At 44.2% G+C, this 57,671-nt stretch carries 43 protein-coding genes (1 of these 43 running past the window's edge); 34 read left to right on the top strand and 9 right to left on the bottom strand.

Annotated elements, in window-relative coordinates:
- From D1155_RS10675 to D1155_RS10665, 3 genes are all read left to right on the top strand, one after another.
- On the top strand, positions 1-356 hold the 3' end of the coding sequence (locus tag D1155_RS10675) for a sigma 54-interacting transcriptional regulator (RefSeq protein ID WP_160202395.1). It extends 910 nt beyond the left edge of the window; 356 of the gene's 1,266 nt are visible here — the last part of the coding sequence; its start codon lies off the left edge, out of view; the stop codon is at positions 354-356.
- Between the two features lie 183 nt (positions 357-539).
- Positions 540-1,250, top strand: coding sequence for an isochorismatase family cysteine hydrolase (locus tag D1155_RS10670; protein ID WP_160202394.1), 711 nt, complete (start codon positions 540-542; stop codon positions 1,248-1,250).
- A 17-nt stretch (positions 1,251-1,267) separates the two neighbouring features.
- Positions 1,268-2,455, top strand: a complete 1,188-nt coding sequence (locus D1155_RS10665; protein ID WP_160202393.1) for a M20 family metallopeptidase — start codon at positions 1,268-1,270, stop codon at positions 2,453-2,455.
- Between the two features lie 108 nt (positions 2,456-2,563).
- Here the strand turns inward: D1155_RS10665 and D1155_RS10660 are convergent, their stop codons facing one another.
- On the bottom strand, positions 2,564-3,034 hold the full coding sequence (locus tag D1155_RS10660; protein WP_160202392.1) for a hypothetical protein: 471 nt from the start codon (positions 3,032-3,034) through the stop codon (positions 2,564-2,566).
- A 317-nt stretch (positions 3,035-3,351) separates the two neighbouring features.
- On the opposite strand from D1155_RS10660, the gene nuoE reads away from it, so the two are divergent.
- The 3 genes from nuoE to D1155_RS10645 are packed head-to-tail and all read left to right on the top strand — an operon-like array spanning position 3,352 to position 9,155.
- Entirely contained in the window at positions 3,352-3,864 is a 513-nt protein-coding gene (gene nuoE / locus D1155_RS10655) for an NADH-quinone oxidoreductase subunit NuoE (RefSeq protein ID WP_160202391.1), read from the top strand.
- An 11-nt stretch (positions 3,865-3,875) separates the two neighbouring features.
- Entirely contained in the window at positions 3,876-5,624 is a 1,749-nt protein-coding gene (locus D1155_RS10650; RefSeq protein ID WP_160202390.1) for an NADH-ubiquinone oxidoreductase-F iron-sulfur binding region domain-containing protein, read from the top strand.
- Positions 5,625-5,639: 15 nt separating this feature from the next.
- Positions 5,640-9,155 (top strand): FAD-dependent oxidoreductase, encoded by a 3,516-nt coding sequence (locus D1155_RS10645; RefSeq protein ID WP_160202389.1) that lies wholly within the window; start codon positions 5,640-5,642, stop codon positions 9,153-9,155.
- 225 nt (positions 9,156-9,380) lie between these two features.
- Here the strand turns inward: D1155_RS10645 and D1155_RS10640 are convergent, their stop codons facing one another.
- On the bottom strand, positions 9,381-10,310 hold the full coding sequence (locus D1155_RS10640) for an Rpn family recombination-promoting nuclease/putative transposase (RefSeq protein WP_160202388.1): 930 nt from the start codon (positions 10,308-10,310) through the stop codon (positions 9,381-9,383).
- A 624-nt stretch (positions 10,311-10,934) separates the two neighbouring features.
- Between D1155_RS10640 and D1155_RS10635 the strand changes: the two genes are divergently transcribed.
- Positions 10,935-12,788 (top strand): NAD(P)-binding protein, encoded by a 1,854-nt coding sequence (locus D1155_RS10635; protein WP_160202387.1) that lies wholly within the window; start codon positions 10,935-10,937, stop codon positions 12,786-12,788.
- The gene (locus tag D1155_RS10630) at positions 12,782-14,515 is read left to right on the top strand and encodes an NADH-dependent [FeFe] hydrogenase, group A6 (protein WP_160202386.1); all 1,734 of its coding nucleotides are present in this window, start codon (positions 12,782-12,784) and stop codon (positions 14,513-14,515) included. Before D1155_RS10635 ends, D1155_RS10630 begins: the two co-directional genes overlap by 7 nt.
- 214 nt (positions 14,516-14,729) lie before the next feature.
- Here the strand turns inward: D1155_RS10630 and D1155_RS10625 are convergent, their stop codons facing one another.
- Positions 14,730-16,061 carry an MATE family efflux transporter gene (locus tag D1155_RS10625; RefSeq protein WP_160202385.1) on the bottom strand — a complete coding sequence of 444 codons (1,332 nt, stop codon included), beginning with the start codon at positions 16,059-16,061 and terminating at the stop codon, positions 14,730-14,732.
- Between the two features lie 35 nt (positions 16,062-16,096).
- Positions 16,097-16,534 carry a winged helix-turn-helix transcriptional regulator gene (locus D1155_RS10620; protein ID WP_160202384.1) on the bottom strand — a complete coding sequence of 146 codons (438 nt, stop codon included), beginning with the start codon at positions 16,532-16,534 and terminating at the stop codon, positions 16,097-16,099.
- 260 nt (positions 16,535-16,794) lie between these two features.
- On the opposite strand from D1155_RS10620, the gene D1155_RS10615 reads away from it, so the two are divergent.
- Complete coding sequence (locus tag D1155_RS10615) at positions 16,795-18,210, top strand: Sapep family Mn(2+)-dependent dipeptidase (RefSeq protein ID WP_160202383.1); 1,416 nt, start codon at positions 16,795-16,797, stop codon at positions 18,208-18,210.
- 66 nt (positions 18,211-18,276) lie between these two features.
- Here D1155_RS10615 and D1155_RS10610 read toward each other — a convergent pair whose 3' ends face one another.
- Positions 18,277-19,164 (bottom strand): LysR family transcriptional regulator, encoded by an 888-nt coding sequence (locus D1155_RS10610; protein WP_160202382.1) that lies wholly within the window; start codon positions 19,162-19,164, stop codon positions 18,277-18,279.
- 207 nt (positions 19,165-19,371) lie between these two features.
- Between D1155_RS10610 and D1155_RS10605 the strand changes: the two genes are divergently transcribed.
- The 6 genes from D1155_RS10605 (at position 19,372) to D1155_RS10580 (ending at position 27,806) form a co-directional block, all read left to right on the top strand.
- Positions 19,372-20,814: a hypothetical protein gene (locus D1155_RS10605; RefSeq protein ID WP_160202381.1), complete on the top strand. Its 1,443-nt coding sequence runs from the start codon at positions 19,372-19,374 to the stop codon at positions 20,812-20,814.
- Positions 20,815-20,833: 19 nt separating this feature from the next.
- Positions 20,834-22,252 (top strand): glycoside-pentoside-hexuronide (GPH):cation symporter, encoded by a 1,419-nt coding sequence (locus tag D1155_RS10600; RefSeq protein WP_160202380.1) that lies wholly within the window; start codon positions 20,834-20,836, stop codon positions 22,250-22,252.
- 14 nt (positions 22,253-22,266) lie between these two features.
- Positions 22,267-23,664, top strand: coding sequence for a hypothetical protein (locus D1155_RS10595; RefSeq protein WP_160202379.1), 1,398 nt, complete (start codon positions 22,267-22,269; stop codon positions 23,662-23,664).
- The gene (locus D1155_RS10590; RefSeq protein ID WP_160202378.1) at positions 23,654-24,802 is read left to right on the top strand and encodes a M20 family metallopeptidase; all 1,149 of its coding nucleotides are present in this window, start codon (positions 23,654-23,656) and stop codon (positions 24,800-24,802) included. The genes D1155_RS10595 and D1155_RS10590 overlap by 11 nt, the downstream gene beginning before the upstream one ends.
- Before the next feature lie 17 nt (positions 24,803-24,819).
- Complete coding sequence (locus D1155_RS10585; RefSeq protein WP_160202377.1) at positions 24,820-25,992, top strand: amidohydrolase family protein; 1,173 nt, start codon at positions 24,820-24,822, stop codon at positions 25,990-25,992.
- Between the two features lie 119 nt (positions 25,993-26,111).
- The gene (locus D1155_RS10580) at positions 26,112-27,806 is read left to right on the top strand and encodes an AAA family ATPase (RefSeq protein ID WP_160202376.1); all 1,695 of its coding nucleotides are present in this window, start codon (positions 26,112-26,114) and stop codon (positions 27,804-27,806) included.
- A 71-nt stretch (positions 27,807-27,877) separates the two neighbouring features.
- Here the strand turns inward: D1155_RS10580 and D1155_RS10575 are convergent, their stop codons facing one another.
- Positions 27,878-28,762, bottom strand: a complete 885-nt coding sequence (locus D1155_RS10575; protein WP_160202375.1) for a LysR family transcriptional regulator — start codon at positions 28,760-28,762, stop codon at positions 27,878-27,880.
- Between the two features lie 147 nt (positions 28,763-28,909).
- Here D1155_RS10575 and D1155_RS10570 point away from each other — a divergent pair, with 147 nt between their 5' ends.
- The 14 genes from D1155_RS10570 (at position 28,910) to D1155_RS10505 (ending at position 46,422) form a co-directional block, all read left to right on the top strand.
- The gene (locus D1155_RS10570) at positions 28,910-30,316 is read left to right on the top strand and encodes a hypothetical protein (protein ID WP_160202374.1); all 1,407 of its coding nucleotides are present in this window, start codon (positions 28,910-28,912) and stop codon (positions 30,314-30,316) included.
- A complete protein-coding gene (locus tag D1155_RS10565) occupies positions 30,316-31,932 on the top strand; it encodes a M14 family metallopeptidase (protein ID WP_160202373.1) in 1,617 nt (538 codons plus the stop codon). The genes D1155_RS10570 and D1155_RS10565 overlap by 1 nt, the downstream gene beginning before the upstream one ends.
- Before the next feature lie 27 nt (positions 31,933-31,959).
- Positions 31,960-32,373: a hypothetical protein gene (locus D1155_RS10560; RefSeq protein ID WP_160202372.1), complete on the top strand. Its 414-nt coding sequence runs from the start codon at positions 31,960-31,962 to the stop codon at positions 32,371-32,373.
- Positions 32,374-32,377: 4 nt separating this feature from the next.
- Positions 32,378-34,306: an alpha/beta fold hydrolase gene (locus D1155_RS10555; protein ID WP_160202371.1), complete on the top strand. Its 1,929-nt coding sequence runs from the start codon at positions 32,378-32,380 to the stop codon at positions 34,304-34,306.
- Positions 34,307-34,406: 100 nt separating this feature from the next.
- Complete coding sequence (locus D1155_RS10550) at positions 34,407-35,822, top strand: glycoside-pentoside-hexuronide (GPH):cation symporter (protein WP_160202370.1); 1,416 nt, start codon at positions 34,407-34,409, stop codon at positions 35,820-35,822.
- Between the two features lie 13 nt (positions 35,823-35,835).
- Positions 35,836-37,224: a hypothetical protein gene (locus D1155_RS10545; protein WP_160202369.1), complete on the top strand. Its 1,389-nt coding sequence runs from the start codon at positions 35,836-35,838 to the stop codon at positions 37,222-37,224.
- Between the two features lie 9 nt (positions 37,225-37,233).
- Positions 37,234-38,700: a hypothetical protein gene (locus tag D1155_RS10540; protein ID WP_160202368.1), complete on the top strand. Its 1,467-nt coding sequence runs from the start codon at positions 37,234-37,236 to the stop codon at positions 38,698-38,700.
- Between the two features lie 52 nt (positions 38,701-38,752).
- The gene (locus D1155_RS10535; RefSeq protein ID WP_160202367.1) at positions 38,753-39,325 is read left to right on the top strand and encodes a GntR family transcriptional regulator; all 573 of its coding nucleotides are present in this window, start codon (positions 38,753-38,755) and stop codon (positions 39,323-39,325) included.
- A 130-nt stretch (positions 39,326-39,455) separates the two neighbouring features.
- Positions 39,456-40,643: an aminotransferase class V-fold PLP-dependent enzyme gene (locus tag D1155_RS10530; RefSeq protein WP_160202366.1), complete on the top strand. Its 1,188-nt coding sequence runs from the start codon at positions 39,456-39,458 to the stop codon at positions 40,641-40,643.
- Between the two features lie 19 nt (positions 40,644-40,662).
- The gene (locus D1155_RS10525; RefSeq protein WP_160202365.1) at positions 40,663-41,130 is read left to right on the top strand and encodes a RidA family protein; all 468 of its coding nucleotides are present in this window, start codon (positions 40,663-40,665) and stop codon (positions 41,128-41,130) included.
- 69 nt (positions 41,131-41,199) lie between these two features.
- Positions 41,200-42,549: an MATE family efflux transporter gene (locus tag D1155_RS10520; RefSeq protein WP_160202364.1), complete on the top strand. Its 1,350-nt coding sequence runs from the start codon at positions 41,200-41,202 to the stop codon at positions 42,547-42,549.
- A 494-nt stretch (positions 42,550-43,043) separates the two neighbouring features.
- Positions 43,044-43,946 carry a LysR family transcriptional regulator gene (locus tag D1155_RS10515; RefSeq protein ID WP_160202363.1) on the top strand — a complete coding sequence of 301 codons (903 nt, stop codon included), beginning with the start codon at positions 43,044-43,046 and terminating at the stop codon, positions 43,944-43,946.
- Positions 43,947-44,040: 94 nt separating this feature from the next.
- Positions 44,041-44,625: a LysE family transporter gene (locus D1155_RS10510; protein ID WP_160202362.1), complete on the top strand. Its 585-nt coding sequence runs from the start codon at positions 44,041-44,043 to the stop codon at positions 44,623-44,625.
- A gap of 102 nt (positions 44,626-44,727) precedes the next feature.
- On the top strand, positions 44,728-46,422 hold the full coding sequence (locus D1155_RS10505; protein ID WP_160202361.1) for an AAA family ATPase: 1,695 nt from the start codon (positions 44,728-44,730) through the stop codon (positions 46,420-46,422).
- Positions 46,423-46,587: 165 nt separating this feature from the next.
- On the opposite strand, the gene D1155_RS10500 is transcribed toward D1155_RS10505, so the two are convergent.
- The 3 genes from D1155_RS10500 to D1155_RS10490 form a co-directional block, all read right to left on the bottom strand.
- Complete coding sequence (locus tag D1155_RS10500) at positions 46,588-48,570, bottom strand: S9 family peptidase (RefSeq protein WP_160202360.1); 1,983 nt, start codon at positions 48,568-48,570, stop codon at positions 46,588-46,590.
- Entirely contained in the window at positions 48,557-50,605 is a 2,049-nt protein-coding gene (locus D1155_RS10495; protein WP_160202359.1) for a Sapep family Mn(2+)-dependent dipeptidase, read from the bottom strand. The genes D1155_RS10500 and D1155_RS10495 overlap by 14 nt, the downstream gene beginning before the upstream one ends.
- A 69-nt stretch (positions 50,606-50,674) precedes the next feature.
- A complete protein-coding gene (locus D1155_RS10490; RefSeq protein WP_160202358.1) occupies positions 50,675-51,247 on the bottom strand; it encodes an XRE family transcriptional regulator in 573 nt (190 codons plus the stop codon).
- Between the two features lie 232 nt (positions 51,248-51,479).
- On the opposite strand from D1155_RS10490, the gene D1155_RS10485 reads away from it, so the two are divergent.
- Genes D1155_RS10485 through D1155_RS10465 form a run of 5 tightly spaced genes read left to right on the top strand, consistent with a single transcriptional unit; the run spans position 51,480 to position 57,459 of the window.
- On the top strand, positions 51,480-52,766 hold the full coding sequence (locus tag D1155_RS10485) for a Xaa-Pro peptidase family protein (protein WP_160202357.1): 1,287 nt from the start codon (positions 51,480-51,482) through the stop codon (positions 52,764-52,766).
- Entirely contained in the window at positions 52,763-53,923 is a 1,161-nt protein-coding gene (locus D1155_RS10480; RefSeq protein ID WP_160202356.1) for an aminotransferase class V-fold PLP-dependent enzyme, read from the top strand. The genes D1155_RS10485 and D1155_RS10480 overlap by 4 nt, the downstream gene beginning before the upstream one ends.
- Positions 53,924-53,975: 52 nt before the next feature.
- Positions 53,976-55,364 carry a glycoside-pentoside-hexuronide (GPH):cation symporter gene (locus D1155_RS10475; protein WP_160202355.1) on the top strand — a complete coding sequence of 463 codons (1,389 nt, stop codon included), beginning with the start codon at positions 53,976-53,978 and terminating at the stop codon, positions 55,362-55,364.
- A 24-nt stretch (positions 55,365-55,388) separates the two neighbouring features.
- Positions 55,389-55,844: a RidA family protein gene (locus tag D1155_RS10470; protein ID WP_160202354.1), complete on the top strand. Its 456-nt coding sequence runs from the start codon at positions 55,389-55,391 to the stop codon at positions 55,842-55,844.
- Between the two features lie 13 nt (positions 55,845-55,857).
- Positions 55,858-57,459, top strand: a complete 1,602-nt coding sequence (locus D1155_RS10465; protein WP_160202353.1) for a PDZ domain-containing protein — start codon at positions 55,858-55,860, stop codon at positions 57,457-57,459.
- Positions 57,460-57,671 lie beyond the last annotated feature (212 nt).

Raw genomic sequence — 57,671 nt, 5'->3', positions numbered from 1 at the left:
CGAGAGAAGCTGTGTCACTTTTGCAGCAGGAGGACTGGAACGGCAATGTCAGAGAACTAGAAAATGTTCTTTCAAGAGCGTTTATTAATCTTGATCCAAGTGCTTCATGTCTTGAGGCGCAAGGGATTGAACAAGCGCTTTTTGGGGAATACAGAGTCATGAAGAAAGTGGAAACGCCTGCTTGTGAAAAAGGCGCAGAGCTTCCCGTAAATTTGCATGAGGCTGTTGAAGAGACAGAGAAAAGGTGCATTTTGCAAGCGATACATGCTTACCATGGTGACAAAAATAAAGCAGCTGTAGCCTTAGGCCTTCCGATCAGAACGTTATATTATAAATGTAAAAAGTATGGAATTTGATTTTGCAATTTGTTGCAAAAATGCAATAGTTTGCAGCAAATGTTTGCAAAATGAAGTTCGGGGCAGAAAAAATATGGGGTTAAACATTGGAAAATCGAGCAAAAACAAGTTGGCACAGTCCTTGCTGTAATATATTGCAAAGAAACTTAACAACTTGCATGATATGCACAAGGAGGAAATGAGATGGATCATAACAAAGCTTTAAACGAATTTGCGGCGCAGTACTATGGACAGTTGTCAAGCGCAGTGTATAACACACCTGTAGAAATCAACCCTCAGGATACAGCGCTGGTTATTATTGATGCGCAAAAGTGTGTAACAAAGGAATATTTTGTAGAAGGCTATCGTGCCATGGGAATTGACACAGAACCTCTAATGCCGATTTTGGATCAGCTGGAAGAGAATACAAATAAGGCGCTTTCAAATATTGAGCGTATTCTTACAGCCTGCAGAGAAAAAGGAATTCGCCCGATTCATGTACGTATTCAATCTCTGCTTCCTGATGGTAAGGACACCGGTAGACTGCACGCATCTGCTGGCATGTATTATCCGCCGGGCGGCATGGCATCGGAGTTTTGCGAGGAAGCAAAACCTCTCGATGGGGAGATTATTTTGAATAAGACCTGTTCCGGCATCTGTGTGGGAACCCCGATCGACAGGGTAATGCGCAATTTGGGCATTAAAAAAGTAATCGTGGTGGGATTTTATACAGATCAGTGTGTCAGCACATCGATTCGTGACCTGGCAGACCTTGGGTATGAAGTGGATATGATCGAAGATGCGATGACTGCCATGAGTCAGGAACGTCATGACAGAGCGCTGCAGGGGATCAAATTCATTTACGCGAATTGTGAAATGACAGAGAACCTTTTAGAGAGGATTCATAACTTATAATGTATGAGGCAAAACAGATGAGGTATTTAAAAGAGATAGAAAAGCTTTCAAAACAGAATCACGAAAAGGTGGTTGCTTGGAGACGGAATTTTCACCGCCATCCAGAGCTTTCCTTTGAAGAGTTTGATACATCTGATTATATTGCGGCAGCACTTTCCGATATGGGATATCAGGTGCAGAAAAATATTGGAGGAACGGGGATTATTGCAGATTTGCAAGGCGGCGGGAAAGGTCCTGCGATTGCTTTTCGTGCCGATATGGACGCCCTTCCGATATTGGAGGAAACCGGACTTCCTTTTGAGTCGGAAAAGGCAGGGCTGATGCATGGCTGCGGTCATGACGGGCATATGGCGGTTCTTTTAGGCACGGCACTGCTGCTCTCTCAGATGCAGTCTGCAATCCGGGGAACCATCAGATTTATATTTCAACCGGGCGAAGAGGCAAATGGCGGCGCTAAGTGTGTCATTAACGACGGAGCACTGAAAAAGCCGGATATCGAAGGGATTTTTGGTCTTCATATGATGCCGGATCTGCCTTGCGGAACAATCGGAATTAAAGCGGGTCATCTATCAGCAACAGATGATGAGTTTTTAATTAGAATTCATGGAAGAAGCGCACATTCATCAGAGCCCGAAATGGGAGTAAATGCAGTAGTTGTGGCTTCTCATGTAGTGACTGCACTGGATTCGATTCTTAGCAGCAATGTGGGGCCTTTTCAGGTTGCAACCTTTTCTATTTGTCAAATACAGGGCGGAGAAGCAATCAATGTAATTCCTGATACTGTAGAAATGAAGGGTATGATACGCTGCGTGGAAAAGGGTGACAAGATGAAAATTCGTGCTCGTATGGAAGAGCTTGTAGAACATACAGCAAAGGCTTTCGGCGGGCAGGGCGAAATTGAATTTATACCGGGGTTTCCATCGGTAAATAATGACGGAAGGCTTACTAAAATGGTTATTGATGCAGCAGAACAGGTTTTAGAAAAGAAAGAAGATGTCTATCAAATTGAAAGACCGCATTTGGGTTCAGAGGATTTTGCCTATTATCAGGAAGAGATACCCGGCGTAATGTTTATGCTTGGCTGCGCGCAGGAGGGACAGGAAACGGGGACACTGCACAGCCCGATTCTAAATATCAATGAAGATGCGCTTCTTTATGGAGTGGAAATCTTTGCTGCTGTTGCGATGTCCATGTGCGGAAAATAATCATAGCTTTGCAGGAAAAGAGAAAAAACCTACATTTCATATTTTACAGAAACTGTTTAATATGAAGCGTAGGTTTTTTTATCTGAAATAGGCAGCCGCCTCAGCCTCTTATGAAGCAGGATTCACTCTTGCCTTGATAATCAATATGACAGAGAGAAGCAAAGAAAGCATTTCTAGTGTTACTAGTGTCATCGGCAGGGTGCAGTGCGTTACATAAAAGTTCATCAGCAAAGCAGGTATAACGAGTGCCAAAATTGAAATTAGAAAGAGCAGCCCCTTAATGAATAACCCGATTTTGCAGGTTTTGATATGAAAAGCATTGAATATCCACATGGTCAGGGTCAAATACGGTCTAAAAGCGCATATTTGAAGCAGTGTGGAATCGTAGATATTTGTACTTGGCTGTGCAACATAGAAGTTCCACTCTGCGTATGAAATTCTGCGAAGCTGCGGCTCTGGCAGGACATACTCATTCCTATAAAAATACAGTACGCTGAAAAACAGAATTTGTACTAAAAGTATGCTGATTGTTGCAACGATGAACGAAGCAGAAAGTGTCTTGTGTTTTACTTTTTTCATAGAAAAATTATAACATATTTTTGAATAATATGAAAATTAATAGAAGTTATGATGCCATTACTAAAAATGATAATGTTTCATAAGATAGAGAAGATGACTGAATGTACCCATGAATTAATCTATTAGCAGGAACTGCCGCTTGTTTGTGAAAATACAAACAATTTTCTGTTAATTAATAAATAAATTCCGAACCCATTGCATTCCACTCAAAAAAAAAGTATAATGAAAGCTATAGTTTCAAAAATGGGGAACCACCTTTGTAGCTTTGCAAAGGTACGCTTGTTTTAACAATTCATGGAAACAGGAGGAAACACAAAATGAGTGAAAAATGTTGTTGCTGCGGCGGAAGTCGAAGCGCGCAGTTTAAAGAACTGCAGCCGGTTTTAGACAAGTACGCCAAAGTTCCTGGCAGTCTGATTACAATTTTACAGAAGACCCAGGATATTTATGGATATCTTTCCATCGATGCAATTAATCACATTTCAGAGGCGACCGGCATTAAACCGGCAAAGATTTACGGCGTAGCTACATTCTACGCACAGTTCAGATTACAGCCGATTGGCAAGAATCTGATTATGCTGTGCCAAGGTACAGCTTGCCACGTAAACGGTTCTGAAATGATTGAAGAAGCAGTTTGCGAATATTTAGGCATTCAGGATGGAGAAACTACCGAAGACGGTATCTTCACTCTGAACAATGTAGCCTGTCTTGGCTGCTGCTCTTTAGCACCGGTCATGATGATTCAGAGCGCTGACGGAGATGAAACCTACGGAAATCTTACCAAGGATAAAGTAGTGCAGATTCTGGCTGAAATCAAAGAAAGAGCTTAGGAGGTGCGAGTGTGAAAGTAATTATTGGACAGGGCAGCTGCGGTATTGCCACAGGTGCAAAGAAAACCCAAGCTGAATTTGAAGCCCAGATTGCAAAGCAGGGCGTAAACGTAGATATCGATTTTACTGGCTGCGTTGGTACTTGTTATCTGGAACCGATTGTAGATGTTTATGATGATGCTGGTAAAATGACCAGATATGTCAAGGTACAGCCTGAGAAAGTCGAAAAGATTGTAGAAGAGCATTTAAAAGGTGGAAAGCCTGTTGAAGAATACGCTATTTCTGCTGAGGATGAACAGTTCCTCGAAAAACAGAAGAGAGTCGTTCTCAGACACTGTGGTCTCATCAATCCTGAAAAGATTGACGAATATCTGGCAGTAGGCGGCTACGAAGCAACAAAAAAGGTTGTTACTTCCATGACCCAGGATGAAGTTATCGAAGAAATCAAGGTTTCCGGTCTCAGAGGCAGAGGCGGCGCAGGATTCCCAACTTGGTTCAAGTGGAATGCGGCAAAAGGAAACCCTGGAAAGAACAAATACATCGTATGTAATGCTGACGAAGGTGATCCAGGTGCATTCATGGACAGATCTGTCCTGGAAGGCGACCCGCACGCACTGATTGAAGGTATGATTATCGGCGGTTTTGCTATGGGCGCTACCGAGGGTATTATCTACTGTCGTGCTGAGTATCCGCTGGCGATTAAGAGACTGGAAAACGCCATGGAACAGGCAAGAGAAAAGGGATTCCTGGGTAAGGATATCTTTGGATCTGGCTATGACTTTGACCTCAGAATCAAAGCTGGCGCCGGCGCATTTGTCTGTGGTGAAGAAACTGCGCTAATCGCCTCCCTGGAAGGTGAGAGAGGTATGCCTAGACTGAAACCTCCTTTCCCTGCAGCAAAGGGGTACTGGCAGCAGCCGACCAACATCAACAATGTAGAAACCTTCGCTAACGTGCCATGGATTATCGCAAACGGCGGAGCAGCCTTTGGGGCGATGGGTACAGAGCAGTCCAAGGGAACTAAGGTATTCGCTCTTGCTGGTAAGATTAAGAAGGGCGGACTTGTGGAAGTTCCAATGGGTCTTCCTCTGAAAGACGTTATCTTTGGTATCGGCGGCGGTATCAAACAGGATAAGCAGTTTAAGGCTGTTCAGATGGGCGGACCTTCCGGCGGCTGTATTCCGGCTGATTTGATTGACACTCCGGTTACATACGAAGACATCAACAAGACTGGCGCCATCGTAGGTTCCGGCGGTATGATCGTTATGGACGAAGACACCTGCATGGTAGACATGGCAAGATACTTCCTCGACTTTACAAAGAAAGAATCCTGCGGAAAATGTAATTACTGCAGAATCGGTACCAAGAGAATGCTGGAAATCTTAGAAAGAATCACTGTCGGCGAAGGTAAAGACGGAGATATTGAACTGCTGGAAGAACTGGCAGCTAAGATTAAAGACGGCGCAATGTGCGGTCTGGGTCAAACAGCGCCGAACCCAGTTCTGACTACCATCAAATATTTCAGAAACGAATATGAAGACCATATTTACAATAAAAAGTGTACCGCTAAAGCATGTAAGGAACTGATTTCTTTCGAAATCACTGACGCATGTAAGGGATGTACCCTCTGCTCAAAGAAGTGTCCTGTCGACGCGATTAGCGGAGAAGTAAAGGGTCAGCATGTTATTGACCAGACTAAGTGTATCAAGTGCGGCAAGTGTGCAGAATCCTGTAAGTTTGGCGCTATTGAGAAAAAGTAGGGAGGAGGAATACACATGAATAAATTCAGAATGAATATTGATGGCAAAGAAGTATTTGGACTTCCTGGACAGACCATTTTAGAAGTGGCCAGAGATAATGATATTTTTATCCCTACTCTTTGCTATGATGAAAGAACTACCATTTACGGAGCTTGCGGACTTTGTGTTGTAGAAGTAGAAGGAAACCCTAAACTCTGCAAGGCTTGCGCAACTACAGTTGCTCCTGGCATGGTAGTAATGACAAATACAGACAGAGTCGTAGAGTCCAGAAAGACTAACCTGGAGCTTTTGATTTCCAACCATAACGGTGACTGCAAAGCGCCTTGTGCACAGGCATGTCCTGCAGGAACTGACTGTCAGGGGTATGTGGGTCTGATTGCAAACGGCGAATTTGAAGCTGCAAACGAGCTGATTAAGGATAGAATTCCGCTTCCTGCTTCCATCGGCCGTGTATGTCCGCACCCTTGTGAAGACGCTTGCAGAAGGGGTCTTGTAGATGAACCGATTAGCATTGCTGCCCTGAAGCGCTTTGCTGCTGATTACGACATGATGGAGGATGTTGTATTTGTTCCTGAAATCGAAGATGAAACTGGCAAATCCGTAGCCATTATCGGCGGCGGCCCGATGGGTCTTTCCGCAGCATATTTCCTGAGACAGAAGGGGCACGAAGTAACTATCTTCGACGCAATGCCGAAGCTGGGTGGTATGCTTCGCTACGGTATTCCTGAATACAGACTGCCGAAGGAAGTACTAGATGCAGAAATTGAAATCATCGAATCCATGGGCGTTGAAATCGTACCGAACTGCAAAGTCGGTGAAGATTTATCCTTTGATACAATCAGAGAAGACTACGATGCAGTGCTTCTTGGTATCGGCGCATGGGTATCCACCGGCGTTGGCTGTCCGGGAGAAGACGCTGACGGCGTCATCGGCGGTATCGACTTCCTGAGAAAGGTTGTTAGAAATCAGCACATCGACTTCGGTGAAAAGGTTGCCATCGTCGGCGGCGGTAACACTGCAATGGACGCTTGCAGAACTGCTGTAAGACTGGGTGCTAAAGAAGTTTATAACATTTACAGAAGAACCAAGGACGAAATGCCTGCTGACAGAATTGAGATTGAAGAGGGTGAAGAGGAAGGCGTAATCTTTAAGAACCTGACCAACCCACTGGAAATCATCAAAGATGAAAAGGGTCATGTAAAACAGATGGTACTGCAGGTAATGGAACTGGGTGAGCCTGACGCTTCCGGCAGAAGAAAGCCGATTCCGGTAGAGGGCAAAACGGAAACCATCGATGTAGATACTGTAATTCTGGCAATTGGTCAGGCAGTAGATGCGAGCGCTTTCGATGTAGATAAGACTAGAAAGAATGCTATCGCATACGATCCTGACACCTTCATGACCAGCATTCCTGGCGTATTTGCAGGCGGTGACTGCGGTAATGACAAGATCTCCATCGCAGTAGAAGCTATTGCTGATGCTGGTAAAGCTGCAGTTGTTATCGACTCCTACTTGAACGGCGAAGCTGTAAGCTATGAAAAACCGTTCTTTGTAGAAAGAGATGATATAACTGAAGAGACTTTTGAAGATAGGGAAAGACTCTGTAGAGAGAAAGCTGATCAGCTGACTGCTGCAGAAAGAAAGGATAACTTCTCAGAAGTAATCTTTGACGGATTAACTGAAGATCAAGCGCTGGCAGAGGCTTCCAGATGTCTGGAATGCGGCTGTCACGACTACTTCGAATGTAAGCTGATTGACTACGCAAACGAATACGATGTAGAACCTGAAAGATTTGCAGGAGACAAGAACATGATCGAGTTTACCGATGATCATCCGTTCATCGTGAGAGATCCGAACAAGTGTATCCTTTGCGGACTTTGCGTAAGAGTCTGCGACGAGGTAATGGGCGTAGGTGCACTGGGTCTTGTACAGCGTGGTTTTGATACTGTTGTAAAACCGAACCTGGAAAAACCGTTGGCTGAGTCCGGCTGTGAATCCTGCGGTCAGTGTGTCAGCGTTTGCCCGGTAGGCGCACTGCAGGAAAGACAGACTGTACAGAAGGAAGTTCCTCTCGATGCTGAAATTACAGAAACAACTTGTGCATTCTGCTCTGTCGGCTGTACTTTAGATTTAGAATCCTATGGCGATATGCTGATTAAGGCAAATCCTTCTAAGGAAGGTTATGTCAATGCCGGCATCTGCTGCGGAAAAGGCAAGTGGGGCTTTGATGTGGCTGTATTAGAAGATAAGGAAGTGGATCCGCTTGTAAAAGACGGCGATGACTTCCGCATGACTGATTATCATGAAGCTATTGTGATGGCAGCCAAGAAACTGGAAGCAGTAAAGGTTAGAAACGGGGCTGATTCTATCGCAGTTGCGATTTCTGACAGATACACCAACGAAGAAGCATACGCAATGAAAAAGTTTGCACGTATTGCAGGCGCTAAGACTTTCTGTTTCAACACCAGAAAGAATGCGCTGGATGATGTACTGGGGCTGGATGCTTCTCCAAATACCATCGATGAACTTCTGTCCACAGAAGTGATTCTGGTACCTGGTTTCATCAAGAAGAACAATCCTGTAATCTGGAACAAGATCAAGCAGGCTGCTGAAGCAGGCGCTAAGGTAGTTGCCATCAATACACCGGAAGCGCAGACTTCTTATGCTTTTGCAGAAAAGGTTATCGATACAGACAACAGCACTGCTTTCTTAAAGGGTCTGGCAAAAGCTCTGATTGACATGGGCAAGAAGAGCGATGCTGAAGGCTTTGACGCATTTGCAGCTTCCGTTGCAGACGCTGTAGTTTGCGATGAAATTAAGGTAGTTGCTGAAATGTACGCAAAAGCAAAGAAGGCTATGATTGTCTTCCAGCAGAACGTGCTGTCCTATGAAGCAGCAGCCCTGGTTGCTGAAATTGCGCAGCTGTCCGGTCACATCGGAAAACCTAGAGACGGTATCTTAGCAGTGAAGCCAAAGAATAACTCTCAGGGGCTTGTGGACATGGGCATTCGTGCAGGAGCCGAAGCTATGGAAGGCGTAAAAGGTCTTGTTATCTTCGGTGAAGATCCGATTGCCGCAGGTTTTGACTTGTCTGAGCTGGAATTCCTGATGGTTTCCGATATTTACATGACTGAAACTGCAAAGAAAGCAGATGTATTTATTCCGGGCACTGGCTTTGCAAGCACAGACGGCACTTTCACCAATACTGAAAGAAGACTGCTGCCAGTTGAAGCTGCAATTGTGGAAGATGTTGACTTAAACAACTGGGAAATTGCGGCAGAACTCGCAAACGTGTTCGAAGAAGAATTTGGCTTCGAAGACGAATCAGATATTTCTCTGGAAATGGATGATACGCTGCCGCTGTATAAGTATGCTGAAATCGGTGAAGTACTGGGCGGCGTGCTGGCTCCGGTAAATCCTGTGTTTATCCCTGCGGCTGATGCAAAGATGGTAGATGAATTGCCATCAACTGACGCCCTGATGAACATCATGAATGAAAGATTACCTGAAGTCGTATCCCCAACCGCGTAAGAGGTTGGCGGAACGTCTCATGCGAGGTGCGACCAAGAAAACAAGCGAAAGCGAAGTTTGATTGGAATCGCACTACTGCGGAAGCCGTGCCTGCAACGCGCTAACGAAAGTTAGATGCGGCGCCAGGCAGCGAAGGTTGTTTCGGCAACTTTTGAAAGAAAATAGTAAGATAAAAACACTGCTGTCCCAAAGAAGAACGCTGGGACAGCAGTGTTTTATTGTTCATTAGTTATTCAGTTCCTCAAATAGTTGCTCTTTATAGACAGGATCCTTTAGTGCCTTTCTAAGGTCTTCGATCCGATCTTGGTTCAGAAGGTATTCTATCAGTTTCTTCTCAGATTCGGCTTGCATTTTTTCAGCTTCAGCCTGTTTTTTCTCGACTTCAGCCTGCTGCCTTTTAGCTTCAACAACCTGCAGAGCCTTTTCAGATTCTTCCAGCATTTGCTTGCATTTTTCAAATGCGGTGGCGGTTCGTACCCATTCATCGTAAAGTGTCATTCTGCTCCGCACCTCCTTTTCGTTTTCCATGGTTTTCACTGCGCTTTGCAGGCGCAGCAGCCATGAATCTGACTTTGGCACAATATCTTCTTCCAGATACTGAAATAGATTTTTTAATTGGCAAGGAATATCGTCTTTGCTGCACTTACTGTTTAGAAATATTGTAACTTGACCGTCATCTAAATGCAAGTGATTTTTATCGTCAATCATTTGAAATGAGTAGATAGGCTCATCTTGCCCAAGCAAATCAAATAAACAGATAAAGATGACATATCCCGGTCTAAGCTCCCTATATTCCTGACCACGCGCAAGAGAATCGACCGCTGCAACAGCGTGATAGTAGCGACTGCGCTGAGGAAGTTCTTTGGTATCGGCAGCTTGACATTCCACATCAAACCAGGTGTCGTCATCTTCAAACAAGACGTCGAAACGAACTGATTTTGCGTATGGATTAATCATAATGGAATGCTCAGTGTGGAGAATCGTCTCCGCTGAAAAGATTTGAATTTCATCTTCGTAGTCGTGAAGATGAAGCCTGCGAACCCTTTTTTCCGGCAAGATGCGGGCGAGAAGACCTCGGAATAGCTCCTCATCTTTCATGACCGTGCTGAACATAACCGGATTACAAAGGGCGCTGGGTGTTTTTTTCTTTGTCATAATTGACCTCCTTACATAAAAAGAACGGCTGATAAAGCCGTTCCCATCGAAAAAATATAAAATGTAGAAATAGAAAAAGGCAAGAGGGCAGATGCGAAAATCGCAGAAGGTCCAACTCGCCTTGTACCATAATATTATATCACAGATTCCCGGCTTTGTTCCAAAAAATATCTGACAAGTTAGGAGCGGCGGGTAGAAGCAACCTGCAGCGGGATAAAGAACAAAATATGTGGATAACTTCCTTGTTGACAAATTTTAAAAAACGTGAAATGATTGAAATCACTAATGTACAAGCTGTAAAGTTTTCCACATGAATAAGTTGAAAAAATTGTATACAATTTGGAAATAATTGTGCATAAGGTGTTTGGTGGTGTATTTTCTGCCAGATTTTTGGTGTGGAAAATTCCTTTAGCAAATGAAAGAAGAAAGGGGATTTTGTTCGGTTTTCGAAAAAAGATATTTCTGAATTTATGTTAGATTATAAAACTAAACTTGTGTTAAAAAATAAACTTTTTTAATATTTTTTGTATACTTTGACAAGAATTGAGCTGGATGCTATAATATAACATGTAATATTTTGGAGCATTTAGGTTTCAAAAAGGAAATGAATGGAGGTTAGTTTGAATGGATAGACTTTACGTGAAGTCGAAGGACCGTGCCCAAAGAGCGGTAGAAGGGCTTTACAAAGATTTGGAGCGCAGAATTGCAGCAAGTCCGGCAGGTCAGTGTCCTGTAGATATGGCGGCAGCGTTTTTAAAGCTATGCCATGCACAGAGCTGCGGCAAATGCGTTCCATGCAGGACAGGACTTGGGCAGCTGCAGAATATGCTGGAAGATATTCTGTCCATGGACACGAATTTGGATTTGAGCATTTTAGACACGCTTGAGAGAACTGCAAAGGCCATCAAGGTGTCTGCGGATTGCGCCATTGGCTTTGAAGCAGCGTCTATGGTACTGCGCGGTTTGGAAGGCTTTAGAGAAGACTACGAGTCTCATATTCTCAACCACGCCTGTGCAGATAATGTAATCAATCATAGAGAATCCGTACCATGCAGAGGAGCCTGTCCGGCGGGTGTAGATGTCCCCGGCTATACAGCGCTTGTTCATGCGGGAAGATATGACGATGCGGTACGCCTTATCAGAAAAGATAATCCGTTCCCAACGGTATGCGCGTTGATTTGTGAACACCCTTGTGAGGACAAGTGCAGAAGAAATATCATTGATGCGCCGATTAATATCAGAGGCCTGAAGCGCTTTGCAGTGGACAACTGCTCCAAAAGCGTACCGGTTCCGGAGAAAATGGATCACACAGGAAAGAAGATTGCAGTAGTTGGCGGCGGTCCGTCAGGACTTTCCGCAGCATATTTTTTATCCATCATGGGTCACGATGTAACAGTATTTGAAAAAAGAGCCCAGCTTGGAGGTATGCTTCGTTACGGGATTCCAAGCTATCGCTTGCCGAGAGAAAGACTGCAGTGGGATATCGACGCCATCGCGTCCACTGGCGTAGAATTCCGCACAGACTCTGACGTGGAGTCCGAGGAAGCCATCAGGGAGATCAAAGAAAACTACGATGCTATGTATTTGTCCATCGGTTCCCACAACCATAAGAACCTGGGCATTCCGGGCGAATACGCAAAGGGCGTAGTGCCTGCTGTGGAGATGCTCCGAGGTATTGGCGATGATGCAATGCCGGACTTCAATGGAAAATCTGTTATCATTGTCGGCGGCGGAAATGTTGCCATGGATGTAGCCAGAACAGCCAAGAGGTTGGGTGCCAGTGAGGTATGCATCGTTTACAGAAGGAGACGGGACGACATGACGGCACTGCCTGATGAAATCGGCGGTGCAGTAGCTGAAGGCTGTCAGTTGATGGAATTAATGGCACCGTCTGAAATTATTGTAGATAAGAACGGCAATGTTAAGGGGCTTTATGTGCAGCCGCAGATTGCAGGTGAGGCAGATAAGTCCGGAAGACCAAGACCCGTGGCAGCGGATCTGCCAAGAGTAAAAATGCGGTGCGATATTGTTATTTCTGCCATCGGACAAGCTACAGACTTTACATTCTTTGAACAGTATGGGGTGCCGGTATTCAGAGGAAATATCAAAACAGAGAAATCCAGCGTTGTAGACAAAGTGCAGGGCATTTATGCTGGAGGAGATTGCGTAACTGGTCCGTCGACCGTAATCAATGCTGTAGCTGCTGGTAAGGTTGCAGCAGCCAATATTGACAATTACCTTGGATATAATCATGAGATTACAGTAGATATAGACATTCCTGTACCGCCAGTGCAGGATCAGAAGGCAAGAGGCAGAATTGAATTAAAAGAACGATATGCTTCAGAACGAGGTGGCGACTTTGGCGCAGTAGAACTTCCAATGACCAGAGAGGAATCTCTGGCAGAATCATCAAGATGTCTGCGCTGCGACGCCTGCGGATTTGGTTCATTTAGAGGAGGCAGAATAGAAAAATGGTAAAGTTAAAAATTGATGGGCAGCAAATTGCAGTACCTGCTGGTACTACAATTTTAGATGCTGCTGCAAGAGTAGGAATTAAAATTCCACATCTCTGTTATTTAAAAGATATCAATGAAATCGGCGCCTGCAGAGTCTGTCTGGTCGAGAAAGTCGGCATGGAAAAGCTGGTCACCGCTTGTAATACAGAAGTAGAAGAGGGTGTTGAGATTCTGACTAACAGCCCAAAGGTCAGAGAAGTTAGACGAATTAATGTAGAATTGATTCTTTCAGATCATGACTGTAAATGTGTCCAGTGCGTCAAGAGCGGAAACTGTACCTTGCAGAAGATTGCCAATGACCTTGGCATTATTGAACAGCCTTATAAAGATGTACATGAAAAGACAAGATGGGATTTTGAATTGCCGCTGATTCGTGAAGCATCCAAGTGTGTGAAATGTATGCGATGTGTACAGATTTGTGATAAAGTGCAGGGATTGAATGTCTGGGACATTAATGGTTCTGGCTATAGAGCTTCTGTGGGGGTATCCAATAATCGCAAGATAACAGAAGCGGATTGTGCTCTTTGCGGACAGTGCATTACCCATTGCCCGGTAGGTGCGCTTAGAGAAAGGGATGATTTGCGTCTTCTCAGAGACGCTCTTGCAGATCCTGAGAAAATCACCATGGTACAGATTGCGCCAGCGGTGAGAACTGCCTGGGGCGAGGGAATCGGTATTTCCAAGACAGAGGCGACCACCGGAAAAATGGTCAGCGCATTGCGCAGAATTGGATTTGATTATATCTTTGACACTACATACAGCGCGGACCTTACAATTATGGAAGAGGGCAGCGAATTTATCGAGAGATTTACCCACAAGGAGCAGTATAGCTGGCCGATGTTTACTTCTTGCTGTCCGGGGTGGGTTCGGTTTGTCAAAACCCAGTATCCGGAATATGTGAAGAATCTGTCTACGGCAAAATCACCGCAGCAGATGTTTGGGGCGATGGCGAAAACCTACATTGCGCAGAAGCTGGGTATTGATCCGGAAAAAATTTTCTCAGTGTCTATTATGCCATGTCTTTCCAAGAAATATGAAAAAGGCGTGCCGCAGGTGGATGATGCAGGTCATGGAAAAGATGTGGATTTAGTACTGACCACCAGAGAGATGGACAGACTGATTCGTGCTGATAATATCCAGGCTCATGACCTGAAAGAGGAAGAGTTTGATGAAATCTTTGGAGAAGGATCTGGAGCAGGGGTTATCTTCGGCGCTACAGGCGGCGTTATGGAAGCGGCTCTTCGAAGTGCATATTTCCTTATAACAGGAGAAAATCCGGAGGTCGACAGCTTTAAGAGCGTTCGCGGTATGGACGGCTGGAAGGAAGCTACCTTTGAAATCAAAGGCATGAAGGTAAAAGTGGCAGTTGCCAGCGGTCTAGGCAATACCGGTAAACTGATGGAGGCGATAAAGCAGGGAGAAGTTGATTATGACTTTGTTGAGATCATGGCATGTCCTGGTGGCTGTGTCGGTGGAGGCGGACAGCCGGTCAAAGATGGCTATGAGTTTGCAGAAGCCAGAGGAGAAATTCTCTATGGATTGGACAAATTCTCAAATCTCAAATTTTCTCATGAAAATTCAGCTGTGCAGCTTACCTATGAGGAATTCCTGGGAGAGCCTAATTCCCATAGAGCACATCAGCTGCTGCATACCAATTTAGAAGATTGGGATTTAGAGATGAACAGATAATTAAAGTAGGCTGCCTTGATATTATTAGGGCAGCCTCGCTGTTTCTGCACCATTTTGGGATAAAACTGCGATTATGGTGCACTTTGATTTTTGGCGATTATAAAATCTGCACCATTTTTTCTTAAATCGATAGAAATGGTGCAGTTTTTTATTCGGACTGATTTCAACTCGCACCATTGGTTAGTTTTTCAAAGAAAATGGTGCGGAAACAGATTTATAGATAATGGTATTTTTTTCGATTGAGCGCGAGACAGGTGACGGTGACCGCCAGGGTAAGAATTTCTGCGGTGATACCAGAAAGCCAGATGCCGGTAAGTCCCAGTAGAAGTGGTAAGGTCAGGATAATGGACACCTGAAATACTAGCGTTCTGAGGAACGAAATGAGCGCGGAGAGCGGTCCATTGTTCAGCGCAGTAAAGAAAGAGGATCCGAAAATGTTCATGCCGCAAATCAGAAATGACATGGCGCAGATACGGAATCCTTGACAGGTCATTTCAAAGAGAGTCTTGTCGTAGCCAACAAAGATGGTAGCAAGCGGCACGGCTAGAAGCTGTGCCAGACATACCAGTACAACACCGCAGCAGATGATGGCGCGGGTGCTTTTTTTAAATAGATTTTTTAGTTCTGCATGATTTTCAGCGCCGTAATTATAGCTGACAATCGGTGCGCAGCCCATACTGTAGCCCAGATAGATGGCAGCAAAGATGAAGTTGACATACATAATTGTGCCGTAGGCAGCAACACCGTTTTCTCCTGCAAAACGCAACAGCTGCAGGTTGTAAAGCGCACCGACAAGGGAGGAGGAAAGACTGCTTAAAAGTTCGGAAGAACCGTTGGTGCAGGCTTTTAAGAGTGCCTTTGGATATAGTTTTGTGTGTGTCAGTTGAAGCAGGCTGTTATTTTTCCTTGCAAAGTAAATGATTGGGAAAATTCCACCAAAGAATTCACCAAGCGCTGTAGCGATGGCAGCACCAGCAATGCCCCAATGGAAAACAGCAATAAACAGAAAATCGAACACCATGTTGATTACGCCGGAAACGATGGAAACATACAGTCCCAGCTTCTGTTTTTCAGCAGCGACAAAAAAGGTCTGAAATGCGCACTGCAGCATAAAACAAGGCAGTGAAATCAGCATGATGCGAAAGTAAAGTACGCAGTATTCCAGCAGTTCGCCTTCTGCACCTAGCAGAATGGAAAGCGGCCGGACAAAGATTTGTGCCAGCAATGAAATCGTAACACCACCGCCGATTAAAGCATAGATCAGCATGGAAAAGTATTGATTGGCAAGTTCCTGTTTCTTTTCACCAAGAGTCTTTGCGACGATAGCGCTGCCGCCGGTACCTAGCATAAAGCCGATAGCGCTGAGTGCGCCGAAAATTGGCATAATCAAGTTGACTGCAGCGAAGGCAGTCTTGCCTACGAAATTGGATACGAAAAGACCGTCCACAATAGAGTAGACCGATGTAAAAATCATCATGACGATAGATGGCAGGACAAAGAGAAAAAGTTTTTTGTATGTAAAATGTTCAGATAGTTGTATTCGCATGTAAAATCCCTCCTTTTGAATTTATATGATAAATATTATTTCAATTGTTCTACCTGGCTACGAAGGTTAGCAAGATAGGCTGTCATCAGTTTGCTCAGCAGAATGCCGTCAGCTCCAAGAGCTGAAAAAGCACGATTTTCCATCTCCATAACAGGCAGAATTTTTTCTTCGACAATTTTTTCTCCAGATGCGGTTAAATAGATGTGAGTGCTGCGGCCGTGACCTTTTTCCAAATAGATATAACCGTCAGCCTCCAGTTTTCTGATGGCGGAATTAACCGTCTGCTTGCTGAGAAAAGAGTTCTCGCAAATATCTTTTTGGGTGCAGCCCCCCCCGAGCAGGCACAAATCGTAAAGAATACTGATGGCACTGTTGGAAGCGCCAAGACGCAGGGAGATTTCCCGATAGATATCACATTCTTCTTTATAAAGACGATTGAATTCCAGATATTCCGGACTTAAAATTGTTTTCATCAAATGACCTCCTGTATTGATGCTTATTCGGAATGGTGAAACCAAGACAAGTCCGATATCGGACTTTTGCAACAGTAACTAGTATAGTACGAAATCGGACTTATGTCAAGAGAGTTTTTATCATCGCACGAGAAATCCGCAAGATGAAAATTTGTATTTCATAACAAAAAATAAAGGCGTTTTGTAAGTAGTCCTATTGACAACACCCAAAGTCATGATAGAATGATACTGTAAACACAACAGAAAGAAGGATAAGAAAAATGGATCAGATGATACAGAGTTATATGCCGCAGGTGAAGGCATTTTTTGAGGAACATCGGGAGGAGTTTTTAAATGATCTTGCTGAGATGATTGCTATCGACAGCCAGAGAACAGAAGCCAAAGAGGGCATGCCTTACGGTGAAGGTCCTGCTGCAGCTCTTGCAAAAACATTGGAAATGGCAGAAGGCTATGGCCTTTACACAGAAAACTGGGAAAACTATGTTGGCATTATTCAGCTTAATGATAGTAAAGAGCGGAAGCTGGAGATTCTGGCGCATCTAGATGTGGTGCCGGAAGGTAAGGGTTGGACTGTTACTGAGCCTTTTGTAATGAAGGAAGTTGATGGCAGAGTTTATGGAAGAGGTACTGCTGATGATAAAGGACCTGCACTGGCGGCAATTTATGCGTTGCGTGCAATCAAGGAGCTTGGGATTCCGCTTCGGGAGAGCGTGCGTGTTACGGTAGGCTGCGATGAGGAATGCGGCAGTTCTGATTTGGATTACTACTGGACAAAGACAAGCCCTGCAGAGATGACTTTTTCGCCGGATGCGGACTATCCTCTGATTAACTTGGAAAAAGGACACTTTGGTGTAAAGATAAGCGGAAAATTACCTGAACCAGCCAGTGGCGTTAAAATTAAATATGCAAAATGCGGCACCAAGAGCAATGTAATTCCAGATGAAGCGGAAGTAGTTGTGTCTGGTATTTCAGAAGCTAGTGCGAGTCTAATGGCTTTAGAAGTATATAATGATACAATCGTGGAGACAGATTTTACTGCGGAAAACGAGAAAGAAATGAAATTTTTCTTTAAGGGAAAATCAGCTCATGCAGCAGATCCGGACAGCGGCAATAATGCGGCAACAGCTATGCTGCAGCTTCTTGCCAAGCTGCCGAAGGAAGATTATGGAATGCTGTGTCAGCTGGAACATATGTTCCAGCACGACTTTAATCATGGGGAAGGCGCACTGATTCATTATCAAGATGATGAATCGGGAGAAATATCTGTTGCTTTTACGATATTCAACATTGAAGAAGATGGAACAATCTTTGCGCAGGTGGACAGCCGAACGCCTATTTCTGTGAGCGAAAAAGACTTCGATCACTTTATCAAACGCCTTGAAGATGCGGGATTTGAGGTGGAAACCAGTTACAGTGCACCACATTATGTATCTCCAGATACGCCGCTGGTTCAGATACTTCTTGCACACTACGAAGATTGGTTTTCTGAAAAGGGCGAATGTATCGCCATCGGCGGAGGCACTTATGTGCATGACATTCCTGGTGGCGTTGCTTTCGGTTGCGCAAAACAGGGTGTAGATAACAAAATGCACGGTCCGGATGAATTTGCGGAAGTAGACCAACTGCTTACAAGCGGCATGTTGTTTACGACAGCCATTGCTGATCTATGTAAATAAGGATGTAATTACTTAATGTGAAATAACGGGAAAATCTTACTTGTGATTTTCCCGTTTTTTATGACATTATTTTTCTTCCTGTTGTTTATAGTAGTCTACTGCATACTGCAGGAAAGGGTGATTTTCTGCTGTGATTCTATTGGAATTATATACCAAATAAAGGGTGAGAACAGGGATAATTCCTTTAGACTTAAATGGCACTGCACGTAGATTAGAGTATTGCTGCAAGATTTTTTCGCAGCGGCTTTTTGGGGTCAAGGTAAAGCTGCCTGGCTTTGAAATCAAAGATGGTAGGAAACTGTCTTCACATACTGTGAGGGTGATGCCTAGTTCTTCTGGAAAGGATTCCATCAATTCCGTATTCCAGGAAATTAGATGATATCCAGCTAAGTCTTCTGTTTCAACCGTCTCTTTGCTGGCAAGGACATCTGCTTCATGAAGGAGAATACATAAAGTGTCTTCTTTTAGCGAAATCTGAGAGAGGGCACATTCGTCTGTAAGATTTTCTGTATTTGTAAAAACGAAGAAAATATCGGTTTTGCCGTTTTGAATACTCTTAAAACTATCGCTATGGGTGGAAAGGTTTATTTTCCAGTTTGGATATACGGCAGTAAAATCAGCAATCAGTTCTGGCAAATCAGAGTAGATTGACAGAGCGTGCATACCAATTGTTAAAAACTGCTCTTTTTTTAGTGTACGTCTTTTCATTTCGGCAAGAAACTGCTCCCATTCTTCTACCAGATGTGAACCCTGTTTTGCAAAAGCCATCCCATCTTCTGTCAGTTCTACACTGCGATTAGTTCTCTCAAAAAGGGTCATGCCCAGTTCTTTTTCTGTTCTGGCGATTTTCTGAGAAACGGCGGACTGGGTCAGGAACATGTTTGCCGCAGCATTTGTAATGCACTTTTCCTTTGCGACCTCCAGCACGCAGAGGATATCCTGAATATCAATCATAGAAGAAGCTCCTTTCTGCCATTAATTTATTTAATGAAGCCATTATAAACGATAAATTTACAAAACGCAAGAAAAGTCGTAAAATTTACTTAAAGTAACATGTTATTGAACATATCACAAGAATGTGTTGTGAAAAGCTGTGTGGATACAGCTGGCAAAATTCCGTGCAGCAGTGATTCGCTATTATTGTAACGATGGAGGAACGAAATGTTAAAGATGCAGCAAAAGCCTTTTGAACCTGCTTGCTTTTTTGCAGAGGGTAAGGTGAGCACAGCCGGAAAGGAAATTCCGTATAAAGTAATTTCTGAAGATAACGTCCTGACTGACGAAACCGGCACACCGAAAGGTTCCGTATTTACTTATTCCTATTTTAGAACAGATGTAACTGATAAAGAGGCAGAGGAAAGACCTGTGCTGTTCGCCTTTAACGGCGGACCGGGCTCTTCTGCACTGTGGCTGCACTGGGGATTATTATCTCCGCAGAAAATTGAATTTGAAAATCCGACAGATCCGCAGCAAAACGGACCTTATACACTGGTCAACAATGACAGATGTCTCCTTGACACCTGTGATATCGTAGTCATGGATCCTGTTACCTGCGGATATGGGGTGTTAATCGACCCGGCAGCTGCACCTGAATTTTTTGGCATCGACCAGGACGCAGCGGCTATGGCGCTGGTCATAGAAAAATGGCTGACAAAATACAAACGAATGAATTCACCGAAGTATATCATGGGTGAGAGTTACGGCACACAGCGTGCAGCAGTTCTTGCCAATGCACTGATGGGTGGTCCAACATTCCCAAACAGAACATGCACAGGCATTGCCGTAGATGGGATTATCCTTATGGGTACTGTTTTGACCGCGGATTCTTCTTTGAATCCGATGGCGGAAGGCAGTATGGAAAACAGCGTTTTGAATCTGCCGACTTTGGCAGCGACACGGTATTATCACCAGCCTGTATCTGGCATCACGCTGGAAGCATTTATAGAAGAAAGCTATACTTTTGCGGCAGACACTTATCTGCGCGCTTTATATCTTGGAAATCGTCTGCCGGAAGCAGAGATGACAGCCTGTATCGAAAAATTATCCTATTTTACAGGCGTACCAAAAAGCTGGTTCCTTGCAAATGGAATCAGACTGACAGTCTCAGAATTTCCAAAGATATATGGGGAAACATCGCTGGGTAAAGTGGTCGGTCTTTACGATGGACGTTACACCATGGATTTATATCACGGGCTTCAGATTCCAGATCCGGTGGCAGACGACGGTGCCATGGGAAAATACACGGCATATTATGCAGGTATTATGAATGGTGAAGGCAGAGAACTTCTTGGCATTGATCTTGACAGGGCATATAAAGCCATCAACTTTGACACTAACATGAAATGGGATTACAAAGCTGTACGTTCACCATTTATTTCTTTGCAGGAAGCCCTCCGAAGAAATCCTAAGCTGCGAGTTTTAGTTGCCAACGGCATTTATGATCTATGTACACCGATGGGCAACGCTCGCTATAGCTTTGCACATATGGCGCAGGAGGAAGGACAGGTCATCATCAAGGATTATCCGTCCGGTCATATGGCGTATGTGGGCGATGTATCCTATGAGATGCTGACAAAGGATTTACATGAATTTATCGAGAAATAGAAAAAGAAAGGACATAAAAATGGAACAGAAGATATTGACAAAGATTGAACCTGTTAAGTTACCTTGGAAGGTGAAAATCCTTTATTGCATGGGCGAATTTTCAAAGACCACCACAGTTATCATGCTCATGGCGTTTGGTATGTACTTCTATACAGAGGTATGTGGTATCAACAGCGGTGTAGCATCGACTATCATCTTAGTGGCGAAGATTTGGGACATCATCAACGACCCGATGATGGGTGCGCTGGTCGACAGAACCAAATCCAAAGAAGGTAAATGTAGAATTTGGCTTAAGTATATGTCAGTGCCTGGTGGTATCATCTTTGCTCTGGCGTTCATGATGCCGGAACTGACTGCAACGGGTAAAATCGTATGGGTTGCTGTTACATATACACTGCAGGGAATGACTGCTACAGCACTGATGATTCCGCTAAACACTTTAATGGGAAGATTAACAAGCGACCCAGTAGAAAGAGCATCACTGAATCAGATTAAAGGTATCATCAATCTGATTCCAAATATAGTTGTTCCTGCTGCTACTATGCCGATGGTTCTGTATTTTGGCAAAGGAGGAGCAGACATGCAGAGAGGCTTCCTGATGGTAGGCATTATCTATGCCGTTGTATTTATTTTATCTAATCTGCTTGCATATATCGGAACGAGAGGTTATGAGCCGCTGGAGCATCTGGCAGAGGAAACAGGTGTACAAGAAGCAGTGAAACTTGAGCAGCCGTCAATGGGCAGTGTACTAAAGGCACTGGCAAAGAACACGCCGTGGCTTTTCTGCATCGGCTTATACCTGGTTGATATGCTGGCATCCTCAATTTCTTCTACTGTTATGACATGGTATTTCCAGTACAATATCGGAAACATTCCTTTGATGTCTCTGGTATCCACCATTTCCCTGGGTGCTTCACTAGTCGTATATATCTTCCTGGGCTTCTTTATCAAGAAGTTCGGAAATGCAGGAACTGCTGCTATCGGTTGTGTGCTTAGTATCATCGGATTCGCACTGAGATTTATTCTGCAGGACAGTTCCACTGCAATTCTGCTGGCAGGAAATATCATTGCAAACTTGGGAACTGGTCTGGTTGGCTGTACGATTCTTCTCTGCATCTTTGACGCAAAGGTCTACGGCGAGTGGAAGACTGGCGTGGACAACGAAGCGATTCTGATGAGCGGATTCTCTGTATCCTATAAAACTGGCCAGGCACTGGGAGGACCGATTGCAGGCTATCTGCTTCTGACCGTTCCTTATGTGGCACAGGCGCAAGCACAGGAGCAAAGTGTGCTGAACCTTTGGTTCTATGAGTCTACTTTGTTTCCGGCAATCGGTTTTGCCATCGCACTAGTATTTGCACTGCTTCTGATTAAATACGAAAAGAAAGTACCGCAGATGCAGGCAGAAATTGACGCGAGAAAAGTAGCAAATTTATAATGGGAGGCACTGAAATGCGTGATTTTGTACCATTTTACTGGGAACAGGAAAAGAAAACATCTACAGGAGATACCTACCTGGTGCGGCTTTCTGATTTTGTTTTGACTGACGACGGAGGGGAAGCTGAAGCTGCTATGTACAGCTACAGCTATATAGGTCTTCCTGAAAATAAAGAAAAGCCTGTGGTCTTTGCATATAACGGTGGTCCCGGCTCAGCCAGTGAATGGCTGCATATGGGGCTTCTGGGACCGAAGATTATGGAAATTCCCGGCTATCCCAAGGTAGAAAGACCAGCAAAGTATGATTTTACAGAGAATACATCATTTCTGCTGGACTGCTGCGATCTGGTGTTGATTGATCCGGTAGGGACTGGCTTCGCACCTCTTTTGAAAGAAGAGGCAGCGGAGAAGTATTATGAAACCCAGGGTGATGCCGTTTCCTTTGCAAAATTTATCGTAAACTGGCTAAAGATAAATCAGCGTAAGGATGCGCCGGTATATCTGCTTGGCGAAAGCTATGGAACCATTCGAAATGTGGTTCTGGCAGATGAACTGCCCGATGATGTAAATTTGCGGGGTATCATCAGCGTTGGAACTTCACTCAACGTAGGGGCAAAGGGTACCTTGCTGGTAGAGCCCAATGTGCGCAGACTTGGCGTTAATGCTGCTGTATGCCGCTATCACTTCCACCCGGAGCTGGATGAAGCGGATTTTATCAGAGACGCCATGGAATTTGCTTATGGAGATTACGCCCATGCACTTTTGATGGGAAATCGTCTTCCTGCAGATAAAAGAGAAAAAGTGCTGGAGAAGCTGGCATACTATTCTGGTCTTGACCGAGCGCTTCTTGATAAACAGAACCTTCGTTTCAGTGAGCAGGACTTTATGACAAAGCTCTGTCCAGGAGAATTTGTCAGTATGTATGACGCCAGAATGACCCTGCCTCTTGAACGCAATGGCTCTCTTGCCAATCTGGAAAATGCGGATATCGTTGAGGTGGATTTCAATCAGGAACCGTTTATCAGTTGCATTGGATCATCTATCGGTGACTGCATCAGAGCCTACTATGACGCGGAACTGAACAGACCGGAAGGAAGGGTTTATCAGGATGATACTCTTGCTGTCGCTATGAATTGGGATTACCGGTCTTATGAGAAGGATACGCTGCAGCTGCCGGTAGACCTGATGAAAGAAAACGAAAATTTGCGCTTTCTTTTCGTCAACGGCAGATACGATTTGTCCTCCACCTTTGATTTTATGACTTATTATCTGTCGCAGTACGACCTTCCGAAGGATCGTATCTCCTGTGAAGTACTGGAATCCGGGCATGCCTCCTATATCGGAGATGGCAATGCCAAGGCGCTTAGCAGCGCTGTTCGGGCATTTATTGAAGGTGATCGGAATGAACTTTGAAAAAGAAGCACAGGCACTGCAGCAGCAGATTACAGCGGATAGAAGATATCTGCACGCCCATGCGGAATTCGGCATGGAGCTGCCGGAAACAGCAGCTTATGTAACAAAGAGACTAAAGGAGATGGGCTGTGCGCCTGTCTCCTTGGGTGGCGGCATCATCTGTGATATCGGAAGCGGTGACCATACGGTACTGCTTCGGGCGGATATGGATGCGTTGAAGGTCATAGAGGATAACGATTTGTCATTTCGCTCGCAGACAGAGATTTCTCACATGTGCGGTCATGATCTGCATACTGCTATGCTGCTTGGTGCTGCAAAGCTTTTGAAGGAATATGAGCCTAAGCTAAAGGGCAGAGTCAGACTTATGTTTCAGCCGGGTGAGGAAGTAATGGCAGGTGCAAAATCTATGCTGGATGCAGGTGTTCTGGAGAATCCAGGCGTGGAAGCTGCGTTCAGTCTGCATGTGTTCACTACACTTGAAAACGGCGTTCTTTCGTATAAAGTGGGAAATGCATTTTCTTCTATAGATATATTCAAGATTCGGATAGAAGGAAAGGGTGGTCATGGCTCTGCCCTTGAGTATACCGTCGATCCAATCAAGGCAGCAATGCTGATTTATCAGGGAATAGAAGGGGTTGTGGCGAGAGAAACCAGTATGTTTCACTCGGCAACCTGTTCCATCGGACATTTTGAAGCAGGAACGATGTACAATGTAATTCCTGAGAGCGCTCTGCTGGAAGGAACGCTGCGCTGCTTTGATGACGATGACAGGGAAAGGATTCTGGAACGGATACAGCATATTCTGGATGGTATTTCTCAGGCAACTGGGACGATTTGTACACTGAAAACTATGTCTACACCTTCTCTAAAGAATGACCCAGTACTTTGTGAGAGCATTGCGCCATATCTTTCTGAGATACAGGGCTTACAGGTAATGGAAACGACAGAACCGGCTAGCGGTTCCGAGGATTTTGCTTTTATCTCCGAAAAAGTACCGACGATGTATATGATTTTAGGTGTAGGAAATCAGAATGCTGCACCAAATCACAACGCGAGGGCAATCTTTGCTGAAGATAAGATGTATCTGGGAAGCGCAGCAATGGCGCTTGCAGCAGTAAAGTATCTGGAGAACTGTTAAAAAAAGGAGATGAGATTATGATTTTAAATAACTGCAGATTGATTCCGCAGCTGTCGGGAGGCGTTGCCTCAGACTGCGGCAGTGTTTGTATAGAAGATGGAAAAATTGTTCGTGTGAGCGCAGCTTCTGTTTCTGATGCGGGAGAGGATGTCTTTGACTGCGGCGGCAAAACGTTGCTGCCGGGACTCATCGACTTGCATACACATATTACGCTTCTGGGCGGGGCTGGCGTTGATTGCGTCAACGATCCGATGAAGCTTTTGATTGCGGCAGTAGAGCAGGCGCAGAAATGCCTGCCTTATGGATATACAACCATTCGGGACTGCGGCAGCTTTGCAGGCGTTGCGATTTACGCGAGAGATATGATTCAAAAAGGCATTGCGCCGGGACCTCGTATTTTGGCGAACGGGGAAACGCTGACTTCCAGCATTATGTGGAAGCCGGGCGGAAGTGAAGCCGGCGTCAGACTCAGTGACGGTGCAGAGGAGTATCGCAGGCATGTACGCATGGAAGCGGCAATGGGAGCGGACTTTATTAAAATTTATGCCTCCGGTTCGGCCTATGACCCTTCCGGCGTTCCAAAGCACCCGATTATGACCAGAGATGAAATTCGCACGGCAGTGGAAACCGCTCACATGCATGGGCTTTATGTGGCGTCGCACTGTCATGCGGACAGCGCCATCAGAGACTGTATTGAATGCGGTGTGAAGACCATCGAGCACGCGACGTACATCAGTGATGAAACGATTGCGCTGCTGCAGAAGACGCAAGACTGCTATCTGGTACCGACCTTTGCTGCTATGTATGTGAGTCAGACAGAGCCTGCGGCTCGTGAATTCTGGCTAGCGCGGCTGACGCCGATGCTGGAAGCTTGTGCCAGACAGATTGAAAAGGCGTACAAAGCAGGCGAGAAAATGGGATTTGGTACAGACAGCGCGCCGGGCTCTCCTCAGTACGAGAAAGGCGTAGAGTTCCAGATGAGAAAAGATTACTGCCATATGGAAAACGTGGACATCTTGCTGCAGGCGACCAAGTATAATGCGGAAATCGCAGGGATTGACCATATGGTCGGCGAAATCCGAGAAGGTCTGATGGCAGATTTGATTCTGGTAGAAGGAAATCCAGCGGAGGATATCTCCGTGATGTATCATAGACCGGCATGCGTATGGCAGGCTGGAAAGCGGATATAGAATTGTTTACATCGTGCAGGACAAAGGAAACGCTTTGTCCTGTATTTCTTTTTTGTTCTGCTACTTGTGATTTTTCTGTTTTTCACGTATACTATAGGTACGAAGAAAGGAGACGGCTGATGGAGAAGAAGAAAATTCCAATCGGATATGAGGACTTTAAGATATTCAAAAAAGAACACCTGTATTTGGTCGATAAAACGTCGATGATACAAGAACTTCTAGATGCCGGGACGCAGACCACCCTGATCACAAGACCGCGCCGATTCGGAAAAACCCTGAATCTTTCCATGCTTCGCCGCTTCTTTGAAGATGAAAGAACGCCGGAAGGCAAGAAAATAGACAATCGCCATCTCTTTGACGGACTTGCCATCATGGAGATGGGAGAGAAGTATCTGGCCCATATGGGACAGTATCCAGTAATCAGCTTGTCACTGAAATCAGCCAAGCAGGCGACCTTTGCGATGGCACACGCCAGCCTGATTGATGACATCATCAAAGAATTTGAACGCCATGCTTATGTACTTTCTGGTGAGATGACTGAGAGAAACAGGGAGCAATTTACTGCTGTCATGCATGGCAAAGCAGAGGATATCGCTTATGCGAAAGCGTTGAAATTTCTCTCCGAGTGCCTGTACAAATACCACGGAAAAGAGGCCATTATCCTCATCGACGAATACGACGTACCGCTGGAGAATGTGTATTTCAGCGGCTTTTACGATGAAATGATTGGATTTATCCGTTCTCTCTTTGAGTCCGCCCTGAAGACCAATCCCTATCTGAAACTGGGTGTGATAACAGGGTGTCTTCGAATCAGCAAAGAAAGCATCTTCACGGGTCTGAACAATCTGGAGATTCATTCCATCATCAGTCCTAAATACAGCAGCTGTTTTGGCTTTACCGAAGCAGAAGTGAAGGCACTGCTGCAGTATTACAATCAGGAAGAGCGATACGAAGAAGCAAAGTCCTGGTACGATGGATATCTCTTTGGAAATACAGAAATCTATAATCCGTGGAGCATCCTAAGCTATGCGAGCAACGTAAGAGCAGGCGCGCAGATTGCGACCAGACCGTACTGGTCCAACACCTCAGGAAACGACATCGTAAAAACCATGATAGAAGACGCAGATGATACCACCCGGGAAGAACTGGAAACCCTGATGGATGGAGGCACCATCCAAAAGCCGGTTCACGAGGAAATCACCTATGGCGACATTCATGCGTCCAAAGACAGCCTGTGGAACTTTCTGTTCTTTACAGGGTATCTGAAGATGAAAAGCCAGCGAATTGAAAACAGGGATATCTATATTGAAATGGCGATACCAAACGAAGAAATTGCAGCCATTTATGAGCGCAGCATTAAAGAGTGGTTCAACCGCAAAGCAGAAGCACTGGACAAAAGTCCGTTGATTAATGCGTTGGAAGAGGGAGATTGCGAGGCGGCAGAGAACTTCATCAGCGAGCAGCTGATGGATACCATCAGTTACTTCGACTACGCGGAGAGCTATTATCACGGATTCCTCAGCGGGCTTCTGATAAACAACGGGCGCTATTCGGTGCATTCCAACAGGGAGAGCGGAAACGGCAGACCGGACATCGTGCTAAAAACGCAGGCAATCCGCAAGGGGAATGTCATCATTTTAGAACTGAAAGCTGCAGGCAGCATTGCGGAGATGGAAGACGCATGCAAAAAAGCCCTACAGCAGATCGAGAAGCAGCAGTATGCGCAGGGCTTTCTCGCAGAAGGGTACCCTAAGGTGAGCAAATACGCCATCGCATTTTATCGGAAAGAATGTATGGTGGAGAGAGAAAGCTAAAATTGCAAATTTCCTATTGCGATTAATCCAGGAGAAACCAAAAACGTCACTTCTAAGGAAGTGGCGTTTTTTCATTCCTGCTGGGTTTGATAATAGTTCAATACATAGCGGTAAAATGGGTGATTTTCTATGTTTTGCCTGTCAGTTCGGTAAAGCAGGGAAAGGCTAATCGGCATATCGTCTTCAAAGGCGACAGCTCGAAGGTGCGGGGATTGCGCAAGGATTCTTGTACAGACACTTTGCGGGAGGGGTATAAAAATGCCCGGTTTTGTAATCATGCTGGGAGAAGCACTGTCATGACAGACGCTATAGGTAATCTGTGCTGCCTTCTCAACATCGTGGGTATTGTGTGGGGCATTAATCAGCATGTGATACCCTGTGAGATCAGAGGAACGGACAGGTAGGCTTTTTTTTGTTAAAGGATCATCTTTATGGAGCAGAAGGCTCAGTGTGTCGTTTCGCAAGGGAACCGCTGTAATATATTTTGGTGTTTTAGGTGCATTGACAGAACCTCTGTCAAAACAAAAGTCCAATTTTCCGTTTAGTAAATTTTTATATTTGCTGTCTTCAAATTCCGGAAAGGTCGTTAACTGATAGTTTGGACACGCCATAGTAAAGCCTGCTAAAAGATCAGGAATTTCCGTAAAGTTGATTAGGGCTGGAAGTCCCACAGAACATTGATTTTTATCCATAGAGGAAAATTGCTCCATGGAAAGAAAAAAGTCCTCCCAAGAAGAATTCAGTGCAGAAGCTTTTGTGACAAAGAATACGCCGGCATCGGTCAGTTCGACAGAGCGGTTGGTTCTGATAAAGAGAGCAAGTCCCAGTTCCTTTTCAACTTTTGTTACCTTCTGTGATACGGCGGACTGAGTTAGAAACAGTTTATTTGCAGCTGCCGTAATACTTTTTTCTTCTGCGACTTTCAGTACGCAGAGGATATCCTGCATATCGATCATGTAACTTGCTTCCTTCCTTATCATTAATTTTTTTGTATTGTCATTATAATCGATAAATTTACAAAGTGCAAGAGAAGTCGTAAAATTTAATTAAATAAAACATTTTATTGAACATATCAGATTAGAAAGCGAGAAAGGATAAACAAAGTGAGAGAATATACCACTACAGCAAATCAGTTGATGCTGCAAGGAAAGCCGCTTACCTATCGTACCAGGTGCAAAGCATATGCTGTAAAAGACATCGATGGGCGGGAAATCGGCGACATGTTTTTCTATGAATATATGCGTACGGATGTTGTATGTTCGGAGAAGAGACCGGTTCTCTTTGCCTATAACGGCGGACCGGGGGCTTCCTGTTTTTGGCTACATATTGGATGCTTTGCGCCGAAGAGAGTGAAAATGGAATGGATTTTTAATGGAGAAGAGGAACCGAAGGAAACCCTTCTGGAAGAAAATCCGAATTGTCCCTTAGATATTTGCGATATTGTACTGATTGATCCGCTGGGAACTGGCTATGGATCCTTTGCAGGAGAGCAGGAAGTGAAGGCGTTTTGTTATCCGGAGGCTGATGCAGGCGTGATTGCAGACTTTATTGCTGACTGGCTGATTGAACACCAAAGAACGGATAGTCCTGTTTATCTGGCCGCAGAAAGTTATGGAACCATTCGTTCTGTATTGGTGGCAAGCGCGCTGACGGGAGGTCCACTCCTTCCGTCTGCAAAGGCAAAGGGCATCCGTGTTTCCGGCATGATTATGATGGGCTCTTCCATCATCGCCGAACCGACAAATAGTTTTTTCTCGGAAAAAGGACTGCCGTTTAGTGTGCAAATTCTACCGACTGCAGCGGCAGCAAATTGGTATCACAGCAAAGAGAAAAGCTGTACGCTGGAAGAACGCATGGATGAGACACAGCAATTTATTGAAAATACCTATCTGCGGGCCTTATATCTTGGAAGCAGGCTGCCAGAAGAAGAACAGACAGCGGCAGCAGAACAGCTGTCTGCGCTGACCGGCCTTTCTGCGGGGTGGCTGAAAGTCCATGGACTGCAGTTTGACAGTACATACTTTAGAAGCCAGCGGTTGTCTGAGCAGGGGATGATAATGAGTCTGTATGACGCAAGATTTGTGCGCAGGCAGGGTACAGAAATTGACCCGGCAGCAGACGATGCAGCGCTCGGTAAATTAGCGCCATATTTTCTGAAGGGTCTTCGAGCATATGGAAAAGAACTGGGCATAGAGGAGATGAAGCCATTTATTTATACAGATTTTCATCAGGCAATGAATTGGACGTTTCGTGCGGACAGTACGCCTTTTGCCCATCTGCAGGCGGCTTTGGACAGGGATAAAAACATGCGGGTGTTCTTTGCAAACGGGGTTTATGATTTCTGCTCTGAAGCAGGGCAGGCGGCTTACGCGGCGGCGAAGCTGCGCACTGACGAAGGTCAGGTATTGGTAAAGAATTATCCATCAGGACATATGCCGTATATTGGAACGGAAAGCGCGGCCCTGCTTGGGAAAGATTTGCGGGCATTTCTGCAGAAAGGAATCTACTGATGCTTTACAGAAAAGATCACTACTATACATATGAGGAAATAAAGATGCTACTGTCAGCGTGGCAGCAAGGCTATCCATCGCTTTTGAAAGTAAGTTCCATCGGCAAGACTTACGAGGGTAGAGAAATTTTTGCCGCAGAAATGACAGCCGGCGGAAATCCAGAAAGAAAACCGGGCATTCTGATCAACGGAAATTTGCACAGCAAAGAACTGATCGGATCAAATGCAGTGCTTTATGCCATGGAGTATTTTCTGTCCGGCTATGGAGAAGATTCATCTGTGACGAAGCTTTTAGAAGCGAAAACCCTGTATTTTATTCCAAGAATCAACGCAGACGGTGCAGAGATTTCGGTGGCAACGCCTTATACGCGCAGAGGTTCAAAGCGAATGTTTCACGAGGAAGAAGAGGGTGTTTATCCTGCTGATATCAACGGAGATGGAGAAATTGTGAAGATGCGGATTCCATCAGGCAGCGGTCAGTGGAAATGCGACGAAATAGACAGCAGACTGATGGTGCCGCGAACGGAAGATGATAAAGAAAGCGTCTTTTATGATCTTGTAACGGAGGGTCTGGTTTGCGGAGAAGTCACGAGACCGTTAAAAGACGCAAGAGATCCTTACGATTTAGATCCTAATAGAGAGTTTCCTTTTGACTGGAGCAAGGATACCATCGGATATACCCGCAGGGAATGCAGCGGTAAGTATCCGCTGTATGAATGCGAAGTACGGCATTTGGCGGATTTTATCTTTGCCCATGAAAATATCAATATGGTAGTCGATGAGCATTCCTGCGGCGGCGCCTATATTGCGCCGATGACATTCTGTCAGGAACACGGCGGTCCTGAAAAAGATGTAGAGATTTTTGTACGAGAAGGCGTGAAAGCGACAGAGCGAACCGGCTATGTTTCAAACGGTGCGTTTCCGCCGGGTCTTGTTGGTGTAGCAAAAGGCAGTTATACGACTTGGCTGTATTATGAGAGAGGCATTGCGGCATGGTGCAACGAGAACTGGAACAGCAGACAGCTTGTGGAACCGGTCGACGCCGACCATCCGCTCCCATATATGACGGCATTGACGCCGCCGGAGGATGCGTTGGCGCTGGAACGAAAGCTCCTTGCATGGGACGACACGCAGAAGGAATCTTATTTCTGCCCATGGACGGAATTTGAACACCCACAGCTGGGAAAGGTTGAAATCGGAGGATGGAAGGAAAAATGGATTATGGACAATCCACCGACTTTTTTGATGGAGCAGGAATGTGAAAAGGCGCTGCAGTTTATCCTGCAATGCATCGAAGCATCACCGCAGCTATCGATGGGAATACCAGCGGAAGTTTTGCATGAAGGAAAAAGATACATAGAAGTTCGGATAGAAAATACAGGGAAATATCCTGTCAGCGGAACTTATCAGGCGGAAAAATTGGGAATTTCTGCAGAAATTACAGCGGATATCTACTTTGAAGCGGACTGCTGTTCAGCGGAAAATTTACCTGAAAATTTGGCAGGAGGAGAAGTGGTCGTACTACGGTTTGCGGTACCGGAAACTGTATCAGGTCCGTATCGTATTGAACTTTGCAGCAGATGCAGTGGAACAGTCAGTGTATCAGGTCGGATATAGAGAAACAGCAATAAGTAGGTAGATAAAATGAGATATGATGAAAATATTTTAATTGCGGAAGAAAAAGAAACATGCGTTTTTTTTGAGAAGCTAGAGAATGATGATAGTGCAGTGTATGGAATTTTGATGAATCCATGGATAGGATCATTTTTCGATTATGGAGATAGCATTTATTTTGACGCAGAAAAGGATAAGGATTTCTGTTTGTTTCTGGAAAAATTGATAAAAGAAAGTGTTTTTCTGGATGAAATGGAGATTACCAAACCTCTCGTAATTTTGCAGGAAGAAGGGAAATCTCCGTTTAGTACAATCCATGGGGAAGTTTTATTTACAATAATAAAAGCAAAATGCCCTGATGTACGATGTTGCATGATTATGTACCCAAAAGAGAGAAAATTAATTGCGAAATTGAGAGCTGAAAAATGGTTCAAGGAGGGCTGAAACTATGCAGAAAAAATTACTGTCTGTAAACAATTTTAAGGATATGGTCTATATTACGGAGCCTTCTTCAAATGGCAGGGGAGATTATAGCTATAGCCAGCAATTTTGGTCTGAAAGGAGTAATTCTTATTTAGGAAAATGCAGATTCCAGGGAAGAGAGCAAGGCTTTTGGGCTGAAGAAGAAGGTTGCAACTTGAATTGCCCGCAAATTTCGCCTAATGGACAAATGGCTGCTTGTATTGCACAGATGCCAGATGGTAGCAAGGCGCTATGGATTTATGATTTACTGCAGCAAAAAAGAACAAATATTATCAATATCAATGATGTGGAAGAATTTGTTTGGTCTGCGGATAGTAGTTCTATATGCATGATTATCGTAGAAAAAGAGCCAGATAAAGATGGAATTCGTATGGTTGATTCTGTCGGATATAGATCGAATGAAGATAAAGGAATACGCCCGGAAAAAAGATATATTCTTATGATTGCTGATATTCAAAACGGAAAGTTAAAAAGCCTTCTATGTGAGAGAAAACCTTTAAAAAAGGTGATTTGGATGAAAACGGAGGATGCTGTAATTGTTTTTTCTGGTGAAACGCAAAGCTATTTGAAAGTAAATGTGCAAAGTAAGATTCGAACGGTTCTTTGCAGTGGATTAATTATGGCGTCCAAGTGGAGCCATGCTGTTCTGACGCAGAATGAAAAATATCTTTTTGTGCCTACTTCCAACTTTGATAATGGCAGTGGGCAATGCAGCAGACTGACCTGTGTAGAAACAGATGGAACAGGCATTGTTTCGGTTAAACACAGCGGACAGATACCAGAGGAATGGGTTCCTGCATATAGTGACGGAGATATTCTGGAAACAAAGAACGATTATATGGGTACAAGTTTAGAAAGCGAAGCGTTTTTCGCGGTCGGAGAGCGAGGCGGCGTAAGCGGCATTTATTGTGGAACTTATTATAATGGGGAAATTCTTTGGAAAAGGATATGCGAAGGCGGTGTTTTTACAGCGTTGACAGTGGTAGATAAGGATACATTGCTTACAGTTTGGAGTGATGCAGATATGCCGCCGGAACTTTATAAGGTTGGTATTTCCTGTGGAGAAATGAAAAAAGTCACTGACGCAAACGCTTGGACTGAGAAATATGCATTAGCATCCCAAACGCGCATTTGTGTTGAGGTTGGTACAGCAACGAAATTATATGGATATTATATGCTGCCACCGATGTGTCTAAGGAATCAGGTGCATGATAAGCTGCCAGTAGTGCTGACAGTACATGGAGGACCGGCATCAAGCTATTGCGGTGGATTTTTTATGGAACGCCAGCTTTTAGCAGCACAAGGGTATTGCGTAGTTTATGGAGATCCAAGAGGAAGTACAGGATATGGTGAGGATTTTGCGCGGGCAGATTATGCTTTTGATGGAACTGCAGCGAGTGATTTGATGGTACTGTTAGATTATGTCCTTGAAAAAATTGATATGCTAGATAAGAGCAGGCAGGCTGTAATTGGCGGAAGCTATGGAGGCTATATGACAGTTTGGCTGGCGGCTCATGAGAAACGATTTAAAACAGCCTGTGCGCTGCGCGGTTTATTTAGCTATCTTGATTTGACGTTACTTTCTGAAGGGGCAGGGCAGGTACCATTTGGAGCGGATACAAGTAGCGTGCTGGGAGAGTTTATTAGAGACTCTGTTTTTCTGGAGGGGAGAAAAATAACAATTCCTCTGCTTATTTGTCATGGGGAGAAGGATATGGTTTGCCCAGTAGAGGGTGCCTATAGGCTTTATGCAGCAGTACGGGACAATCAACCGCAAGTTCCGGTTGAGCTTAATATTTTCAAGGACTGCAAGCATGCGATTGATCCACAAAGCGCAGAAAATAGTATAAAGTTTTATGATGCAGTATTATCATGGTTAATAAAATACCTATGATTAATAAATGAGAGAGAAGCAGGGAAGGGAAGTGATATAAAGAGGGAGAAAGATGAAACCGATATTCGCTTTAAGAAAAAAGAAGTAAGGAGAAACTAAAATGGGAAAGAACACGACAACTTTACTAAATCAGAAGAAATTGCCGAAAAAACTGGTTTTACTGTATGGTGCATCAAGTTTTGGTGTGTCAAGTTTAACAATCATGAATGCGGCATTTTTGGTATTTTTTTACACACAGGTATTAGGTATAAAAATTGAAATTGCCAGCACAATCATATTGATTGCTAAAATATGGGACATCATCAATGACCCTATGATGGGTGGCATAATTGATATGACCAGGTCTAAAGAAGGAAAATGCCGCGTATGGCTAAAATATTTTACAACACCTGCAGGCATTCTATTTGCGTTAACTTTTATGTGCCCGAATCTATCAGGAACCGGTCGGATTGTATGGGCGGTTGTTACATACATTTTGCAGGGAATGCTGAGTACTGCATTATTTATTCCTTCTAAAACATTATGTGGTCGAATCACGACAGATAAAACGCAAAGAGCCTTATTACAGCAGTCAGGCAGCGTGTATACCGTATTGGCAAATTTGTTTGTTGGATCTGCAACAATGCCACTGGTTGGTATGATTGGCAAAGGGGATATGCAAAAGGGATTTATGTTTGTAGGGATCCTTTATGGAATTCTATTTATGATTTCATATTTCATTACCTTTTGGGTAACGAAGGGATATGAGCCAGTAGAAGAAGTGGAAGTATTAAGTGGAGAGAGACTAGGTGAAAGAATTCCGCTTTCGGTTAGTTTGAAGGCACTATTTTCAAACAAAATGTTCCTTATTCTTGTAGTAGGAATTTTTATGCTGTACTTTGCGAACTCACTTCCGAGTGCGACCAATGCGTATTATATACAATATAATTTGAATAACAATATGCTTGTATATTCTATCATATCGTTTTCTGGAATAGGAGGCGCTATGTTCGTTGCGATTACCCTGAGTTTTTTTGTAAAGCGATTGGGAAATAACGGAACTGCTATTTTGGGATGTGTTGCTGCTATTTTAGGATTGCTCATCAGATTTATTGCACACGACTGCAATATGACCATTCTTGCAATCGGAAATGTCGGATTAGGATTTGGTGAGGCATTGGCAGCTGGAACCATGGTTTTGAATATGTTTGATGCTGGAACATATGGTCAGTGGAAAGCTCCAAACAGCGCATGTAATGAAGCAATTTTGCTTTCTGGTCATTCTATGGCATATAAAATTGGAATGGCGCTTGGCGGTCCGTTGGGAGGATACATGCTTTTAATGGTGCCATTTGTAGAAGGAGCGGCAGTGCAGGAGGAAAGTGTTATAAATTTATTCTTCTATATGGAAACCATCATACCATGCCTGATGTTTATTATTCCGTTAGCAATCTTCTTATATTTGAGAAGATTTGAGAAACAAATTCCACTGATGAGGAAAGAAATCGCAGAACGCGAACAGAAGGAAAACGCATAAGGAGAATCAAGATATGTTTGCAGAAAAGAAATTTGTGACGGAACATACCTGTGAAGTAAAAGGACAGAAAATTTCGTATCGCGCAACAGTAGAAAATTTTTTCCTCTATGATAGAGAGGGAGAAAAAGAGGCGAGCATGTACACGTTTGCTTACGAGAGATGTGATATCGAGAGAAAGCCGCAGCGTCCCGTGCTGTTTGCCTATAATGGAGGACCCGGCGGCGCCAGCGCCATGATCAATTTTGCCGCGCTTGCGCCAGAGCGGGTTAAAGTCGGAGAGGCAACCTCGCTTTCTATGACGCCGCCTTATGAGGTAGAAGAAAATACGGAATGTATTTTGGATATCTGTGATATTGTTACAATCGATCCCATCGAAACCGGCTATTCCAGACTGCTGAAAGCAGAGGCAGGCGCGAAATACTTTAATACGGAAAGCGACTGCCGCTCTTTTGTAAAAATCATTGCAAAGTGGCTTGATGCACATGAGCGTTGGAACAGCCCGGTATATCTGATGGGAGAAAGCTATGGAACGATTCGAAGCGCTATGCTGGCAGGCATGCTCAGCGTGGATTTAAAAGCAGGATGCAATTATGTCAATCTCAGTGGGATTATCATGCTGGGCAGCGCCTTTGATCATGGTCAAAAGGCTTATCCAATCGACACGCCGATTCTGAATTTTACGGCTGTAGCAGCGACTTACTGGTATCATCATCAAAGCATGCTGCCGGCACGGGATGTTTTTTTGAAAGAAGCGGATCGTTTCGCTTATGAGGAATATCTGCCGGCATTAGCATTAGGACGGCGCCTTCGTGAGGAAAAAAGAACGCATATCAAGGAGCGGCTGACTTATTTCACCGGACTTGATGAGGAAACCCTGGAAGATTTGAATCTTCGCGTGGATACTTACACTTATCCTGCCTATGGTTTGCGGAAAGAAGGGAAGGTACTGGGTCGTTATGATGGTAGATTTACCATGGAAGCGCCGAAGGGCAGCTGGGATGATTTGGAGGAAGAAGATATGGCAAGCAGCGGACTGATGAGCGCTGTGCAGCAGTGCTTTAACAGCATCTGGAAGAAAAAACTGCATATCGATCTGGAAGATGCGTACAGACCGCTGTGCTTCGATATTTGCGCTGATTGGGATTTTTCTACAAGTACAGCGCCGATTAAGAGTTTGGCACAGGCAATGAAACGGATTCCAAATATGAAACTGATGTTGGGCTGTGGTTACTACGACTTGCTGGCTACGATGGGTTTTTCTCAATATACGCTGGATCAGTTCAACCTGCCGGTAGAAAGAGTGCGGATGGAATATTTTGAAACCGGACACATGCCGTATCTGGGCAGTAAAGAGTGTGACGCCTTTGGAAGGGCGGTCAGAGCATTTATCGAATGGAAATAGGAGAACGAAATGAGAAAATTTCAACCTTATATGACAGAGTCATTTGAACGGCTTAATGGGACGGCATTCCTTGAAATGTTACTGCGCCATGGGAAGATTCGTGCAGAAGCGGTGAGCGAGGATCACGTGTTTTATGATGAGAGCGGTGCGCCGGAGGCGGTCATTTCGACGATTTCTTATCTCAGGATAGACGATGAAAATCCGCAGCGTCCGGTCATGTTTATCTGGAACGGCGGTCCGGGAAGCGCTACTTCTATGCTGCAGCTGGAATGCTTTGGACCTTACTGCATCAGCAAAGATGCGGAGGAAAAGCTTGCCTATGGTCTTGCAATTGAGCCGGACACCATTTTGGATGTATGCGACCTTGTCTATGTAGACCCGGTGGGTGTGGGGTATTCCAGATTGCTCCAGGAAAGAGCGGCGCCTGATTATTTTTCCGTTGATGGCGATGCGAGAAGCACTGCTTTTGCGATTGCATCTTGGCTGAAGAATCACAATCGCTGGAACAGTCCACTTTATCTATGCGGAGAAAGTTATGGCACAATTAGGGCTTGCCGCGTGCTTTCTGAGCTGGGCAGGGATGTAATGTATGGGAACCGGATGATGCTGGGACTGCCTGTTGCAGGCGTGATTTTAATTGGCTCAGCCCTTTCTCTGGATGCGGGAAACGGACGCATTTTTGAACCCGCGTTGGAACTTTTGACTGCAGCGCTTCCGTCTATGGCAGCGACGCATTGGTATCACAATCGAAAGGGGCAGTGTGACCGAGAAGTCTTTTTGAAGAACGTGTGGGAGTTTGAGAAAAGAAAGCTAATTCCGGCGCTGTTTGAGGGGGATGATTGCCCGGCTGAAACGGTGCAGTCGCTTGCGAGAGAACTTGCAAACTATACGGGCATGGAGGCATCTTATTTTGAAAAAACAAGACTGCACCTACGGGATGTAGAAGACTTCATGACCCAAGTCGTTTCCCATAAGGAAAAACGGGTCGATTTATTTGACGGTCGCATGACATCACCTCTTGCCGGTACGTATAACGCAGCAGGAGATGACAATATGCCACTTTCTGTGATGAACGGACTGCTTGCAGCGCAGCTGGGGATAGAGACGGATAGAATTTACTACACCGGAAATCTGAATATAAATGCTGCCTGGGATTATACTGTAGAAGATGGGAAGTCTCATATGGACTGCCTCAAAAATGCCGCAGCGAGAATGCCGGAGATGAAAATTTTGGTTGCCAGCGGACTTTATGACTTGTGCACTCTGGTGGGAAATACCAGATATCAGTTTTCGCACAGCGGCATTGATCCGAGGCAGATGATACTAAAAGAGTATCCGGGCGGTCATGGCGTCTATTCCAGCAAAGAGGGCAAAACGACCTTTTTAAAAGACGTGAGAGCGTTGATCTGTAAACAGAAGGAAATTTTTTCTGAAAAAGATGCGCTGCCCCTTGACGAATCGAGAAAAAACCTGTAAAATAGTTATTGAACATATCAGTGAAAATGGAAATGATAATGGGAGTAATGATATGGCAGAAAAACTATCGGAGAAGGTTTATCACAGTATCAAGGCAGATATCGACAGCGGTGTCATCGACGGCAGATCCTTTCTAAGTGAGGCACAGCTGGCGAAGCAGTTTGGCGTTAGTAAAGCGCCGGTTAGAGATGCGCTGCATCTTCTTTGCAGCCAAGGATATCTCATTAGCTATCCAAGAAAAGGGTATATGCTGAATTTATATTCTTCTGATGAAATCAATCAGATACAGGTGATTCGCCGTCAGGTAGAGAAGCTGTGTGTGAAGCTTGCCATAGAAAATGCTTCTGATGAAGAAATCCTTTCTTTAAAAGAGTTTACAGAGCAACAAATGGGCAGCAGTGATCCAAGCAAAACTAATAACACTATGTTCCATCTGCGGCTTGCAGAGATTACGGGAAATCAGTATTTGCCGGGTATTTTGCAGGATATGCTTTATAAGGCTTCTATGGCAGCAATAAAGAGCAGTTCGGACTTAGAAAAACATCAGCATATTGTAAATGCGCTTTTAGAACGGGACTTAGAAAAAGCAGAACTGTATCTGGAAGAGGATATCATGATGCTGTAATAACTTTAAAATCATAATTTATGCCTTGTAGCTTTTGCAGAAAATCTGCAGGGCATCTTCTAAAAGGTTATTGAACATATTAGAGAACCTTTTAATAGATATGTGAGTGCAAGGAGGACGATAAATAGAGATGTACGAAACTGATAATATGGATAAATTTGCAGAATTTCGCACCCACGTGCCGGTGCTTTCCCATACAGCATATCTGGATACCAGCTCCACAGGTCTTGTTCCGGACTTTGTACATGATGGAGTAGCAAGGTATCAGGAGGATCGCTATCTAAAGGGCGGCGATTCTGTTTGGAGGCTGCCCGGCGGCGAAGAGACTGGAACCATCGGCATGATGGACTGGGCAAAGACACAGATTGCACAGATGATTGGAGCAAAGAAGGAAAACATTGTCTTTGGCAATAATTCTTCTCATATTTATACTTTGTTTACCTCCGGCATGTATTTTGAACCGGGAGACAACGTAGTACTGGTGGAAAACAGCTGGATAGCAAATCGCTTTGCGTGGCAGGTGAGGCAGGATGACGGCCTTGAGGTGAGATATGCCAAGGCAAAAAACGGCGCGATTCTGCCGGAGGATTTGTTTGACTTATGTGACGAAAGAACCAGAGCCATCTGTATCTCTTTGGTGGAAAGCTTTACTGGATTTCGCATGGATGCGGCAGCCATTGGCACCTACTGCAGAGAAAAGGGCATTTGGTTTGCAGTAGACGGCGTGCAGGCGCTGGGGGTCATGCCGGTGGATGTGAAGGCCATGAAAATTGACTTTCTCATCGGAAATGACTATAAATGGATGATGAACTACTGCGGCACAGGCTACGGTTATATCAGTCCGAAGCTTCTTAAAAGCTTGAAACAGTTTGGCGCCGGCTGGATGAGCGATGATGAGCGTTTTAATACCAGCAAGCAGGAACTTTCGCTTCGTGATGATGCAGGGCGCTTTGAACTAGGGTTTCCAACGGTTTCCGGCATTTATGGGCTGGGACTTTCTTCGGCAAAGTATTTGGAACTTTCCGCAGACGATATTGCAGAGTATGTGCTGGGGCTTGGAGATTATTTGAAGGAGCGCATAGATACTGCAAAGGGTGTGCGCCTTGCTTACGATTTCTCAAGAGAAAACAGATCGGGTATTCATGTGCTTTGCATTGATGAGGAAAACGGTGTGACAGGTGAAAAGCTTTTGGCTGCCGGTATCGGCGCCGGTGTAAAGCCCGGCAGCACCCAGGGCACGCAGGAAATGCGCGTTGCACTGCACTATTATAACAACAAAGAAGATATCAATCGTCTGATAGACGTGATAGGTAAATAATATGAAAGGCAGGATTAATATGATGGATGTAGAAAAGAAATTAGCGGAGCTGGGAATTGATTTGTCAGCAGGTCCGGAGCCGATGGCAAACTATGTCAGCGTGCAGAAGGCTGGAAGCCTTTGGTTTTTCTCCGGCGCAGGTCCCTTTGAAAATGGAAAGCCGGTTGTATTCGGCAGACTGGGTGAGAATCTGACAACGAAGGAAGGCTATGATGCAGCTAGACTTGCTGGTATCAATCTCCTCGCCGTATTGAAAAGAGAACTTGGCGGCGACTGGGATAAGCTGGAACAGATTGTTAAAGTGCAGGGTTTTGTAAACAGCACTACGGACTATTTTGAACAGCCGCTGGTAATCAATGGTGTATCCGATTTGTTCGGTGAAGTGCTGGGTGAGCGGGGCAGACATGCCAGAACCGCGGTAGGCACCAACGTGCTGCCGTTCCGTATTCCGTTGGAAGTGGAAATGATTGTAAAAGTAAAAGAATAACCTATAATCATATAGACAGGCGGCTGAGTAATCTTGGCTGCTTGTTTTTCTGGAAAGGGGGGCGAAATTTTGAACGATGAGAAGAAGGGGCTGTCTCTCATGACAGAAGGAGTTATCTGGAAGAAACTCATCGGCTTTGCAGTTCCGGTATTTTGCTGTTCGGTATTTCAGCAGCTTTATTCTACCGTTGATGCGGTTATAGTGGGGCGTTTTGTAGGAACAGAGGGTCTTGCTGCTATCGGCGTGACAGGGCAGATTATCATGCTTGCAGTCAGTATTGGTCTGGGACTGATGATGGGCATCAGCACGGCAGTCAGCGAGTATTGCGGCGAGGGACGTTGGGATAAGGTAAGACAGGTCGTTGTGATTTCTATCTTTGTGGTAATTGCAACATGGATTCTGAAGCTGATTACAGGGCTTTTTCTGGCTGAGCCTATTTTGCGGGCTGTGAATACACCACCGGAGGTGCTTGCCAGTGCGGTGCTTTATCTGAAGATTGTCTTCGTAGGAGGGCTTTTTACTTATGCGTACAGCATGTGCATTTTTATTATGCGAGCCTGTGGAGACGGCAGCAGACCTCTGTTTTTTCTGGCATTTTCCTGTATCTGTAATATTGTCTTTGACTTGCTCTTTGTCAAGGGGATATCTATGGGTGTTGCAGGTGCTGCGGTTGGCACAGTCATTGCGGAGAGTCTGGCGGTGCTGATGTGTCTTGTCTATATGAAGAAAAAGATGCCGATGCTTTGGGTCAGCCGGGAGGATTTTCGCAATACGAAAAAATCAAGGGTGGCTTACGTGCTGAAGTTGTCTGTACCGACCAGTCTGCAGGTGAGTATTGTCAGCCTGGTGGCGATTTTTGTGCAGGCGGTTATCAACGAGTATGGTGCAGTGGTGGTAGCAGGCTATGCCGCGGCACAAAAGATTGAGCAGATTGTCATCATGTTTGTCAATGCACTTTCCGGTGCTCTGAATACGTTCACGGCGCAGAACCGGGGTGCGGCACGCTTTGATCGGATTAAAGAAGGAAGACATATAACGGTGCTCATCAGTGTAGGCTTTATGGCAGTGATGACGGTATTTGTTTTCTTTGCCGGAAAACCGCTGCTGGGCATTTTTGTAGATGATGCAAACAGTGCTGCCGTGGTGGAGGAAGGATACCTGTATCTTAAAATTACTTGTGGTTTTTACATCATTTTGGGTCTGTGGCAGGCATATATGGCAGTGCTGCGGGGTATGGCGGATGTACTGATGCCGCTGGTGATCGGCGGGATTCAGATTTTAGCGAATCTGTCTGCAATCTGGGTTCTTGAACCGCTTTTCGGCAAAGGTGGAATCTGGCTTGCTGTGGGCGTCAGCTGGAGTTTATGCTTTTTGGCGGCGCTTGTGAGGATGCGGAAATATCGTTTAGAGAAAGGGTGAAGGTTTCTGTGCGGCTGCGGTTGTGTTTTTGCGGCTTCGATTGTGCAAAAGTGAGAAAACAGGGGCGGTTTGCACAACCAGCTGCGGATTGGAGCGCTAAAAGTTGTGCGAATTCTTTCTTTTTAGGGTGATATGCACAACCAGATAGGCGATGCGTATGCAGTAGTTGTGTAAAGTAGGTTAAATTGCAGAGTAATTGCACAACCAGAGAAATACAAATGTGATTAAAGTTGTGCAAATAGGCACGAAAAAGTGCATCTTGCAAAACATCTACTGCTAAAGTTGTGCAGATTTGCAAATCGGTAAGATGATTTGCACAACACATGCTTTAGGAATGAGAGCAAAGTTGTACATTGGATGTAGGAGGAAATACAAGCTGTAATTTAGGTGGCGGATTCCCGTGTGTTTTCTCCCCGCCCTTGTGCTTCTTTGAAAAAAGGAGTAAAATAATGGTGAAATCCTAGGGAACATGTTTAAATGGGAAAGGCACGCATATGACTTTACAAAAATTGAAATACTTGATTACGATTGCGGAAAAAGGTTCTATTACGGAGGCCGCAAAGGCTTTGTATATTTCGCAGCCCAGTCTTTCTCAAATGGTAAAAGAAATCGAAAAGGAATTGAATTTTACCATTTTTACTCGCTGCCGCACAGGTGCTACGTTGACAACGGAGGGTATGGAGTTTTTAGGTTACGCAAGGCAGGTTGTGCAGCAGATGGAGCTTCTAGAGGGAAGATATTTTGGCAGCGAGGCAGGAAAACAGCGCTTTTGTGTATCTTCACAGCATTACACCTTCGGAGCGAATGCTTTTGTTGAGTTGGTGAAACAGTTTGGACAGCAGCGGTATGAGTTTATTTTAAATGAAACACAGACGTACCAGGTAATTGCTGATGTTCGAAATCGGTTCAGTGACCTTGGGATTCTCTATCTAAGTGACAGCAACAGACAGGTGATGCATAAAACCCTGGAGGAAAACAATCTGAAGTTTTACGAATTATTTACCGCAAAACCTCACGTGTTTTTATGGAGAAAGCATCCTTTGGCAAAGAGAGAAAAACTTAGCTTGGAAGATTTGAAACCATATCCGAGACTCAGCTTTGTACAGGGTGTATATGAGTCTTCCAATTATGCGGAGGAGCTGTTCAGTAGCGAGGATGTGGAAAAGAGTATCAAGATTAGTGATCGGGCTGCAATTGTCAATTTCATGATAGGTTTAAACGGATATACCATTTCAAGTGGAATTTTTCCAAAGGATTTGCACGGAGATGAGATTCATTCGATTCCACTGGACGCAGAGGAAGCAATTCATATTGGCTATATTTTAAATAAGGACAGGGAGCTATCTGAACTCGGAAAAATCTATGTTGAAGCAATCAGACAGTATCAGTCTGAATAAACATAGGGACAGTTTATGGATTAGCATAATAATTAGATATTACCTATTGATAACTGTTTCGTGGTATGATGATACCACGAAAGGAGGCGTAATTATGCCAGGTTATGTAATAGGTAATTTTTTTATTTATGCAATGATTAACGCATTTACACCGGGACCGGGGAATGTGCTAGCGCTTAATACGGTGACAAACTATGGATGGAAAAGGGGAAAGCCTTTATTCTTCGGGATTTTTACAGGGTATTTTGTCGTTGAGATTTTGTGTGCAATTTTCGTGTTCGGTGTTAGCACAGTGCTGCCTTCTATGCTTGGGGTAATGAAATATATAGGTGCAGCTTATATTCTGTGGCTTGCAATCCATATGGCAATCAGTAAGCCTACAGAAAGCAGTGATGGTAAATCGGCATCCTTTATGAAAGGCTTTTTACTCCAGTTTGTAAATGTGAAAATTTATTTGTTTGGTATTACAGCGTTGACAGGCTATGTTACAAATTATAGTACTGAATTTGGAACTTTGATTCTTTTTGAGCTTATTATTGCAACGATAGGAACTATTGCAACATCAACTTGGGTTGGAGTAGGGCTGTTAATTCAGAGAGTTTATCAGCAGCATTACAGAGTGATTAATATCGTGCTGGCAGCGACTCTGATGGAATGTGTGTATAGTATGCTGAAGTAACCGAAAAATGTTTTGCGTTGAAAGCGAACGGGAAAATCTTACTTGTGATTTTCCCGTTTTTCACGTATACTATAGGTACGAAGGAAAAGAGGTGAGTCGAAGATGGATAAGAAGAGACTTCCCATTGGATTTGAGGATTTTAAGAAATTTAAAGAAGAAGACCTGTACTTAGTAGACAAAACCTTGCTGATAAAGGAATTACTTGATACAGGGGCACAGACGACGCTGCTCACAAGACCCCGCCGTTTTGGCAAAACCCTGAATCTTTCCATGCTTCGCCGTTTCTTTGAAGACGAGAGAACGCCGGAAGGTGAGAAGATAGACAATCGCCATCTCTTCGAAGGGCTTGCTATCATGGACACCGGAGAAAAGTATCTTGCCCATATGGGGCAGTACCCTGTGATTTCTTTATCGCTAAAATCAGCCAAACAAAGTGACTTTGCAATGGCGTACACTATGTTAAAACGAGAAATTGTTGCAGAGTTTTCCAGACATCAGTACGTACTTGCCGGTAAAATGAACGGAAACGCACAGGAAAAATACGAGGCGATTCTAAAAGAAAGAGAAGATGCTTCCCTATATGTAGACGCAATCCGATTTCTATCCGAGTGCCTGTACAAATATCATGGGAAGGAAGCAATTATTCTCATTGACGAATACGACGTACCTTTAGAGTGTGCATATTTCGGTGGATTTTACGATGAAATGATTGGCTTCATCCGCTCCCTCTTTGAGTCCGCCCTGAAAACCAATCCCTATCTGAAGTTTGGTGTAGTGACAGGATGCCTTAGAATCAGCAGGGAGAGTATCTTTACGGGACTGAATAATTTAGAAATTCATTCGATTATCAGCGAGAATTACAGCAGCTGTTTTGGCTTTACGGGTGAAGAAGTGCAGGAATTGCTGTCCTATTATGACCTTTCTGGCAGGTTTTGTGAGGCAAAGGACTGGTATGACGGCTATCTTTTCGGAAATACAGAAATTTACAATCCGTGGAGCATTTTAAACTATACAAAAAGCGTGCTGTCGGGGAATCAAATTTCAACAAAACCCTATTGGTCCAACACTTCCAGCAACGGAATTGTAAAGGAACTTGTAGAAGAAGCAGACGATATGACCCGCCAGGAGCTGGAGATTTTGATGGACGGCGGCACCATAGAAAAGCCGGTTCATGAAGAAATAACCTATGGAGATATTCACACATCGAAAGATAATCTGTGGAACTTTTTGTTCTTCACAGGATATCTAAAGATGAAAAGCCAGCGAATAGAGAAACGGAATATCTATATTGAAATGGCGATTCCCAACGAGGAGATTGCATCCATTTATGAACAAAGCATCAAAGAATGGTTTGACCAGAAGATAGCAAATGTGGATAGAAGCAGTCTCATTAAGGCTTTCGAAGAAGGGGACTGCGAAGCGGCTGAGAATTTCATCAGCCAGCAGCTGATGGACACTATCAGCTACTTCGATTATGCGGAGAGCTACTACCATGGATTTTTGACAGGGCTTTTGAAGAATGCAGGTCGGTATATGGTGCAGTCCAATCGTGAGAGTGGAACGGGCAGACCGGACATTATACTGAAAACCCAGGCTATCCGCAGAGGACAGGTCATTATCTTAGAATTGAAAGCAGCAGGAAGCGTTGCGGAGATGGCGGCAAAATGTGAGGAAGGCCTTGCGCAGATTGAAGCACAGCAGTACGCAAAGCCGTTTCTGGCGGAAGGTTATCCCCGTGTGAGCAAATATGCCATTGCATTTTACAAGAAAGAGTGCATGGTGAAGAAAGCAGAATAAAAAAATCGGCTCAATGTCAAATGTTGGAGTGGAGCACAAACAAAAATTTTTAAAACAACCGAGGAGACAGAGCTAAATCTGTCTCTTTTTGTTTAGTATTGAGTTGTGGAAAGAATAAATGTTGAGGCGGTCGCCCCAACATTTATTATAGAACCGTTTTGAACTTCAAAGGTATTTGCGAAACCAAGATACCATTTCATTATAATAGCTTTGCAGCATGGCAGGATCCTCTGGCTGAGAATGTCCAGTATTCGGATATAAAACCAGCTTAGTCGGTAGATTAGGATGTGTGTCACGGATAGCCGTATATAGCTGCTTTGCAGCTTCCACAGGTGTTCTGCAGTCATCGGAACCGTGGAGTATCAGAAATGGACGGTCGATGTTTTCTGCGTAAGATACCACAGATTTTTTTAGATTTTCCATCATAAACTGTGGGAAAGAATCGAAGCCTGCGCTGCTTCCGGTTTCATCAGAGCTGGCATACATAATCTGATCGTTAGCAAGACTTCGCTGGGAAATATATGCTTTGAAGCGTTTAGAATGAGCAGCGATGTAGTTGGTCATATAGCCACCATAGCTACCGCCAGTAACGCCTAGGCGGTTTTCGTCAATCCAAGGAAATCTGCGAATAGATTCATCTACAAATTGCAGGCAGTCATAATAAGGCTCTGTACGTCTGCCATCTCCCATATTCTGGTGCTTCCAGCCGTAGCCGCTGCTACCTCTTGGATTACAGCAAATGACGCCAAAACCTTCTGCAGCAAAGGCCTGGTGTTCTAAAGTCAGAGCATAGGTGTAAAATGGGTGAGGACCACCGTGGATATAGAGGATTACCGGATACTTTTTTCCTTCTTCCATATTGTGAGGCGGCAGAACCCAGCCGTGAACAGTACTGCAGCCATCTAAAGTAGGAACAGAAAAGTCCGTTGGCTGGCTGAGAGAAACATCCTGTAAAAACTCCTCTGCTGACTGAACGACCTTTTTAATGATACATCCTTCATCGATATCCACAAGGGCATAGGCTTCCGCTAACGTATCCTCACATACGCTGACCAGCACCTTTCCATCTTGAATTTTGCTGATACCATGATAAGTGTGTTTTCCTCTGTTAATGGGCTGTGCATGACCGCCAGTGCTTTCGTCTAAAGGTAAGCGAAACAGCCCGCCTTGTCCTTGCCAGCCGCTGTGAAAGAGAACAAAAGTGCCGTCACTGCTTATTTGTAGTTTATCAAGTCCCATTCCGGAGCCTGCGTTATATGGAAATTGGACGCACTGGTAACAGTTTTCATCGGGGAAAAAGATCTGCTGACTGCTTGAACCGTCTGCTGCAATTTTGTACAGATAAGTCTCCGGAAATGTACCGGTGCTGATAGTTTTTGCATACTTCGCATCCATGACGCCTGCGATGATAAACTGTCCGTCAGGGGTGCAGACTGGGCGTAGTGGATTTGGATAGGAGACCATCCAAAGATTCCTGGTAAGCTGCAGGACTTCCCCGGTTAAGGTATCAATTTTCAAAAGGTCGTAGCCAAGATATTCTTCACTGTTTCTGAAACGGTTGCTAATACAGATGATTTGCTTGCTGTCGGGGAGCCAGTTATGATGGAGATAATCATAGCTGCCAGTGGTAATCTGCACAGGCTGCGTGCTGCCGTCAGATGGCACGATGAAAAGATGAGTGGCATTATCCGGTGTGCGAAAACCTAGACCGTCAAATTTATATCCGAGATTTTCAATCACAATAGGTGCATTACGATCAGGCACATCGCTAGAACTTTTGCTAATGCTTGATGCAAAAAGGATTTTGCTTCCATCGGGGGACCATATAGGATCGGAGATCGGTGTATTTGAACGCACGATGGTAGTTAGCACAGCACTCTGCAGGTCATAAATTACAACACAGAATTGACCGCTCTGATACGACAGAAACAAAAGTTTGGTGCCGTCAGGGGAAAATACAGGGCGGCGTTCACCTGTACCACCGCCGGAAATAAGGCGCAGTTCTCCGTTAGAAAAGTCTTTCAGAATAATACCGTTTTCTGTAGAACTATAGGCAATTAAGTTCTTGGCGGCAAGATAATCTCCGCCAGTAAGTCTTTCAATAGTTTCGCAATCTTCAAATTTGGGAAGTCTTTTATGCTTTATCATGAGTTTCTCCTTTCAGATATTTTGTGAACCAGCTAATGAGTTCTTCACAGTATTTTTCTTTGCAGTTAGGATCTTCAGCAAGCTTATCATCGCCTGTCGGGAAAACAACCATGCGTATTTTTGACTGGGGCTGGCGTTCCTTGATAGAAGTAAAAAGCTGCTCTGCCTGTTCAAATCCGTAGGTTTCATCGCGAAATCCGTGAAGCAGCAGAAGTGGCGTATGGATGTCGTCACAATGATAGACCACACTATCTTTTGTCAGATCGCCTAGATAATCCATCATGGAAAAATTGCCTGAGAGTACTTTTTGGGAAAGGGCAATACCTTTACAGGTTCCATAGGCTGTTGCCGGATTGGTAAGTCCGCTAATAATGGTACCTGCAGCAAAATAGTTTTTTCTGGCAAGAAGGTGTCCAGCAATAAAGCCGCCGTAGCCGATACCGGAAACTGCAACAGGCAATGCAGAAAGGGTATCATCAGCGAGGAGATCTGTCAGCACATTTTCTACTGCTTCCAGATTTTCAGCCGTTTCTCCGTTCTTGTCCAAGATAACAGGAATTATGGCAATTCCTGCATCGGAAAGCTGCTGGAATAAAGGAGTTGCATCTTTAGTGTCTGCTTGTTGAAGCCATAGAACCGTTCCATAAACTTTGTCCTTCGGTAAAATAATAGTAGGTTTTCCGCAGAGCCTGATGGTTGCTTGTGCAAAAATATTACAACTCATAAGGAGAGTTGAGATTTCCGCAAATTCATCTGCACCATGCATATGATTGTCAACGCCACCAAAGGCACAGCCAAAAGCGACAGCATTTTCAATTCCGTGGGCGTAAGTACCGCCGCCAATAGCAAGACACTGACCTCTGCGACCGCTGCAGTTTTCGTAGCAGTCGAGTAGGGTGTTGATAAACGGCGTATTGTCAGGAACTGCATGGGGAGCAACGAAGTCTTCTTCATAAGAAAAACCTGCAGCAGAAATGGCTTCGCTTGCAGCTTGTAGCTTTTCCCGGCTGCCGCAAACCGGAACTCTGCTGTCAAAGCTTGCAGAAAGAGCATGACCGTTATAATCCAGTACAGTCAGGCTCAGAGTCAGCTCTCCGGATACTTCATCCGCTAGATTAAGATTTAAGCCTTGACCATGATGCGCGCCGTGAGGAAAGAGCGTGCACAGCTTCTTGATTTCCTTACAGTCTGTACATTCTGAAAGAAGCTGCAGCAAAGCAGTAATCGGATTCACAGAAGCCTCAGGAGATGCGGCATGACCGGAGACACCATGGACAGTAAGTTTACAACCTTTGTCTGTCGGGGTAAGACTGTAGGTAATCTGATTGGAGGAGGCGGTCTGCACCAGCTTCGCTTCATCAATATTTTGAAGGACAGCCCAGGCTGAATCCGGAATAATATTGGTCGTATGGCCGCCGTGGACTTCCAGTATTTGTTGATGAACAAAGTGTCCTGTGATTTTGCCGTTTAATCTGCCTTTTTCCACGTTAATAACAGGGTAGACTGCGTCAGGAGAAAAACTCATAGCGGCAGGTCTGGTTTTACTGAAGTAGTGTAGAAGATCGCTGCTTCCGGACTCTTCATCCGTTCCAAGCACCAGGCGGACGCCGTTTCGCAGTGGAATTTGCAGATCCTTAATTGCTCGCAGTGCATAAAGTGCAGCCAGCGCAGGACCTTTGTCATCGGCAGTGCCTCTGCCGTAAATTTTTCCATCAGATACCTTCATGGTGTAAGGTTCCGTTACTTCCCAGCCTTCACCAGGTGCAACCACATCTAAATGTGCCAGAATGTCCAGAATGCGTCTGCCCGACTCAATTTGGACGATGCCAACGTAGTTTTCCCAGTTTTCTGTGTACAGGTTGTATTTTTCTGCGATAGAAAGACTTTGGGACAGGGCTTCTGCAGTATGTCTGCCATAGGGGCAGCCGTCTGATGGTTCTGCCTTAACGCTGGGAATCGCGACCAAGGTAGCTAGATCTTCTAAAAATTCGTCTTTGTGCGCTTCAAAATAAGCGGCTAGTTCTTTTTCATACATTACTAATACCTCTTTTCTTAAAAAAAGCGTGTAAGCAGAGTGCACACACGCAGAAATCAGACTATGAAATTATTTTTTTGCATGATATGGGTAATTCACCAGAATGAACTTTACATTACGGCTGGTTTCGTTATACCACATATGCTTCTTTGTGGATGGAAAATGGGCAGTATCCTCAGGATGTAGATCGTATCTGACATTATCAATTTCCAGTGTAAGGATTCCTTCCAGAACGTAGATAAATTCTTCGCCTTCGTGAGTAACAGGAAGCACCTTTTCCTCAGATTCGCCCGGAAGAAGAGTGTACATACGCGCGAGCATTTTCTTGTCATATCCAAAGGCGGAAAGATCGGTCTGAATCTGATTCTTGGCACTAATCTGCGGTGTATGACGGCTGTAACTTCTCAGAACATAATCATCCTTCGGCTGACTGGTTGCTAGAGATTCCATAATAATTTCCCGAGAATCGATGCTCAGTGCTTCAGCCAGCTCCAGAAGTGCGTCTACTGAGATGGTACTAATCCCACGTTCAAATTGAGAAAGAAAGCTGACGGAGAGTCCGCTTTTTTCACTGAGTTCTTTTAAAGTTAAATTTTGCTCAGTTCTGATTTTCTTTACATATTCACCTATGTTTGTAGACATAATGCTGATTGTCCTTTCATTGCTGTGTTTTATTTCTGTCTTCAGTATAGATGAATTTTCTATTTTTGTCAACTTGAATTATTTTAATATGAAATATATTGCGGGTAAATTTTGCGTATTTGCAAAAAGTGTCGTAAAAATTATTTTATTATGAAAATATAACTTGACAATTTCACGAAAGAGGAATATTTTATAAGAAAGAAAATACTTTTAACGCAGAAAGGATTTTAAAATGTATCAGAAAGAAGCTAGAAAGAGAAGAGAGAAAATTGCTGAAAAGCTAATAGACGGTCAGCTGCTGCTTTCTTTTGGTGGCAATGATGAGCTTGGAGTCGTTGGAATACCGCAAAGAGAGAAGACGGATAAGAATTTCTATTATTTGACAGGAATGAGCATTGCTGAAGGACTTTTGATGCTGGTAAAAGCACATGGTATGCTGCAGGAGTACCTTTTTGTAAAAAGAAGAACTGCAAATGAAGAATTTTATTTGGGACGCAGTCTTGATCCTACATACTACAGAGAAAAGACGGGAATCCAGGCAGTCATGTATATGGAGGATTTTGAAGATGTATTAGAATCGCTGGCTACCTGGACGAAGTTAGAGAAGGTCTATTTTTGCTCCAGCTTCGATGGATTTACCAAATATACCAGATATGAAAATATCTTGGCTGACAGAATTACCAGAGCATATCCGGGTGTTCAAATCGGAAGTTTAAGCAAGGAACTTGACTTTATGCGCCTGCGCAAAAGTTCACTGGAGGCTGCACAGATTCAGAAAGCCATCGATATTACAGAAGAGGCGCTGGCTGTGGCAGCAAAACAGTTAAAACCAGGAATCAGAGGTTATCAGATGCAGAGTATTCTCGAGCACGAAATTAAGATGCGGGGCGGCAGCGGAGATATCGTACAGGCCTTAATTGGAAAGGAAACCACTATCATGCATAATTTCTATGCCAATGAAGCTACTGCAAAGGATGGCGATTTATTTCTTGCGGATATTGCTACCTTCTATAACGATTATTGCTGTGATATTTCCAGAACCTATCCGGTAAACGGAACTTTTACTGATGAACAGGCTCATTGGTACAATGTGGTGCTCAAAACGCAGGAAATGACCATTGCCAGTATGAAACCTGGAAAAACCAGACAGGAGTGCGGACAGGAAGCTAATGCCTACTTCACAGAAGAGTTGCGTAAAGGTGGATATCTGAAGGATGGAGAAAGCATTGGAACTCTGCTCAGTGAATTTAGAATCAACTATGTAACCCCTGGAATGGTAAATCATGGAATTGGACTTTCCTGCCATGAAGAACGCGAAGATGAGGAGGGTAGGCTTGTTCCTGGTATGATTGTTGCCGTAGAGCCGGGCGTGTATTTTGGAGATAAGGATTTAGGCATCCGTATTGAGGATGATGTGCTGATTACAGAAACTGGCTGCGAAGTACTGAGCAGCAATATTCCGAAAACCATTGATGAAATTGAAGCAATGATGAAAAATAACACAATAGAAGAGTTATGATTGAAACGAGGTATTACAAGGAATATGACTATCTAAATAACATTACATATTTAGATGTGGCATCCATGGGGCTTCCGCCGAAGAGAACCCTGGATTATTGCAGGTCTTTTGCGGATGAATTTGCAAAAAGCTTTGGAAGAGTTAGCCTTGACGGAGTTTATGCACGTCAGAGGCTAAAGGTGCAGGCAGAGGTTGCAAGGCTGCTTCATACAGATTCGGATAATATCATGTTTACAGTGAATACGACACAGGGAACATCGCTGCTTGCGAAGTCGCTGGATTTGCAGCCGGAAGATGAAGTGATTTCAACAGCTATTGAATATCCAACTATTCTACTGGGATGGGGTCAGAGACAGGCAGAAGGTATTAGACTTAAGCTTATCAAAACGCAAAACGGAACGTTCTCGGCAGAAGATATCCTAAGCGAGATGACAGAGCGAACGAGAGTTGTGCATCTTTCTCTGGTACATAATCACACCGGATTCATGCCGGATATCGAAAGAATTGGAACAATTTGCAGGGAGAGAGAGATTATTTTTGCCGTAGATGCCATTCAGGCACTGGGCAGAGTACCGGTCGATGTTGAAAGAATGAACATCGACTATCTAAGCACAGCTGCATTTAAGGGTATGCTGGGGCTTCTCGGTACGGGTTTTGTATATTGCTGCCCGAAGTTGCAGCCAATGCTGAAGCCGGAGGTATACTCAGACTACAACATTATGTATGACGAAGAAACCATGACGAACATGATGCAGATACCGGTGCTTCCCTATAGACAAGGCTTAGAAGGCATACAGGGAGGATCGCTCTCCTCTTATGGCATTACAGCTATGGGAAAGAGCATAGAGCTGCTTCTTGAAATCGGTATTGATAGGATTTACACTCACTGTCTGAAGCTGGAGAACTTATTTCGCAAAGAACTTTCTCCGTTAGAAGATAAAATGAAAATCTTGGGGAGCAAAGACTGCAAACACTGGTCCGGTGTCATCTGCCTGAAATTTGATAAGAACAGAACGAAGCAGTTAAAGAACGCCTTTGCTGATAAAAAAATCTATGCACACATCAGAGAAGGGTATTTACGTATTTCTTTTCATTATTACAACAGCCAGGAACAAGCGCTTCTAGCAGCACAGACTTTGGCAGATGTACTGAAATAGTATTGTTATCAATTATTTCTAATTATAAATTTTATCTAAGAAAGGAAAAAAAATGAACACACAAGACACAAACCGTAAATTGCCTATGCGGGTAAAACTGGGCTATGCGGCAGCTTCGACAGCGCCGACAATTCAGATGTTAATTCAAATGTATTTTCTGGTATTCTTCTATGTCAGTGTACTGGGCTTGTCCGGCGGTGTAGCAGGGACAATCATCCTGATTGCAAGAGTTTGGGATTTTATCAACGATCCATTGATGGGCACGCTGATAGAAAAGTCGAACAAGCCGGGTGGAACCTGTTTGTGGTGGATGAAGCGGGCGATGATTCCAATCGCAATTTTTATGGTACTATGTTATTCTGCACCAAATCTATCCTATACCATGAAAGTAGTTTGGGCGGCAGCAACTTTTATTTGCCTTGGCATGTCACAGACCGCTTATTCTATTCCGATGAGTGCGCTGCAGCCGAAGCTGACAACAGACAGAGCGGAAAGAGTAAAGTTGGGTACATATTCAGGCGTTTTCGGTAACATTTTAAATGCAGTCGTGCCGGCGGTTACAATGCCCCTTGTTGCAGTGCTGTCCACTTCAAATCCGGCAACTGCTTTTACCAAACTGGCGGCAATCTATGCATGTGTATATCTGTTAATGGGATTGATTGGAATTATTGGCTGTAAAGGTTATGAAGATAATGACTATGATACGGAAAAAGGAGAAAGTGCACCTGCACCGACTGTAAAGGAGATGTTCTCTGCGCTGGTACAGAACAAGATATCCGGCATTGTATTTCTGATTCAGGTCGTTAAGATGCTGTTCTCATCTTTACAAGGTTCCATGTTGTTATACTTCTGTACTTATCACCTAGGAGATGGAAACATTATGTCTGTCACAACTTCTGTCGGCGTGTTTTTCACCATCGGTGCGACGCTCCTTTTAGTTCCGCTTCATAAGAAGCTTGGTAATGCGGGCACGGGTGCTTTGGGTGCTGCAATTGATGTTGCGGCAATGCTGTTCATGGTGATTATTCATGTTTCAAATCCAAAGATATACATTTGTGGTGCACTTATCGCTGTTGCAGGCGCTTCACTGGCTACCAATATTCTGACGCAGTGTCTGATGGATTCTCTAGATTATGGAGAGTGGAAAACGGGAAGAAAAAATACAGCTGTAGTAATGAGTGCATATGGGATTGGAACAAAGATTGGTTTAGCATTTGGCGGGTCCATTGCAGCCTATGTCATCGGTCTGATTGGGTTCGACCCTAATGCAGCTACACAGCCGGCAAATATTGTCAATATTTTCTTCCATATGACGATTACCTCAGAAGCGGTCATCTATGGAATTGCGTTGCTGCTGTTCCTGTATCTGATGAGAGTTGAGAAAAGGCTGCCAATGATGCGTGCAGAAATTGCAGCAAGAAAAGAAAAGCAGGTTCAGTAAGAGTTAGAAAGGAATTCTGGAGAAATGGAAATTGAAAGAAAGATAGAACAGGCAGGCATTAAGCTTCCGGAGACTTCTAAATCTGATATGATATTTGTTCCTGTGAGACAGGTTGGAAATTGTCTGTTTACATCAGGGCAGATTCCTTTTGCGAACGGTAAACCAGTTGCAACAGGAAAGGTAGGAGATGAGGTATCGCTTGAGGAGGCACAAGAAGCTGCCAGATGCTGTACCGTTAATATGCTTGGTGCGATGAAAGCTTATCTGGGAGATTTAGACAAAGTGAAGCGTATTGTAAAAATACAGGTGTATGTGAGCAGCAAGACAGGGTTTTCTGAGCAGCATATCGTCGCAAATGCAGCTTCACAGCTTTTGTATGACATCTTTGGAGAGCTTGGAAAGCATGTAAGAACTGCAGTGGGCGTAAATCAGCTTCCGATGGATGTTCCTGTGGAAGTAGAAGCCATTGTAGAAATCTAAAAGGAGTATGAATATGGAGAATTTATCAAAGGTTCATGTAAAAATAAAGCCATTCTTGTCAGAAAATGTTGTCACATCTGTGGAAACAACTGTTGTTATGGAATCAGCCTCCTATAAAAAGGGCGACATTTTCGATGTGCATCCGGTATTTTATGCCGGGTGCGCGATGACAGGATATGGAACAGAGGATTTTCAGCTACAGGATGATACAGGAAGCTTTGGATTTACCTGTGAAGATGGTATGGGTGATTTTGGTCCGCAGCGTTCATATTACTTTGATAGAGATGTTTCAGGCAGACTCGTAATAACATATCGTGCGAAAACTTTGGAAAAGAATCCAAAGAAAGCTGATCCTGGGTTCTCACTGTTTCAGACATATGGTGGATATACTGCATCAGGGCTTGCATTTTTGGTGCTGCCGATGAATGGAAAGTTTGAATTTTCTATAGAACACGATTTATCATCATTTTCTTCAAAGGCCGAGGCTGTCTGCAGCTATGGAAAAGGAAGTTTTTCAAAATGCTGTGAGGCAAAGGAACTGAAAGAAACCTTTTATATGGCAGGCAACCTGAAAGAGTTTCATAGGGAAGGAAGTAAGCTGCATATCATATGGCTTGCAGATGAAATTCGGATGATTGATGATTTTTGCAAAAGTATGGCGGAACTTTTCGATCATACAGAAAAAATGTTCCATGATGAGGATATTCCTTATTATATTTTCCTGTATCCTACGCCTAGAACTGTTGCAACCGGAACAGGACTGACCAGATGCTGCTCCTTTGGATTCGGTGATCAGTTAATCAATCAAATCGAAGAAGCCGAACCGATTATTGCGCATGAGTTAGTACATAATTGGCTGATTGTCAGCGCTGATAGAGAAGAAGAAATTTCTCTTTTCGCAGAGGGTACAGCAGAATTTTACAGCTGCTATATTCTTTTCTTGCTGGGAAAAATTGACTCAGATGGATATGTCGATATGATTAATGAAAAACTTCGTGCATATTATGTAAATCCATATAGCAAAGGGGATTTTGCCAGTGCATTCAGAAAATCATGGACCCATAGTTATGCACAGAGAGTGACATATGGCAGAGGTGTACTGGCATTGATTGAGCTAGATGCTTTGTTAAATCGTTGCACAGAAGGAAAAGTGAGAATGTATAATTTGATGGTTGAACTCCTGGACGGGGCAAAGGAAGGTATTCCGATGACTTGGAACAGATTTGTTGAGCTTGCGGATTTATACACTGCTGGAAAGGCTTCTTTGCGGCTTACGGAACTTATGGAGGAAGGTATTACTGCTCCGGCAGCGGACTTTTTCGGACCGGAATATACCATAGAGAAAGTTGCCGTGCCAGTCATGGATAATGGCTTTGATGATACGGTACGGTATTCTCAGGATCAAGTTGTAACAGGCGTAAAACCGGGATCTAATGCTGAAAAAGCAGGGCTAAAAAATGGAGATGTAATTCTAAAAGCGTCTTCTGAATGGGATGTCGTAGACGATGAAACCATGCATTTAGTCTATCAGGTGCGTCGTGGTGAGACGGAACTTACGATTGAATATTTACCAAGAGGCGAAAATGTACCGTGCTGGCAATATGTAAAATGTTAAACTGGAGGAGACTGCGTTACAGTCTCCTTTTAAATAATAGATAGTTAAAGTGTTTAGGAGGAAACAGAAATGAAAATCATCAACCAAAATGATATTGATAAAATCGTGGAGCCAAAGGAAATGGTAGAAGTTGTGGCGAAAGCCTTCGACATCTATGGAAAAGGAGAATTTGCCATGCCAGAGCGGTATGGCTTTGAAGAAGGTGGCATGAC

The sequence above is a fragment of the Anaerotruncus sp. 80 genome (genome assembly GCF_009936115.1).
Taxonomy (GTDB): domain Bacteria; phylum Bacillota; class Clostridia; order Peptostreptococcales; family Anaerovoracaceae; genus Senimuribacter; species Senimuribacter intestinalis.
This window is presented reverse-complemented; position numbering and strand designations above follow the sequence as displayed.

What these genes read in the sequence shown, in the direction of transcription:
- D1155_RS10495 (WP_160202359.1), bottom strand. Translation starts at nt 50,605, where the DNA reads ATGTATGAAAAAGAACTAGCCGCTTATTTTGAAGCGCACAAAGACGAA.
- D1155_RS10620 (WP_160202384.1), bottom strand. Translation starts at nt 16,534, where the DNA reads ATGAAAACAATTTTAAGTCCGGAATATCTGGAATTCAATCGTCTTTAT.
- D1155_RS10480 (WP_160202356.1), top strand. Translation starts at nt 52,763, where the DNA reads ATGATTGAAACGAGGTATTACAAGGAATATGACTATCTAAATAACATT.
- D1155_RS10660 (WP_160202392.1), bottom strand. Translation starts at nt 3,034, where the DNA reads ATGAAAAAAGTAAAACACAAGACACTTTCTGCTTCGTTCATCGTTGCA.
- D1155_RS10605 (WP_160202381.1), top strand. Translation starts at nt 19,372, where the DNA reads ATGTTAAAGATGCAGCAAAAGCCTTTTGAACCTGCTTGCTTTTTTGCA.
- D1155_RS10545 (WP_160202369.1), top strand. Translation starts at nt 35,836, where the DNA reads ATGTTTGCAGAAAAGAAATTTGTGACGGAACATACCTGTGAAGTAAAA.
- D1155_RS10560 (WP_160202372.1), top strand. Translation starts at nt 31,960, where the DNA reads ATGAGATATGATGAAAATATTTTAATTGCGGAAGAAAAAGAAACATGC.
- D1155_RS10510 (WP_160202362.1), top strand. Translation starts at nt 44,041, where the DNA reads ATGCCAGGTTATGTAATAGGTAATTTTTTTATTTATGCAATGATTAAC.
- D1155_RS10535 (WP_160202367.1), top strand. Translation starts at nt 38,753, where the DNA reads ATGGCAGAAAAACTATCGGAGAAGGTTTATCACAGTATCAAGGCAGAT.
- D1155_RS10575 (WP_160202375.1), bottom strand. Translation starts at nt 28,762, where the DNA reads ATGATCGATATGCAGGATATCCTCTGCGTACTGAAAGTCGCAGAAGAA.
- D1155_RS10525 (WP_160202365.1), top strand. Translation starts at nt 40,663, where the DNA reads ATGATGGATGTAGAAAAGAAATTAGCGGAGCTGGGAATTGATTTGTCA.
- D1155_RS10470 (WP_160202354.1), top strand. Translation starts at nt 55,389, where the DNA reads ATGGAAATTGAAAGAAAGATAGAACAGGCAGGCATTAAGCTTCCGGAG.
- D1155_RS10610 (WP_160202382.1), bottom strand. Translation starts at nt 19,164, where the DNA reads ATGATTGATATTCAGGATATCCTCTGCGTGCTGGAGGTCGCAAAGGAA.
- D1155_RS10670 (WP_160202394.1), top strand. Translation starts at nt 540, where the DNA reads ATGGATCATAACAAAGCTTTAAACGAATTTGCGGCGCAGTACTATGGA.
- D1155_RS10550 (WP_160202370.1), top strand. Translation starts at nt 34,407, where the DNA reads ATGGGAAAGAACACGACAACTTTACTAAATCAGAAGAAATTGCCGAAA.
- D1155_RS10515 (WP_160202363.1), top strand. Translation starts at nt 43,044, where the DNA reads ATGACTTTACAAAAATTGAAATACTTGATTACGATTGCGGAAAAAGGT.
- D1155_RS10490 (WP_160202358.1), bottom strand. Translation starts at nt 51,247, where the DNA reads ATGTCTACAAACATAGGTGAATATGTAAAGAAAATCAGAACTGAGCAA.
- D1155_RS10555 (WP_160202371.1), top strand. Translation starts at nt 32,378, where the DNA reads ATGCAGAAAAAATTACTGTCTGTAAACAATTTTAAGGATATGGTCTAT.
- D1155_RS10640 (WP_160202388.1), bottom strand. Translation starts at nt 10,310, where the DNA reads ATGACAAAGAAAAAAACACCCAGCGCCCTTTGTAATCCGGTTATGTTC.
- D1155_RS10615 (WP_160202383.1), top strand. Translation starts at nt 16,795, where the DNA reads ATGGATCAGATGATACAGAGTTATATGCCGCAGGTGAAGGCATTTTTT.
- D1155_RS10475 (WP_160202355.1), top strand. Translation starts at nt 53,976, where the DNA reads ATGAACACACAAGACACAAACCGTAAATTGCCTATGCGGGTAAAACTG.
- D1155_RS10630 (WP_160202386.1), top strand. Translation starts at nt 12,782, where the DNA reads ATGGTAAAGTTAAAAATTGATGGGCAGCAAATTGCAGTACCTGCTGGT.
- D1155_RS10635 (WP_160202387.1), top strand. Translation starts at nt 10,935, where the DNA reads ATGGATAGACTTTACGTGAAGTCGAAGGACCGTGCCCAAAGAGCGGTA.
- D1155_RS10485 (WP_160202357.1), top strand. Translation starts at nt 51,480, where the DNA reads ATGTATCAGAAAGAAGCTAGAAAGAGAAGAGAGAAAATTGCTGAAAAG.
- nuoE (WP_160202391.1), top strand. Translation starts at nt 3,352, where the DNA reads ATGAGTGAAAAATGTTGTTGCTGCGGCGGAAGTCGAAGCGCGCAGTTT.
- D1155_RS10500 (WP_160202360.1), bottom strand. Translation starts at nt 48,570, where the DNA reads ATGATAAAGCATAAAAGACTTCCCAAATTTGAAGATTGCGAAACTATT.
- D1155_RS10580 (WP_160202376.1), top strand. Translation starts at nt 26,112, where the DNA reads ATGGAGAAGAAGAAAATTCCAATCGGATATGAGGACTTTAAGATATTC.
- D1155_RS10465 (WP_160202353.1), top strand. Translation starts at nt 55,858, where the DNA reads ATGGAGAATTTATCAAAGGTTCATGTAAAAATAAAGCCATTCTTGTCA.
- D1155_RS10600 (WP_160202380.1), top strand. Translation starts at nt 20,834, where the DNA reads ATGGAACAGAAGATATTGACAAAGATTGAACCTGTTAAGTTACCTTGG.
- D1155_RS10505 (WP_160202361.1), top strand. Translation starts at nt 44,728, where the DNA reads ATGGATAAGAAGAGACTTCCCATTGGATTTGAGGATTTTAAGAAATTT.
- D1155_RS10625 (WP_160202385.1), bottom strand. Translation starts at nt 16,061, where the DNA reads ATGCGAATACAACTATCTGAACATTTTACATACAAAAAACTTTTTCTC.
- D1155_RS10645 (WP_160202389.1), top strand. Translation starts at nt 5,640, where the DNA reads ATGAATAAATTCAGAATGAATATTGATGGCAAAGAAGTATTTGGACTT.
- D1155_RS10530 (WP_160202366.1), top strand. Translation starts at nt 39,456, where the DNA reads ATGTACGAAACTGATAATATGGATAAATTTGCAGAATTTCGCACCCAC.
- D1155_RS10595 (WP_160202379.1), top strand. Translation starts at nt 22,267, where the DNA reads ATGCGTGATTTTGTACCATTTTACTGGGAACAGGAAAAGAAAACATCT.
- D1155_RS10565 (WP_160202373.1), top strand. Translation starts at nt 30,316, where the DNA reads ATGCTTTACAGAAAAGATCACTACTATACATATGAGGAAATAAAGATG.
- D1155_RS10665 (WP_160202393.1), top strand. Translation starts at nt 1,268, where the DNA reads ATGAGGTATTTAAAAGAGATAGAAAAGCTTTCAAAACAGAATCACGAA.
- D1155_RS10590 (WP_160202378.1), top strand. Translation starts at nt 23,654, where the DNA reads ATGAACTTTGAAAAAGAAGCACAGGCACTGCAGCAGCAGATTACAGCG.
- D1155_RS10585 (WP_160202377.1), top strand. Translation starts at nt 24,820, where the DNA reads ATGATTTTAAATAACTGCAGATTGATTCCGCAGCTGTCGGGAGGCGTT.
- D1155_RS10540 (WP_160202368.1), top strand. Translation starts at nt 37,234, where the DNA reads ATGAGAAAATTTCAACCTTATATGACAGAGTCATTTGAACGGCTTAAT.